The sequence below is a fragment of the Bacillus sp. ISL-47 genome (assembly GCF_018613175.1).
GTDB lineage: Bacteria > Bacillota > Bacilli > Bacillales > Cytobacillaceae > Cytobacillus.
This window is the reverse complement of the sequence record NZ_JAGGQS010000019.1, coordinates 121,548-179,218: the sequence shown is the minus strand read 5'-3', so window position 1 is coordinate 179,218 and position 57,671 is coordinate 121,548. Positions and strand designations below refer to the sequence as shown.

The window sequence follows — 57,671 nt, the reverse complement described above, 5'->3', positions numbered from 1 at the left end:
TTCAATGACTGCTCATTTCTCCAGTTGGAAGGATACTCGCTTGCTTCTTTTACAATAAACCCTGAAATCGCAGGAGAAATGGATTCAAAGTCATCCCGGTTGATTCCGTAGTTTCCGATTAATGGATAAGTAAGAGTAACAATTTGCCCGCAGTAGGAAGGGTCTGACAAGATTTCCTGATAACCTGTCATCCCTGTATTGAATACAATCTCTCCAATTGAATTTACATCACTTCCAAACCCTTTTCCGATAAAAATAGTTCCATCTTCCAGAATCAGCTGTTTTTTCATGCTTTTACACTCCCTCTGTTCCAGGCAATTTTTCCGTCAACCATTGTCAATACTGGCCAGCCTTTACAATCCCAGCCAGAGAATGGCGTGTTTTTTCCTTTTGATAAAAATTCTGCAGGATTAATTTTTTCCTGATGGTTCAAGTCCAGTAGAACCAAGTCAGCCTCTGCTCCAGTTTCTATTCTTCCTGACTGAAGGCTGAATGCCTCTGCAGGTTTAACTGTTAAGTAATCGATCAGTTGCTTTAGTGTAAAAATTTCTTTCTCTACAAAATGGGTGTAAAGCAGCGGAAAGGCTGTTTCCAAGCCGACAATTCCGAAAGGCGCCAGCACCATGCCCTCCGCTTTATCCCCTGTTGTATGTGGAGCATGGTCGGTTGCGATAAAATCAATCGTCCCGTCCAGCAGCCCCTCGATTAAGGCGTCTCTATCTTCTGCACCTCTTAACGGCGGGTTCATTTTAAAGTTTGGATCCAGACCTGGAATGTCTTCGTCACAAAGCAGGAGGTGATGCGGGGTTACTTCCGCAGTGACCTTGATCCCCGCGCGCTTTGCATCTCTTACCACTCTTACAGATTCCTTCGTGCTGATGTGGCAGACATGATAATGGCAGCCGGCTGCTTCTGCAAGCAGGACATCCCTTGCAATTTGTACAGACTCACAGACGGAAGGAATACCGTTCAGCCCATGCTCTTTAGCAAAAACTCCATCATGTACAGAACCTTTGTTAATGAGGGTATTTTCTTCACAATGGGCGACAATCGGCATATTGATTTCTGCTGCTTGCTTCATAGCGTCAAGCATCATTGCTGCTGACTGAATTCCCACTCCATCGTCTGTAAAGGCAAATGCTCCAGCTTCTTTAAGTGCTTTAAAATCAGTTAATTCCTGACCAAGCTCACGGATCGTAATTGATGCATACGGCAGAACTTTGACAGCTGCTTTCTCTTCAATCCGCTTGTTCAATTTTTCAAGCTGTTCCTTCGTATCAGGAACCGGCCTTGTATTCGGCATCGCCGCAACAGTTGTAAAACCGCCTTTGGCAGCAGCCTTAGTCCCGGTTTCAATTGTCTCCTTCTTTTCTCCGCCTGGCTCGCGCAAGTGTATATGCAGGTCTATAAAGCCTGGAGCAACAAGTAAACCTTGTGCATCAATAATTTCCTGTGCTTCTCTTTTAATATTCGTGCCAATTTCGGCGATCTTTCCGGATTCTATGTAAATATCAGCTACTCGAAATTCCCCTTTATTAGTAAGCAACTGGCCATTTTTGATTAATGTTGACATAATTAGCTCCCCCTTCAATTTGTTCAATGGATCTTTTCAAAACTGCCATCCGGATGAATACTCCATTTTGCATCTGTTTGAAAATTCTGGAACGCTCGCATTCTACCAAACTATCTGCAATCTCTACGCCTCGATTTACCGGTGCAGGATGCATGATAATGCTTTTCGGCTTCATTTTTTTCTCTCGTTCTTCTGTTAATCCGTAAGCAAGGTGATACTCTCCAGCAGTACGGTTTGCCTTCGACTCATGCCGTTCATGCTGGATTCTTAAAAGCATTACGACATCAGAGGTTTCGATGGCTGTGTTTATATCTTCATAAACGCCATTTTCAAGCATTTCATCATCAAACCATTCATTAGGTCCTGAAAAAACAACGTTTGCTCCAAGCCGGACAAGTGCATCCGCATTTGATCTGGCCACCCGGCTATGTGAAATATCTCCAATAATTGCTACTTTTAAGCCTTCAAAAGTTCCGAATTCCTGCTTGATTGTCAGTAAATCAAGTAATGACTGTGTAGGATGGTGTCCGCATCCGTCTCCGGCATTCAGAATGGAAACCCCGCCTCTGCCTGTCAGTTCATCAAAGTATCGATCCTTGCTATGGCGGATGACAACTGCATGCACACCAATCGCTTCAAGTGTTTTGACCGTATCGTATAATGATTCACCCTTTGAAACACTTGAAGTGCTTACTTCAAAAGGGATAATATCCAGTCCAAGCCGTCTTTCTGCCACTTCAAAGCTGCATTTTGTTCTCGTACTATTTTCAAAAAAGAGGTTGGCGACAAAAACCTTGTTTTCAGGTGTCCATGTTCCGCCATTTAAAAAGTACTGCGCGTCACCCAGAATGTTATAAATTTCTTCTATCTCTAAATCTGAGGTAGTAAGCAAATGTTTCATATTTTCCCTCCTCTTTTATTTAAGAGCTTTTCAATAAGGATCTTTGAAACTTGGGTGTTGATAATCCGCAATTAGTTTTACACAGTTTTCCATAAAAAAGCACCCTGCCAATTCGGTCAGGGTGCTGCATAGTTGAGGCCACCTGGCATTTGGGTACACTGGTCCCGTTTAGCCAAATTGCCGCCAACACCCTTTTAAGTCTCTCTGGACCTAGTTAAAACGTGTTATGCTACATTCGTTTTTTTTTCGTTTTCACTTTCAAGCATGTCATCTTTAGCTTCTTCTCTGCCTGGAAGAATCAGATTTAGAAGGACGCCGCTGATCGCAGCCAGGGCCATTCCTTCTAGTTTGAATGCCCAGATTTCAATATGCGCTCCGCCAATTCCCAGTACAAGGATGACTGATGCAATAACCAGGTTGCGGTTGTTTCCGAAGTCCACTTTGCTGTCAACAAGCATTCTTAAGCCAGATGAAGCGATGATACCGAACAGCAGGATGGATACTCCGCCCATAACGGGTGTCGGAATGGAGCTGATTAGGGCTGTAACCTTACCGATGAATCCAAAGATTATCGCAATGACTGCGGCACCTGCCAGTACATAGACACTGTAGATTTTAGTGATGGCCAATACACCGATGTTTTCACCGTATGTTGTTTTTGGCGGTCCTCCGATTAATGCTGAAATCATAGTTCCTGTTCCGTCTGCAAGAATGGAACGGTGCAATCCAGGTTCCTTAATATAATCTTTTCCGACTACTTTTCCAAGTACAAGCTGATGGCCGATATGCTCTGAGATCGTTACTACTGCTACCGGAATCATTAGAAGCGCCAGATCAAGTGTTATCCTTACTTCATAATCTGCGAAAGGAAACAAGAACTCAGGCATTTCAAACCAGGCTGCCTGCTGAACTAATGAGAAGTCGATTATGCCCATTGCCAGTGCATAAACATATCCAATTATGATTCCTGCCAGAATTGGCACCATGCTGAGCATGCCCTTTGCATAGATGGAGAAGATGATTGTTGCTGCCAGCGTTACAAGCGCTACAGAGAAATGCAGCATGCTGTATTCACCTGTTTCAGGGTTATTCATTGCCATGCCGACTGCTGTGCCTGCAAGTGCCAGCCCGATTACGATGATGACTGGACCTACTACAATTGGCGGAAGCAGGTTCATGATCCAGCGGTAGCCTGCTTTTTTGATGATTAATGCAACAGCTCCGTAAACAAGGCCTGCCATAAAGCTTCCGATCATGGCTGCTCCCGGGCCGCCGGCTGCTTTTGCAGCGATGATTGGAGCGATAAAAGCGAAAGATGACCCGAGGTATGCCGGTACCTGCCATTTTGTAATGATTAGAAAGGCAATGGTTGCAAGTCCGCTGGAAATCAAGGCAATCGCGGGGTTTAACCCGACCAAGTATGGTACTAAAATGGTTGCTCCGAACATTGCGAATAAGTGCTGTAAGCTTAATGTCAGCCAGTGGGCCGGTGATGGGATGTCATTTATGTCTAAAATTGGTTTATTCATTCAAATCTCTCCTCTTTGTTTTATTAAAAAACCCTCTTTGCAAGTAAGGCGCAAAGAGGGTGAAAGAGGACAGCAAAAGACAGACCGCTTCTGCTGAGTTCCCCTTTGTCAGCCTCTCTGGACTGCATTTAAAAGGACTATTTATTTTTCGAATATGCTTACTTGATCGTTTTCATCTACTTCCTTCAGCTCAACTACGATTTTCTCCGAACTTGAAGTTGGTATGTTTTTACCTACATAATCAGCTCTTATTGGCAGCTCTCTATGTCCCCGGTCAACAAGGACAGCAAGCTGAATCTGAGACGGCCTCCCGATATCAATCAGTGCATCAAGGGCAGCTCTAACCGTCCTTCCTGTATAAAGGACATCATCCACAAGGATAACCTTTTGATCATTGATATCCTTTTGGATATCAGAGCCTTTGACTAACGGTTCCTGATTTTCAGTCTTTTTAGTAAGGTCATCTCTGTATAAAGTAATATCAAGCTCGCCAACTGCAATTTTTGCTCCTTCTATCTGTTCGATCCGTTCCGCTAAGCGGTTTGCCAGGTATATCCCCCTAGTCCGGATGCCAATCAGGATACAATTCTCGATTCCTTTGTTTTTCTCAATGATTTCATGGGCAATCCTTGTCAGTGCTCTCCTGATTGCTTGTTCGTCCAGGACAATTGCTTTTTGCTGCATTCTGATCACCTCTTTTATAATAAAAAAACCCTCTCACCGATACGGCGAGAGGGTAAACGAAGTCGTCTGCTGCAGAATGAGGATACAGTATCCCCGATTCCAATCCGTTTCCTTCCCAGCCTCACGGGACTGTTTTAAAGGACTTATTTAACTATAGTCATCTTATAGCACATATGGACAGTTGTCAACGATTATTTGCAAGATTATCTATGAGCTCTTGAAAATAAGAAGGAAGGGATGCTTCAAATTCCAGATACTCTCCCGTCCTTGGGTGATCAAATCCCAGCACTCCCGCATGAAGGGCTTGCCCTCCCAGATCCAGGGTTTTCCTTGGCCCGTATTTTGGATCTCCTGCAAGGGGATACCCGATATATTTCATATGCACACGGATTTGATGGGTCCTGCCTGTTTCCAGCTGGCATTCAACAAGTGTGAAATCCTTAAAACGTTCGAGGACATGAAAATGAGTGACTGCATGTTTGCCATTGTCCACTACTGTCATACTTTGACGATCCTTAGGGTCTCTGGCAATCGGTGCATCAATGGTTCCATAATCATGGGGAATAACTCCATGGACGATGGCGCGGTATTTACGTGTTACCGTTTTTTTCATAAGCTGGTTAACAAGGCTTTCATGAGCCAAATCGTTTTTGGCAACCATGAGAAGTCCTGATGTATCCTTATCTATACGATGAACGATTCCAGGTCTCATAACACCATTTATCCCTGAAAGATCTTTGCAGTGGGCCATCAGGCCGTTTACAAGGGTGCCGGTTCCGTGCCCAGCTGCAGGATGGACGACCATTCCTTTAGGTTTATTCACAACAAGGACATCCTGATCCTCATAATAAATATCCAAGTCCATTTCTTCAGGGACAACATCCAATTCTTCGGGATCGGGTATGGTGATCTCAATACGGTCATTCACTGTGCATTTATAATTTGTTTTCGGCTTTTGCCCATTTACAAGAACATTGCCATCCTTAATCCATTGCTGAACCTGGGTTCTTGACCACTCTGCATTAAGCGTGGATAGTACTTTATCTATTCTTTCTCCTGCCTGTTCCTCAGGAATGATGTGTTCCATTTTCTCCATAAGATTTCTCCTTCTTTGCTTCTCTCTCTTCAAGCAGCATCTGAATCATCAGCATGCCTACTCCAATCACCAATGCCGAGTCAGCAATATTGAAAACGGGGAAGTCATAGCCAAAAATATAGGTGTTGATAAAATCAACAACCTCTTTCCGATATACTCTGTCAATAAAGTTTCCAATCGCTCCGCCCAGCATTAATCCCAAAGAGACACCCAGTAGCATTTTGCCTTTAGCTGCTTTTTGAATGTAATAAATAATTCCAATGATGACAATGACGGTTATCACATAGAAAAACCACATTTGACCCTGCAGGATACCCCAAGCAGCGCCACGGTTGCGGTGCGATGTAATATAGAGAAAGTCTTCAATAACCTTCACACTTTCCCCTAATTCGAAGTTCTTTACAATCAGCCATTTTGTCAGCTGGTCAAGAGCAATCACGAACAAAGCAATTATGTAATAAAACACAAAGGCAACCCCCATATCTCATATCATTACCTTTGCATTTTAGCACAAACTGAATAAAAAACACAGCACACGCTTAAACTCAATGATAGATCGACTTTCGGTAATATTTCCCGAGCATGCTGCAATCCTCCATCGTTTTTAAGGTCGGTATCATTTCAAGCAAATCTGCAGGAAGCAGTTCACCGGAAATTTCACATTTCCCATAATCGCCATTTTCAATTTTTCTAAGCGTTTGCTCAATGTCATGCAGTTCTTCCAATAAAATTGGTTTAATCAAAGCTGAACTATTGCCTTCCATCAGTCTTTCCAATATTTCTTGTCTTGTATTACGGAGTTCTGAATAGAGCCCTTCTGCTTTTGCATCCATGCCTTTTTCCTCCGTTCTATTGGTGTTTCCTTTATTATTTCTCGGAGGCGTTTCCAGACACGGGCAAACTTTTAGCAAACGGCACAACATTTAACGAAGGTGGAATTATTTATTAAAACTCTTGGAACATTTCTCTAGGTATCACTTTTTCTTTCCTTTCATAAAGCTGAGGCAAAAATTCAGCCTTCCTTTTGTTCCCTTTCCTCACACTTAAAGATAAAGTTTCGGTATGTATACTTTTTTTGTTCCCATTCCTTGAGCTTAACGAAAATTTTGGCATGTATGTCCCTCTTTTGTTCCCTTACTCCGTGTTAAAAGAAAAAGATCCGGTATACATCCGCTTTTGTTTCCGTTACCCGTTCTTTAGATAAGGCTGTTTTCGCGCATTTTGCTGCTACTTAAACAAGTAGTGTGGAGAGGTTGATTTTTCAATGGTTTTTAATCACAAAATCATAAATAAACAACAATCTTTTAGAAAAGAGCCTTAAATAAAGTCCAAGAAGGTACATAGCCTAAAATAAAACAGCCCCCTGAACCAGGGGACTGTTCAATTATTACGCCAAATGGCTATAGTTATTTTTTACAACATCAGCACAGCGAGGGCAAAGTGTATCGTAGCCTTCAGTCTGGCCAACTTCCGGTGTTACTGTCCAGCAGCGCTCGCATGTCTCACCTTCTGCTTTGGTAACAGCAATTGCGGAGTTTTCAAATTTCATTGCGTTTTCAGGAGCATCTTCCAGGCTGCCTGCTACTTCAAAGCCAGAAACGATAAAGAGCTGCTGAAGGTTTTCCTGGATAGAATCCAGTAGGTTTTTAGCATGATCGTTAACATAAAGAGTGACTTTCGCTGTCAGTGATTTACCGATAACCTTTTCATTGCGGGCTTCTTCCAATGCCTTTAAAACGTCATCGCGAAGCTTCATAAATGCCGTCCATTTTTCTTCAAGCTGCTTCGCATTTGGAAGCTCTTGATATTCCGGCATATCAGTTAATTGTACACTCTCTTCTTGCACATTTGGGATAAAGCTCCAAACTTCATCTGCTGTATGGGACAGAATTGGCGCTACAAGTTTTGTAAGAGCAATCAGGCTCTCATAAAGTACTGTTTGGATCGCACGGCGCTCTGCATTATCTTTTGCTTCAATGTAGAGAACATCTTTTGCAAAATCAAGATAAAACGCACTTAGATCCAATGTACAGAAATTATTGACTGCGTGGTAGATGCCTGCAAATTCATAGCGGTCATAAGACTCACGCACGCTCTTAATCAATTTATTAAGCTTAACAAGCATGAACTGATCAACTTCACGCAGATTTTCAAATGCAACTGAATCAGTTGCAGGATTAAAGTCAGCAAGATTTCCAAGCAAGAAACGGAAAGTGTTGCGGATCTTGCGGTACACTTCAGCAACCTGTTTCAAGATTGCATCGGAAACACGGACATCTGCCTGGTAATCAACAGACGCAACCCATAAACGAAGGATGTCAGCACCAAGCTGGTTCATAACTTTAGCCGGCACAACAACGTTGCCGATGGACTTACTCATTTTTCTGCCTTCGCCGTCCAGGGTAAAACCATGGCTTAGAACACCTTTATAAGGAGCTTTTCCTGTCACAGCAACTGCAGTCGATAACGAAGAGTTAAACCAACCACGGTACTGGTCGGATCCCTCAAGGTATAAGTCCGCAGGACGCTGAAGATCATCTCGTTCTAAAAGAACAGCCTGGTGGGAAGAACCAGAGTCAAACCAAACGTCCATGATATCCGTTTCTTTCGTAAATTGGCCGTTCGGGCTGCCAGGATGAGTGAACCCTTCAGGAAGCAATTCCTTGGCTTCTTTTTCAAACCAAATATTTGAACCATTTTCGCGGAAAAGATTTGACACATGTTCGATTGTCTCATCTGTAATGATTTCTTCTCCACTTTCAGCATAAAAGACAGGAATTGGAACACCCCAGACGCGCTGACGGGAAATACACCAATCTCCGCGGTCGCGGACCATGTTGAACAGTCTCGTTTCACCCCATGCAGGATACCAATTCGTTTCCTTAACAGCTTCTAAAAGTTCATTGCGGAAATCCTTAATGGATGCAAACCATTGTGCTGTCGCACGGAAAATAACCGGCTTTTTTGTTCTCCAGTCATGCGGATAAGAGTGAGTAATGAATGTTAGCTTTAATAAAGCGCCAACTTCCTCAAGCTTTTCCGTGATTGGTTTGTTGGCTGCATCATAGAACAAGTCTTCAAAACCGGGAGCTTCATTTGTCATGTTTCCTTTATCATCTACCGGGCATAATACGTCCAATCCGTATTTCATACCAACATGGAAATCGTCTTCCCCATGGCCAGGAGCTGTGTGAACACAGCCAGTACCAGCATCTGTAGTTACATGCTCGCCCAGCATCACAAGGGAGTCACGTCCATAAAGGGGATGCTCAGCAATTACATGCTCCAGATCGCTTCCTTTAATTGTTTTCACAACATTATGGTCTTCCCATTCGAACTCTTTTGCGACTGACGACAATAAATCTTCAGCAACAAGATATTTTTGGCCACTTGCTTCAGCAACAGCATAATTAAGCTCCGGATGAACAGAAATTCCAAGGTTGGCAGGAATCGTCCAAGGTGTTGTTGTCCAAATGATGATTTGCGTATCGTTATCTAATACGTTCTTTCCATCTTTTACTTTAAATCCGACATAAATCGATGGTGAACGTTTATCTTTATATTCAATTTCAGCTTCAGCCAATGCAGATTCAGATGACGGAGACCAATAAACAGGCTTTTTACCCTTGTAAATGTAGCCCTTTTTAGCCATTTCTCCAAATACTTTAATTTGCTGTGCCTCATACTCAGGCTTCAAAGTGATATAGGGGTTCTCCCAATCACCGCGTACACCCAAACGCTTAAATTGTCCCCGTTGGCTGTCAATTTGCTCATAAGCGTACTCTTCGCAAAGTTTACGGAATTCCGCAACACTCATTTCTTTTCTTTTTACCCCTTTATTTGTCAAAGCCTGCTCAATCGGCAAACCATGTGTATCCCATCCGGGAACATATGGGGCATTGTATCCGGTCATAGACTTGGAACGGACAATGAAATCCTTCAAAATTTTGTTCAGTGCATGGCCAATGTGAATATCGCCGTTTGCATATGGAGGGCCATCGTGCAGCACAAATATCGGACGGCCTTTAGTGCGTTCCTGTACCTTTTCATAAATATTCATTTCTTCCCATTTAGCCTGGACCTCAGGTTCGCGCTTTGGAAGATTCCCGCGCATCGGGAATTCTGTTTTTGGCATTAATAAACTATCTTTGTAATCCATTCCATTTTCCTCCTGTATAAAGTGAAACTTCAATCAGTGGGGGCCTTCATCCCCATTGATTGTTAGTTGAACCAATCGGGCCTCTACGGTCAGTTGGACTCCCACTTATCCCTTTCGATTTCTCTGAGTCTTAAAGAGGGATTCCTACCGCCCATTAGACTGCGACAAACTCATTAAATACCATGATTGCCAATGTTAGAGCAGATAAATCATTATAAAACACAAAAAACCCTCTCATCCCAAAAAGGGACGAGAAGGTTTTATTCTCCCGCGGTACCACCCTTGTAGACGGAATTATCATTCCATCCGCTCAAAGCATTCTTAACGTGAATGATTCGCCTTGGCCTACTGGTTCTAAAGAATGTTCGGCAAGGAACTCAAGGGTGATTTTCCAATTTTCTGCTTATCCCCGGGCTTCCACCATCCCCGGCTCGCTAACAGAGTGAGCATGCACTTCTGCACTTAAGCTAAAAAAACTGTACTTTCCCTCTCATCGTTTATAATCATGGTATTTACTTTGTTATAAAAGTATATGCGATATCTAAAGCTTTCGTCAAGCCAGTGATTCTTCCTCTTCTTTTAATGATTTTAGGTCTGTAGAGTCAAGCTTATACTCCATTAAATGATCCCAATCATCGTTATTCAGCATATCAAGCTGTGCTTCAACGAGCATTTTGAAACGGGTTCTGAATACTTTGGATTGTTTCTTCAGGTCTTCGATATCCAATGCGATTTTTCGTGCTTTCGATAATGACTCATTAACAATCCGGTCAGCATTCTTTTCCGCTTCTTTAATGATCAGCTTTGCCTCCTTATGTGCATTGCGCTTGACTTCTTCTGCAGCTTCCTGTGCCACCACAATGGATTTATTCAAAGTCTCTTCAATTGTTGTAAAGTGGCCAATGCGATCGTTAACTTCATTGAGTTTTTCTTCAAGTTCCTTTTTTTCCCTAATCAGGATTTCATAATCTTTAATGATTTGATCGAGGAACTCATTTACTTCATCTTCATCATATCCGCGGAACCCTTTACTGAATTCCTTGTTATGAATATCTAACGGTGTTAATGGCATAGGTGCCACCTCCCAGATCTGTTGTTCTTATGTAAAAATTTGTCCGAGCCTGCTGGTTCCCTTTCATTATAACAGACTCCGCTATCTTTTGATTTATTTATTCGACAGCTTGCATCAAATTCCTGCATTATTATAAATTATTTTTGCCTTCCAGCGATAATTCTCCATTTATCCTTCTTGGTTTTCCCTTCAATCTCCATGATTTTGGAGCGCCCTTGTCCCCTGACTGAAATCATATCTCCTTCTTTGCATTCAAAGGAGGGGTTTTCAAGTAATGTCCAATTGACTTTAACCAGCCCCTGCTGGATAAAAAGCTGTGATTTTTGCCTGGAGATACTGTATACCGCTGAAATGACTGTATCAAGCCTTAAGGATGAAGATGTGACCGAGTATTCCCGCCACTCCTCGCTAGTTTGGATTGTTTTAGCAAAGGGCTGCTTCCTTAGAGTAACGGAGGCTCTGCCGATGGTCTCCAGCTGCAGGCGAATATAGTCCTCCACTTCTTCAGAAACAAAAAATTGGATCCTGTCGTTATCGAATAGAATATCACCGAATTTTCCCCGCTTTAATCCAAGAGACATCAGGCTGCCTAAAACCTGGGGATGCTCGAGTGTAACAAACTTTTTAGGATAGTCAACTTCAAATAAGCAGATTTGAAAATCTTCCTCATCTGGTTGGTAATAATCCGGGAATATAAGAGCCCTTTTCCTCTCCGAATTTGGTATACCTCCAAATAAATCACACTGTATTCCTGAATGCTGTCCTATGATGCTCTTAAGAATATGCTGCTCCCTCGGATCAAGAAAATCGGTGAGCTTTGGAGCATATGTATTTTCTGCCTGATCCTTCCAATTGAGGACCTGGTCAATAAACTCTTTTTCTTCCGGACGGAAGTGCTGATAGATGCTCATTCAAACCCAAGCCTCCTTTTTACAAAATAAAAAAGGGCCTTATTAGCCCCCTTTTTATGCTTAAGCAATCCATTGATACAACTGGTGCAATCCTCCAGTAGCAAAACGCAGGACCAAAATGGCAACGATTGGTGAAATATCAATCATGCCAAGCGGAGGAATGATCTTACGGAATGGTTCAAGATATGGTTCGCAAATTCTGGCAAGAAACTGGCCAAAAGCTGACTCTCTCGCATTCGGAAACCAGGACAGCAGAATATAAATGATTAATGCCCATGAATAATAATAAATTGCTTGTGATAAGATTCCAAATAAAAATTCCATTAAGTGTTACCACCTCGTACTTTCGAATTCTTGTTCCTTCATCAATTGAGAGATGCTTCCTGAAACTTCCACATTATCAGGCGTGCATAAGAAAATATCTGTTCCAACCTTTTGAATATCTCCGCCGATGGCATAAACAGTTCCGCTTAAAAAATCAACGATCCGTTTGGCCTGATCCTTATCGATTCTTTGCAGGTTCACCACAACGGCCCTTCTATTCTTTAACTGATCGGCAATATCCTGTGCTTCCGCATACATACGCGGCTCAACCAGTACTACTTTAGACGATTTCTGCACACTTTGCAGGCTGACGACATTTTGTTTTTGAACTGGCTGCTGCTGTTTCTGCGCCTGCTTTACCGGTTCTCTTTCTTCTTCGATGATTTCCTCTTCCTTATAGTCATATTCATCATCCAGGAAGAAAAATGTTTTAAATTTTGATTTTATACTCATTTTATTGAACCTCCTGATCCTTTTCGCCTACTAAAGCAGTTCCAATTCTCACCATGGTAGCCCCTTCTTCAATAGCAATGGCAAAATCGTTTGACATGCCCATGGAAAGCTCAGTGCATGGAGCAAAATCGTAATTAAGGTCTCTCACCTCTGCTTGAAGGTCCTTCAGTTTGCGGAAACAGGAACGAAGCAAATCTTCATCGGAAGTGAACGGTGCCATCGTCATAAGCCCGATAATGTTCAGGTTCTTAAACTCTTCAAGGCTTGAAATGAATGCAGCTACGTCTTCAGGGTTAATTCCCTGTTTGGACTCTTCTCCTGAAACATTAACCTGAACAAAACAATTAATTTTTTTCGCTGCCCGTTTATCAATTTCCTTTGCAAGCGATATCCGATCCAATGAATGGATAAAATCAACCTTATCAATAATGTTTTTTACCTTCCTGGTTTGAAGTGTACCGATAAAGTGCCAGGTCGGCTTGTCCTTTAAAACTTCCCACTTGGCAAGGAGTCCATCATCTCTGTTTTCTCCTAAATTCTCAATTCCAGCCACAAAAGCTTCTTGGGCTCTTTCTATTGAAACATATTTAGTAACAGCAATAACTGTGATTTCATCAGGATTACGCCCCGCTTTTTCGCATACTTCCAGAATGGCGGACTTTATTTGCTTTAAATTTTCTTCAACTTTCATTTGACTTCAGACTTCCTCCTTCCATCCGATAAAGCTCATCATTCTGCCAGTTCTCCCTTTATCTCTTCTATGGGAGAAGAAATAGTCCTTATCGCAGCTTGTACAATATTCCGTAATTAATATATTATCTTCTAAAATACCTGCATTCAAAAGAATTTGCATGTTCAGCTTTTTCAAGTCCAGATGGTACTGATTGTCATTAATTAAATTATATGGCTTTATCTCGACATCTTCTAGTATTTTTTGCACTTTTGAAATGACACGATCATCAACAATGTAACAATTTTCGCATATGGAAGGCCCGATCACTGCTTGAACCTCACGTAAATCAATTCCTTCATTGCGGTAGAACTCGGCCATTTTTTTGCCAATTCCCTCGACTGTACCCTTCCAGCCTGCATGGGCAATGCCAATCGCTCCTGTTTTTTCGTGCAAAAAATAAAGGGGCACACAATCTGCGTAACAAAGAGTTAATAATACACCTGTATCATATGTAAAAAAACCGTCAGTGCCCGGAAAAGAGTCCTCATATATTAACGAGCCCTTACCCTGGTCTTCCTTGGATACCTTTTGGATTCTTACTTCGTGTGTTTGTTCCGCACCAACCCACCTATCTGGAGAAAAACCAAGCAAGCCAGCCACATGCTTACGATTTTGGCTGACCGCTTCATAGCTGTCTTTCACATGCAACCCTACATTAAGGCCTTCAAACTCATTTTGGCTGCAGCCGCCATTTTTGGTTGTGAATCCGGCTGTTATATTAGGAAAACGATCTGTCCATTCTTTTATCACAAAATACTCTCTATTCTTTAAAGAAAATGGCTCCATATTTTAAACCCCATCTTATTTTTCTATAGTTTACCATACAGTCTTGACCGTTTACAGCTTTAACACCGCTTCTTTACGCTTCTTCCTCGATATGCTTCAGTTCAGTTGTATCTTTATAGCGAACCAATATGACATCCTCTCCGATTTTTAATATGTTTTTCCATGGAATGACAATATCCTCATCCTTGCCGAAAAAGCCTAATACTTTTCCTGCTCCGCCTATAACAACAGCTTCAATTTTGCCTGTGTTTATATTAATGTCAATATCACCTATGTTTCCAAGCTTTCTGCCATCCGCAACATTAACAACATCTTTCATCTGAAATTCAGATATTTTCACCATAGAGACTTCACTCCCAATTTTATGTTCTTATTAAATATATGTTTGCTGCTCTATGAAAAATGTTAGAAAAGGAGTGAAAAGAATAAAAGCTTTAGGCTGTAAAAAGCAAAAAGCAGCCAAATTGGCTGCTCAGACTGTAGACAATCTCGATAAAATTGGGTTTGTCTACAGTCTTTTAATGCGTCTGTGAAATGGGTCTGTTGATTTCCGTTCCAGGTGCTTCGCTTTCCGCGGGCGGCCTGTGGATCGTTGAGTGCCCCGTGCTGAAATCAATGGGCAGAGTTCTTAAGCAAAAACAACAATCTATACAAAAAATGGCCAACTGGACCTGGCCAACTCAGGTGATTGCCTAGAAACCAGACTGGGGCATGCCTATTCTTAAACAAATACAAAATGAAATCCCAATAAAAACAAAAAGGGTTTTTGAATGACACCATTCTAAACCCCTTTTGTTGACAAACTAAAGCAGCCAAAATGGCTGCTCAGCTTTGAATATTTTTATTCATTTGTTTAATAGCGGCTTTTTCCAGTCTGGAGACCTGTGCCTGGGAAATGCCAATTTCCTCGGCCACTTCCATTTGGGTTTTTCCCTGGAAGAAGCGCTTCCTTAGAATAAGCTTTTCTCTTTCATTCAGTCTCCGCATACCTTCTTTTAATGCTATTTCCTCAATCCATTGAATATCCTTGTTTCGTTCATCGCTCAACTGATCCATCACGTAAATCGGGTCTCCACCATCATTATAGATCGGTTCAAATAAGGAGACGGGATCCTGGATCGCATCCAATGCGAAAACAATTTCCTCATGCGGAACATCGAGCTCTTTGGCAATTTCTTCAGCGGTCGGTTCTCTTGAGGTTTTACTCATCAAGCGTTCTCGCACTTGCAGCGCTTTATAAGCAATATCCCTTAATGACCGGGATACGCGTATAGGGTTATTATCCCTCAGATATCTGCGAATTTCTCCGATAATCATTGGGACTGCATAGGTGGAAAACTTAACGTTTTGACTTAAATCAAAATTATCAATAGATTTCATGAGACCGATACAGCCGACCTGGAACAGGTCATCAACAAATTCGCCTCTGTTATTAAATCGCTGGATCACACTTAAAACGAGACGCAAGTTGCCGTTGACGAGTTTTTCCCGTGCGGTTATATCCCCCTTATGCATTTGCTTGAAGAGCTCTCTCATTTCTTCGTTTTTTAAAACTGGAAGCTTTGAAGTATCAACACCGCAAATTTCTACTTTATTTCGAGTCAATCCATTTCCCTCCTCACAGGAGCTGCTGTACAAAAAACAGTATCTCCTTGAGCAGGAAAAATATGCACCGGCTATTACTCCCGCCGGATGGGCAAATGGCCAAAACATCATAACCACTAGGTTTTTCGCTTGCAAATTTTTGTAAAAAAATATTTAATAGGATTCCACAAAAACTGTTCTGAATTTTCTAGACCATCTTGTTAAATTCCTTCTTCAATCTTTTAATAATCCTTTTTTCCAGGCGGGATATATAGGACTGGGAAATTCCAAGCATATCTGCCACGTCTTTTTGGGTTTTTTCTTCGCCTGATCCAAGCCCGAACCTCAGCTCCATGATTTGCTTCTCTCTGTCTGAAAGCTGATGCAAGGCTTTTAGGAGGAGCTTTTTATCAACATTGGCTTCCAGATCCTTGGTAATGATGTCATCCTCAGTGCCAAGCACATCGGAAAGCAGCAATTCATTCCCATCCCAATCTATATTTAATGGTTCATCGAAGGAGACTTCAGAGCGAATTTTATTATTTCTTCTTAAGTACATTAGAATCTCATTCTCAATACAGCGGGAAGCGTATGTAGCCAGCTTTATTTTTTTCTCAGGGTTAAAGGTATTAACCGCTTTAATCAGACCGATTGTTCCGATGCTGATCAAATCCTCTATATTAATGCCGGTATTTTCGAACTTTCTCGCAATATAAACAACCAATCTGAGGTTTCTTTCAATTAGAATGGATCTTGCAGCTTTATCCCCTTTCGGAAGCTTGATAAGAAGCATTTCTTCTTCTTCCTTGCTGAGAGGAGGAGGGAGTGCTTCGCTGCCGCCTATATAATATACTTCATCTGTTTTGATCCCCAGCTTAATTAATAATTTATACCAATAATAGGATAAGCGAAGTTTTAACTTTTTCATGAATTGTCCTCCTTCTAAAATATGTTTCTGCAGAGTATAGTATATTAACTTACTTTTGCATCCGGCTTTGTTTTGCTTATGCCAGTAAGCATTTTAGGATGAACGATACATTGGAACGCATCGTCAGCGGAAAGCTGCTGCAGTGAAAAAGAGACTAATCCCCTTTCTGCTTCGATTATGTCATTTTCTTTTTCTATAACGATGCGATCTGGTTTAAAAGCAATGATAAGCTGATGTTCTTGTCCAACTACCTTGCAAGGAATAACCCTCATTTTATGCTCCCATTCAACGCTGATTGATTCATTGCCTAGTATAATTTCTTCAGGGTTTCCAGCAATTTTTATTATTTCCTCAGGAAATTGTTCAAGCCTGTCTTTAATCGAAATAAACATGACCGGCATCTTAGAAATAGGATCATAAAGCTGGTTGCCGCTGTCAATCAAGCCTTTGAAACGATATTCTCGTTCATTAATAACAATTAGGACTTGGACCAGGGAGTCATATTGGATTTTGGTCATTTCAATTCCTTCAATATTCCTTTTTGAAAAATGCCAGGCTAGCGGAAAGCCCAGCAGCACGAACAGCCAGCTGATTGGGTCTCCAAATCCTTTAACACTTGCTAGCATAACAGAAGAAGAAAGCTGAAAATCGAATTTAATAAAATAATGGATGCCAATTAAGGATCCTCCAATTAAAAATGTAGCAAAATAAAAAGTCATAAGTCCTTTTAAAAAAAACCGTAAACGTTTAAAGCCAAATGCAGTAAATACCATGGCAACAGAGAATAATAATTTTGTTATGGGGTGTCCAGAATAGGTATTTAATGGGGTAAAAATTAATAAAATAATAACCGAACCTATCAAGCCTCCCGCAAAAACTCTCCAGAGACGAACTTCCCTCTTTAAAATAATGGCTGTCAGATAAAGGAGAAGGCTATCAAACATAAAGTTTAATGCCCAGATAATATCCAAATATACCGCCAATTATCTTCCCCCTTAAAAAGCTAAGCACTCAAATAAACCATAGTGAAAACCTCCGAAATTCTGTGGAAGTTATGATGCTATGATTCTGTTAGAAAAAAGTATAGCGCATAACAGCAGTTAAAGTGTGTCACTTTCTGTAAGCAAAACGATAGAAATTTTCCTATTTCCCTTCGGATTTTGTCAGTATTTTTCCTTTTTTAGCTCTTTAATTGTTTTCGTTATTTTTTAATAGTGTGATGTACATCACATATTTTCTTTTTTATATGACCTATAATGACAGTGAAAATATAAAAAAGGAGTTTTGCTGTGATGCTAGACACAAAAACAATAGAAATTATTAAAAGCACTGTACCTGTACTTGAAAAACATGGCGAAGATATCACTAAAACCTTTTATAAGCTAATGTTTACAAATCATCCTGAACTATTAAATATTTTTAACCATGCAAATCAAAAGCAGGGAAGGCAGCAGAAAGCGCTTGCTAACTCTGTTTATGCCGCTGCAAAATACATTGACAAGCTTGAGGTCATCCTGCCTGTTGTAACTCAGATTGCTCACAAGCACCGATCATTAGGAATTAAACCGGAGCATTATCCAATTGTTGGGGAGCATTTAATCCTTGCAATAAAAGAGGTTCTTAAAGAAGCAGCTACCGACGAAATCATTGAGGCATGGACAAAAGCATATGGAGTTATTGCTGATGCTTTTATCGGCTTGGAAAAGAACCTTTATGATGAAGCCAGCCAGAAACCAGGCGGCTGGGAGGACTTCAGAACGTTTACCGTTACAAAGAAAGTTAAGGAAAGCGATGTAATCACATCATTCTACTTCAGTCCAGTTAATGGCGGAGAAATTGCCGACTATCTGCCTGGCCAATATATTAGTGTGAAGCTAAATATACAAGGGGAAGAATATACACACATTCGTCAATACAGCCTATCTGACTCTCCAGAAAAATCGTATTATCGCATTTCTGTCAAGAAAGAAGAAGGCACCAATGAGAAGCCGGAAGGAAAGATATCAAACTACCTTCATAATGAAGTAAAGGAAGGCGATCAAATCGAAATAAGCGCACCAGCCGGAGAATTTGTTCTTGAACAGACTGACAAACCGATCGTTCTCCTTAGCGGCGGCGTTGGTATAACCCCTATGCTGAGTATGCTTCGCCACATTGATGCTTCAGATTTGTCTAACGAAACTACCTTTATCCATGCCGCAATCAATGGAAATGTGCACGCTTTTGCTGAGGATATAAAAAATATAGAAGAAAACAATCAGTTAGTAAAAGCTTATTTCTGTTATGAAAAGCCATCCGAAAAGGATAAGGAAGAGAAGGCCTACGATAAAGAAGGCTATATAACATCTGAATGGCTAAAATCCATCGTATCCAATATGGATAGCCTGGTTTATATGTGCGGTCCTGTACCGTTTATGCAAGCTATGTACGAAGCATTGCTTGAAGCAGGTTTCAAAAAAGAAAATATCCGTTATGAATTCTTTGGTCCTTCAATGGCATTAAAAGAACCACAATCTGTATAAATCAAAAAGAGGGTGTCCTAAATGGACACCCTCTTTTTTCCGAGACAATAGCCCTATAAAATTGGCCTCTCCAATCAACACACTGCTAAATCAGCAGAAAATAGCTATTACGCAACTTTCTCGTAAAAAACCACCTGAAATCATAAACTCTGATTCCAGGTGGTTTTTTATAGTACGATCATTATCTTCTGCGATTGCGGTTGCGGAGGAAGGTTGGAATATCCAAAGCTTCTTCCGGCTGGTGTGACTGATTGCTTCTTGCAGGTTCCTGGGGAGCTTCCTCCCTCTTTTGCTCACGCTTGACCGTTCCCATGCTTGGTGCAGCTTTCGGCTGTCCAAACGAAGGTCTGGTTGGTTTTGGCTGGATGACTTCCTCGTTAAATCCGGTCGCAATAACCGTTACAACAATTTCATCCTTTAGATTTTCATTAATAACAGAACCAAAAATCATGTTCACGTCCTGGTCTGACGCAGAAGCAACAATATCAGCAGCTTCCTGGACTTCATACAGGCTTAGATTGGATCCGCCTGTGATATTCATCAGAACCCCCTGAGCGCCGTCAATTGACGTTTCAAGCAATGGTGATGAAATAGCTTTTTTGGCTGCTTCAGCCGCGCGGTTTTCGCCTGCAGCAACACCAATTCCCATTAATGCAGATCCTTTATTCGACATAATCGTTTTTACATCTGCAAAATCAAGGTTGATTAGTCCAGGTACGGCAATCAAATCGGAAATACCCTGTACACCCTGTCGAAGAACATTATCCGCTTCACGGAAAGCTTCAAGCATCGGAGTGCTTTTATCAACAATTTCTAACAGCCTGTCATTAGGAATAACAATTAAGGTATCCACAGCTTCTTTCATGGAAGCAATACCGCCGGCAGCCTGAGTTGAACGCTTTCTGCCTTCAAATGTAAATGGGCGGGTAACAACTCCAACTGTCAAGGCGCCTAGATCACGGGCGATTTGGGCAATTACCGGGGCAGCACCTGTTCCAGTTCCGCCTCCCATTCCAGCAGTAACAAATACCATATCTGCGCCTTTTAAAGCTTCTTCAACCTGCTCCTTGCTTTCTTCAGCTGCTTTTTTGCCTACCTCAGGGTTTGCACCTGCACCAAGACCTCTTGTAAGCTTTCCGCCAATTTGCATCTTCACCTCTGCCTTAGACAGGTTCAGCGCCTGTGCATCTGTGTTGACTGCAATAAATTCGACACCCTGCACACCGTGCTCAATCATTCTATTTACTGCATTGTTACCGCCGCCTCCAACGCCGATTACTTTTATCGTTGCTAATGAATCTAAATTCGTATCAAATTCCAACATGACTAATCCTCCTAATTCGTCGATATTCCTAAGAACACCTTTTTCTGATTCGCTTTTTAATTTGCACAATGAAAGAGGCTTTGCATCCTATTTCGCAGTGCTTGTCTTTTTTGATGATAGCCCAATGGCTGGTTATTCCGTTTCCAAAACCCGTGCGAATCAAATCAAGTTATTCGAAAAAGTATCCGAGGAACTTTTTAACTCTTGATGTGATTTTTTCTTCCGGCTGTTTTTCCGGCTTTGTTTTTGGTTGCGGTTGTTGTTTCTGAACTCGCTTCTCTTTTGCTTCAGGAACTGTAACTGGCTGCTCCATTCTTCTGCCCTGTATCTTGGCATTCTTGTAAGCAAACTTGATCAGTCCGACAGCTGTAGTGTACTGGGGTTCCCTTACACCAATATAATCAGGGATTGCTATGCGTACCCTATTTTGGAACACAACCTGTGCCAATTCAAGTATTCCCTGGGTATTCGCTACGCCCCCGCTTAGGACATAGCCCCCTGGAAGATCCTTTGCTCCAAGGCGCTTCACCTCGTGCTGGATAAGGTCAAATATCTCTTCCATTCTCGCCTCAATAATGTCCGATATTTCAAGCTGATTAAATTGCTGATGCTGATCACTGCCAATAATCGGAACACTGAATACTTCATCTTCGGATGCATGGTCATAGAATGCATAACCATGCTTAGTCTTAATATTTTCTGCATCTTCTGTAGATGTGCGAAGGCCAATTGATAAATCTTTTGTTATATGGTCCCCGCCCACTGGGAGTACACTGGTTGCCTTTAACACTCCATTTTCAAACAAAGCGATCGTTGTAGAACCGCCGCCAATGTCAACAAGTGCCACTCCAAGGTTCTTTTCATCTTTCGATAGTGCAAAAGCACCTGCTGCCAGCGGCTGAAGCGTAATATCCATAATTTCAAGGCCAGCACGTTCTACACAGCGCAGTGTGTTATGTAATATTGTTTTGGATCCGGTAATAATGGTGCCTTCCATTTCAAGGCGCACACCAATCATTCCGCGGGGATCGCTAATCTCGTCCAATCCGTCAACAATGAACTGTTTTGGGATGACATCAATGATATCCCTTTCAGGGGGGATAGATACGACCTGTGCCGCATCAATAACTCTAGCAACATCCTCGTCTGTAATTTCCCTGTTTTCACTGGATACTGCTACAACTCCATGTGATGGTTGAAGCATAACATGATTGCCGGTAATTCCTACAATCACATTTTTAATCTCCATTCCTATCATTCTCTCAGCCTGTTCTATTGCCTTTTTAATAGAATGAACGGTTTCGTCTATATCAACAATGGAGCCTTTGCGTAACCCTTCAGACTGCACATTGCCCACACCAATAATATTTAAAGAGTCATTGACCATTTCCCCAATGATTACTTTCACACTGGATGTACCGATGTCAAGACTAACATATATTTCATTGCTGTTCATTCTCTGGCACCTCCTTTTGTATTCCAATTATTGAACAACAATTATCTTTTTGTTGTTTGTGCAAATTTAGTAGTTTATCTATAAAATTATTCGTCAAAACTAATATATTCCCTTTTTTAAATATCAATTTTTTTCTGTTTTTTCGTGGTTTTGGGACCATTTTGCGATTAAAATGCGCCTAATTACCGCAATATTTTGGAAAAGCCTGACTCCAAACGCAAAAACGGCTGCTAAATACAAGTCTACACCAAGATGAACACCCAGAAAAGCTAAACTTGCGGCGAGCAAAATATTGAAAAAGAATCCGGATACGAAAACTTTTTCATCATAGATATTTTGAAGCTGTGCCCGAATTCCTCCGAATAGAGTGTCCAGCGCAGCAAGGACAGCAATGGATAAGTAATTTGAGTATTCATCGGGGATTTTTATATCCGTCAATAGACCAAGTATAACCCCGATGATTAATCCTAAAATAGGAAGCCACATTATGATTTGCCTCCTTCTTCAGGTTTCACAGGCTCCATATATCTGATTCTGAGTGCATCGTCATAAGCCGGAATGGTAACTGGTCCTTCAGGTTTATGGACCTTTACCCGTAGATTATCTATGAAAAATTCCTCTGCCGATTTTGATACTTGCATTCTGTTAAACAGCTTCTCGGCTGACTGAGCGTTCTCTGTTATCACTTTAATTTCAATGGGCAGCCGGTTGAGTGCGTATCCGTCAACCATTGTTTCCCTGTTAATATCACGGATAACAGTAGTGTTAATGACCCGCCTCCCATCAATAGAAATATGCTGGGCATCATACATATTCAGTTCATTAACTAGCCTTTTCAGTAAATCAGGCGAGACAGATTCGACTTGTTTGCCTAATAGAAGCTCCTCATAAACTGGTTCAATGGCCAAAATAATCCCCGGTCCTGTCACTTCACTTAATCCGGCTTCCATTCTTAATTCCTCCAGCGTTTCACGCAGCACTTGTTCCTTGCTTTGTTTGCGCTTTGTTTCATACTGGGCAATCTTCTCTTCGTTTGAACTTATCTCGCGAAGCAGCTTCAATTGCAATTCCTTTTCTTTTAGCAAATCTTCTCTTAACTGCCATGTATCCCTCGTATCACGAACTACAGGTTCTTTTACAGTTTGAAATTGTATGGCAATCATAAAGCCAATGACTACCGTAATAAAAGTAAAGCTGAGTTTCTTTTTGCTGTCCACTTTAATTCCACCTTACTTTCCCGTATAGATCCTTTTGTGGACACATCTTTACATCAAAAGGGAAGAATATTGAATTGGTCGGCTTTAAGTTCCCAGTAACGGTTCCATTATAACTTCATCTTTTTTTTCCAATGTGAACTTGATGTTTTCATCTACCAGTGTATCCTTAACCCCGCCTGTTAAATTCAGAGCTGACGAAAGGACATCCGCATCACCAATAGCCGTGATGACAAAAGGTGCAGGATGCTGGTAGCCGTCTACTTCAATCACAGGCCCATTGCAAACTACATAAGAGCTGTGGGATAGTCTCTGACCGTTAATGGAGACAGCTGCAGCACCGGAAATATAAAGTTCATTAACGACCTTAAATACATGGTGTTCATGAACAATATAATTATTGATGTTTTCCTCATCTGGATTATAGTCTCCATCTGCAAGGGTAACCTCTACACCCTCACCCTTTACCTTTACTTTACCGAGGTGCATCCTGTATTTTTCAGCATCCTCAGCAAGGTTAAAATAGACCTGAGCTTCCTGGGACAGCTCTCTTTCAATTTCCAGGACATTTTCCTGCTTCTGATTCAGTTCCTTCTGAAGCGCCCTGTTTTTTTCCTCCAGTTCAACCAGCTGATTTCGAAGTTCCAAATCTCTTTCCCATTGCTTTCCCGTCAGAGCGGTTTTTTCATTTTCCCCCTGGGTAAGATGGTAGGAAAAGGCCATCATATAACCCAGTACCAGAAAGACCAATGAGAAAATGACGTGATTACCCTTCACCTTCAGTTTCTTCTTCAACCTTTTCAGCTCCCTTTGTTTCATAAGCTTTAAAATAAGAGCCTACTTCTAAGTCAATGATGCCTTTTTTTTCAGGGTCCAGCTGGCTTACGATAGAAGGATAATGTGCCATTTTTTCTGAAAAACTTCTTAAAGTAGCACTAACCTCAAAACCATCATTCATATACAGAGTAATATGAAAAGAATCAGTTTCTTTAGGAGTATGCTGTATCTCGGATATGGAATTTAAAACTTCTTCAGGCAAGGTCTCCAGTTCCCCAATCATCATGTCGAGTATATCCCCTTCTGAAAATCCGCTAAGGATAGGAGCGTTAACAGGAATCTCGGCTACCTTTACATCCTTTAAAATTTTCCCATTCTCCAACACAGGCAAATAATGTTTCTCTTTTGTTATGTAGGCAATGCGCTTTAGTTCATCCACCTTAATGGCAATTGTGTGAGGCAAATGAATTTTCACATCGGAAGATTTAATTTCAGGCAGCTCTTTAAGCTTACCCTCGATAACCTCTTCTTCAACCTTCCAAATATTTGTTTTTTCAGTAACACCGCTGATTTGTATTATTTCTTCTTTATCATAAATTGAATTTCCGGATACCCTGATTTGTTTAATGTGGCTTAAGGGCGATTGAAAGTAAATAACTAAAACAATGAGCGAAAAGAAAAGCAGAAGCAAAAAAATGAGCCTTCTATTCGCTTTTTTACGCCTCTGCTGTTTCAGCTTTGGTATTCGATCCTCAAGCGAAACAACCTTACTTTTCTCCACTTTAAATTCACCCCACATAGAAAAGCGCAGGGCTTCCGCCCAACAGAGTTACACATACTAGGAGTCCCCACCGAAAGATAATGCTCGGCCGCGGGATGTTTCGCTGCAGCAGTCCTGCAGCCCGTCGCCGTACCCTCTGCTCCCAAAAGCAGCCGCTTTTGGCCGTGCGCTGAAAATGGTGATGCAGCCTGCCTGCTCCGTAATAATCAAGGCCACGAGCTGATGGCGCCTGGATAGACAATATTAAGGTGCTATTATCTATCCATTACCCCCAGGCGGTTTGCCCTATTTTGGAGCCAGGCAGTACTTTGCATCTAAAGATAATTTCTTAGAAAATAGGAAAAACGAATACACGGGCGACCGTTCCCTTATACACCCTATCGAACGGCTTGTCCAATTTTACTGAAGCAAGATAAATAGGGAAGAGAACGGCATGCTTTCCATGCCGTTTCAAAAAAAAAAATACATTGATTTGCACGTCTAAGAAATTATTATATCACAATAAATGGAATTCGTAAGGTATTATTCCCCGTTACTTTCGGCCGATTATCTCTACTTCAGTTTCCATTTTCACACCATACAAATCAAATATTGTTTCCTTGACATGCTGGATTAAAGCAAGCACATCTTCAGCTTTTGCATCCCCTGCATTTACAATAAAATTCCCGTGCATATCGGATATTTGTGCTCCGCCTATTGAATGGCCCTTCAAACCTGCTTTTTCTATCAGCTGGCCAGCATAGTCAGGCAGAGGGTTTCGGAAAATGCTCCCCGCACACGGGTAGTTCCATGGCTGGGTTTCCTTGCGGTAATCCTTGTTTTTTTGCATTGCAGAAGAAATCAATTCCCTGTCCCCCTCTGTCAGCTGAAATACAGCTTCAGCTACGATTCCAGGCCGTTTTTTCTGTAGGACCGATGTTCTATAGGAGAATTCCATTTCTTCATTTGACAGCCATTCCATCTTCCCATCCTCGAATAGTATATGGGCTTTGGTTAATATTTGAGAAATATCAGACCCATGAGCACCTGCATTCATATAAACGGCACCTCCGATAGAACCTGGAATACCGCTTGCGAATTCAAGGCCTGATAAACCTTTTTTGCTGATGATCGTTGAAAGGGCAACTAAGGAATAGCCCCCCCCTGCCTTTAACTCCGTACCATTAAGCTCCATTTCATCCATGCCTCGGCCCAGCTTAATAACCGCACCTTCAATGCCGCCATCGGAAACAAGCAAATTTGAGCCTCTTCCAATTGCAGTCCATTTCATTTTATACTGACGGATCTGTTCCATCGTTTTCGCAAGGTTTTCTATGGATGAAGGCTCTATAAACAAATCGGCAGGACCGCCAATTTTCATAGTTGTATGATTGGCCATTGGCTCGTTTTCTTTGACTGTGCCAATATTCAAATCTCTAAGCTTGCTGATAAATTCGTCCATATATACCTCCCTTTCTCTTTATTGCATCTAAATTTATTTATACTATGCATATGTGGCCTTCAAGGCTACTTTTGCTTACTGGAAACCAATTCCGCCATAATACCGTATAGCCTTTTTGCCGCGTCAGGGATTCCTAAATTGCTGGAAGCCTTCTTCATATCATTCATTTTATTTGGATTGAGAATAATTTTGTCAATGTGATCAATGAGTTTCTTGCCTGTTAACTCTTTTTCGAGGAGCAGTTCTGCAGCTCCATGGTCGCTTAATGCCCTTGCGTTCTTTTCCTGGTGGTTGTTGGTCACATACGGGCTTGGGATTAAAATGCTGGGTATGCCCAAGGAAGTGATCTCCGCTAATGTTGTAGCACCTGCACGGGAAACCACAAGATCAGCACCCGCAAGAACTTCCGGCATATTATGGATGAACGGCTTGATAATTACATTTTCTGGGCTGCCGACCAGTTCAACCTCTTTCCTGACATCCTCGTAGTGAACATCACCGGTAATATATAAAACCTGATAAGGCTTTTCTCCAAGCTCAGCAAGTGTCTTTAGAACCGCATCGTTTATCGGTCTGGCCCCCCTGCTGCCTCCAAAAATCAGAACAGCGGGCATGCTAGTCTTCAAACCTGCGGACAGCCTTCCCTTCATACCATCCTGTCCCAGTACTTCAGAAGCACGAGGATTGCCTGTTAAAATAGTTTTATTATCAGGAAAAAATGATTTTGCTTCTTCAAAACAGACTGCAATGCGATCTACATATCTGCTAAGAAACTTATTAGTTAATCCCGGAACACTGTTTTGTTCATGTATGACAGTCGGTATGCCGAGCTTTGCCGCAGCATAAACCACAGGGCCGCATACATATCCGCCCGTTCCAATCACAATGTCTGCTTTGAAGTCTTTTAGCATTTTTTTGCTTTCACGGACTCCCTTTAAAAACCTTAACACTGTTTTTACATTTTCTAAAGAAATCTTCCTCTTAAAACCGGTAATATGTATAGACTTAAAAGGTATGTTTTCACGTTTGACTATCGTATTTTCCAATCCTTTTTCAGTGCCTATATATAGAAATTCGGCATCTCTATGTTCTTTTTGAATTTCTCTTATGAGCGCAAGGGCCGGATATATATGTCCGCCAGTCCCCCCGCCGCTAACCGCTATTTTCATTCTTTCACCTCTTGAAAGAGCCTTATTAAAAGACTCTGTTAAAACTTTCCTTTTTATTTCCGCTCCATTCACTCAGCGAACTGCCTGGTCTCCCTTTGACACGCTTATTAGCAGAATTAGAATTAGCTTCCCTGGTTTACACCTCACGAAGGAAATGCGAGGACTTCTTCGAGGACCTTACACACTCTGCTCCAAACAAATGGGTGCCAAAATCATCATTTAGGTTTAACACAGCCTATATATAAAAAAAGAAAAAGTTCGTTTACAAACTAGGACTAATGTCCATCACTGCTCTTTTCTTTTTCCAAGATGACTATCCAACGTTTGAGTGAGCACTCTTCCTTTGGAAAAAATCACTCCCCTGCTTTACCCTATTCTACTATATTTAAAACGAATAGATAGGAACGGATACCATAATGTTAAAGAATTGTAATAATGCAAGCCTCTCATTGTCAATAAATCATAATGTCCGAAAAGGTTATTGCCATTTTTTTCCGCCTCCAAAAAAGAAACCCTGTATGACAGGGTTTCACGAATCATGCGTCTTTAAAGCAACTGCTAGTACCGTGCATAACGGCTTATATTTAATAGAACTCCGATAGCCATAAGCATAAGAGTTAACGACGAGCCTCCATAACTCAAAAAAGGAAGTGTAATGCCGGTAACGGGCATTAAGCCGGTGACAACCCCTATATTTATCATTACCTGAATGGCAACCATGGCAATAATCCCTACAGCCAAAAAACTTCCGTAAAGGTCAGGTGCCCCCAATGCAATCCTGATCCCACGCCATAAAAGCAGCGCGAATAATAATATAACAAATGAACCGCCGATAAAACCCAGCTCTTCAGCTAAAATTGCAAATATAAAATCCGTTTGCGGCTCCGGAAGATAGAAAAACTTTTGTCTGCTTTGGCCCAGTCCCAAACCAAACAATCCACCCGGGCCGATGGCATAAAGAGATTGAATAATCTGGAATCCGCTGCCCAATGGATCTTCCCATGGATCAAGGAAAGATGTAATCCTCTTAATTCTGTAAGGAGCCGACAAAACCAGTGCAACAAACCCCGCCAAACCAGCGACACCAAACCATACAAAATGGCTGATTCTGGCTCCTGAGATAAAGATCATAACCACACAAGTCCCAACCATTACAGTTCCTGTCCCTAAGTCAGGCTGAAGCATAATTAATCCGAATGCCAAAAAAACAAGGCCTAAAGATGGAACAAGTCCTTTTCTAAAAGATGTAATGAGCTTCTGCTTTTCGGATAGGAACTTTGCCATAAAGACGATCATGGCAAGCTTCATAAATTCTGAAGGCTGCACAGAAAATGCGCCAACTCCAATCCAGCTTCTGGAACCATTTCGCACATTGCCAATTCCCGGAATTAACACCAGAAGCAGAAGCACAAAACAAACTATAATTAACACTTTGGCCCATGTTCTCCACGTCCAATAATCCACATTCATAATAAAAAACATGGCAACGATGCCAACGCCTGCAAAAAGCATCTGCCTTTTAGCAAAGAAAAAGGAATCATCAAATTTATAGTCTGCCCATATCGCACTTGCACTATAAACCATGGTCAAGCCTACAGCAAGCAGCATAAACGTGACAATCATTAATATAATGTCGGGAGTGGTTCTTTTTGTCGGCAACACAATACACCTCGTATGCAAGTTTTAGGGCTGATCAGGTAGCAAGTCCCCAGCGGCAGGTTGGGCCCTCCAGGTGTTTTTTGCTTATCCGATTAAAAAGCTCTAAATGTGCCGCGAAGCAGATGTATGCCTAAGCTGTTCTTTCCTCTAGTCCCGCAGACAAGCCCTTATTTAAGCTTATGCACCGCATCTATAAACATGTCTCCCCGAACCTCAAAAGTTTTATATTGGTCCCAGCTTGCACAAGCCGGAGAAAGCAGAATGACATCTCCAGGCTCAGAAAGCTTAAAGGCAGAAGGTACGGCTTTTTCAACATTATCGACACGCTCGATTGTTTTTATTCCGGCTTCCAAAGCCGCCTTCTCAATCTTTTCTGCTGTTTGTCCAAAGGTAACTAGAGCTTTAACCCTTTTTAAAGATGGGATTAACTCATCAAAACTATTTCCTCGATCAAGCCCTCCAGCCAGAAGAATGACAGGATCGCTGAAAGCAGACACTGCATTTTTCGTTGCCAAAATATTAGTTGCTTTTGAATCATTATAAAATTTTCTGCTCTGGTATTCAGCCACATATTGCAAACGGTGTTTCACACCTGCAAATGTACTTAAAACACTAATAATTGCTTCATTTCCAACCCCCGTCAGCTTGGCTGCAGCCACCGAGGATAATATATTCTCAAGGTTATGCGCCCCCGGCAAGGTGACATCTTTTCTTTCCATCACCTTTTCGCCATTGAAGCAAATCCATCCATCTTTAACATAAGCGCCTTCAGACAGCTCTTTTAATGATGAAAAAGGGATAATTTTTGCTTTGGATCCTGCTGCAGCTTCCATAACTTCCCGCTGGTCGGCATTAACTATTAAATAATCGCTGCTTGTCTGGTTCATCGTAATATTCGCTTTGGCAGCATGATACTCTTCTCTTGTTCCATGATAGTCCAAATGGGCATCATAAAGATTGGTCAATATGGCAATCCGCGGCCTGAACTCCCTTATTCCCATGAGCTGAAAGGATGATAGTTCAATAACGATATGGTTCTCTTCAGAAGCTTCCTGGGCAACCTCTGACGCAACAGTACCGATATTACCGGCAATCAGCGGTTTTTTGCTGCCGGCCAGAAGCATTTCAAATACCAGTGTAGTTGTTGTCGTTTTTCCATTTGTACCCGTAATGCCAATAAAAGGAGCTTCAGATACCTGATAAGCAAGCTCTACTTCTGTAATAACAGGGATACCTTTTTCCTGAGCACCTTTAATCATTGGATTATGGTATGGGATTCCAGGATTTTTAACTATTAGCTCAAAGCCTTCTTCTAGCAGTTCAATTGGATGGCCTCCACAAATAACAGTAATTCCTTGCTCAAGCAGCCCCTGGGCTTCAGGGTTTTCCGCGAGAGGCTTAAAGTCATTTACCGTAACAAATGCTCCTAGTTTATGTAAAAGGGAGGCTGCACCCACTCCGCTTTTTGCCAGCCCCAATACTAATATTTTTTTATGTCGATAACGATTAATTTCCTTCACTTACACCCACACCTCAATATAGATTCCGAGAATTGCAAACAGAAGGCCAACAGTCCAGAAGGTTACAACAACCCGCCATTCAGACCACCCTACCAGTTCATAATGATGATGGAGCGGGCTCATTCGAAAAATACGCTTCCCGGTCGTTTTAAAAGAAGCTACCTGAAGAATAACGGACAGCGTTTCTATAACAAAAACACCGCCAATAATAATTAATACGATTTCCAGCTTCGTGAGTATGGCAATCGTTGCAATTGCCCCGCCTAAAGCCAGCGAGCCTGTATCCCCCATAAACACCTTTGCAGGGTGGGCATTAAATACAAGAAAGCCCAATACAGATCCAACGACTGCAACAGAAAAAATCGATATTTCAAATTGCGATTGGTTCCAAGCCAATACCGCAAAAGCCCCAAAAGCAATAGCCGCGGTGCCTGAAACAAGACCATCAAGGCCATCCGTAAGATTTACGGCATTAGAGAACCCTACAAGCCAGAAAATAATAAAGAATACATACCACCAGCCCAAATCAAAAGAAAGGTCTGTGAGCGGGATATGTACTTCAGTGGAAAAGTCATTTTGCTTGAAAACAAAATAAAATATAACCGAAATAATGATTTGGCCCAAAAGTTTTTGCTTAGAGGTAAGACCTAAATTCCGCTTCATGGCTACCTTGATAAAGTCATCCAGGAACCCTAGAAGCCCGAAGCCCAAAGTAACCAATAATAATAAATAGGTTTTAACTGTAGGCTCCGCAAATTTCCCTGTCATCAGCAGGGTTGTTGCAGTAATTGAGAGAAGGATCATAATCCCTCCCATCGTAGGTGTTCCTGTTTTTTTCTGATGGGATTTTGGTCCTTCCTCACGAATACTTTGCCCGAATTTTAATCTTCTCAAGAAGGGAATAAAAATGGGAGAAAGCAATACTGTAATTAAAAACCCAGCTAAAATAGTGAAAAAAACTACTTGCTCCATCATATTATCCCCTCCTTTCGTTCATGGCATTTCTGGCAGCTTCATTTAATTTTTCAGCCATCACAGCAATATCATATGTTGCTTCGTTTTCATTAAGACTTTTTTCATCTAAAAAAAGGAAATTTGTTGTGTTGATCGTTTCTTCTGCGTTGCTTAATTTTTCTATATATGATTCCATGATATCCTTTAAGCCTTTCGTTAAGTCATTTGTATAAAAAACAGGAAAATGATTAGGTGTATATGCCGGTACCTCGTCCTTCTCATTCCAAAGGGCAGCCACTGCCCCATTTTCAATCGCTTCTTTCAGATTGCCTGATTCTTCTATAGGGAGATAGATTCCTTTCGGCTGTACGATCGATGAGGAAGCCGCTACCGTATGAAATTGCAGCTCATTGTCCTTTATCCCTGTTGTATTTGGAAACAATTTCGCTAAATCACCATACGTTAAATACATTTTATCGCTCCTCTATCGCCTCTTTAGCAACTAACCGGTCATCAAAGTCAAAAACCTGATTCCCGATAATCTGATAGGTTTCATGTCCTTTGCCGGCTATCAATATCACATCGCCCTCACAAGCATTTCTTACCGCATAGTGAATGGCCTCTTTCCGGTCGACAATCGTCTTATATTTTTCGCCTTTTGCTCCCTCTTCCATATCCCTTAAAATCTGGAGAGGATCTTCGCTGCGCGGGTTATCTGAAGTAAATATTGGGTCGGTACTGTATTGACATGCAATTTCCGCCATAAGCGGCCTTTTGGAGCGGTCTCTGTCCCCACCGCAGCCGACAACTGCAAATATCCTTTTCTGGGCGAATTGCTTTACAGTTTCCAAAGCATTCTTAAGGCTGTCAGGAGTATGTGAATAGTCGACTATTACAGAGAAATCTTGCCCTGCATCTACCGTTTCAAACCTGCCGGAAACACCTTTTACTTCCTCGACAGATTCAATGATTTCCGTGATCGGTATTCCTGAGGCAACTCCTGCTCCTATACTGGCAAGTACATTGTATACGCTAAATTTCCCTATCATTTTAAGTGATACTTTGTGCCTCCCGAACGGGCTGGATAAATCAAAGGCTGTACCAGCTGAAGTCATTTCAATATTGACTGCACGAAGGTCTGCTTCATGATCAATTCCGTATGTCAGTATATGTGCTGCAGTGGACTTTTCATACTCGGCAGAAGCCGGGTCATCCGCGTTTAATATCGCATACTTGGGCCTTTCATGGTTAAAGGCACTTCCCAGCTGCGCAAAAAGCAGCCCCTTCGCCCTGCGGTATTCATCCATTGTTTTATGATAATCAAGGTGATCCTGAGTCAAGTTAGTAAACACAGCTACATCAAAATCACAGCCATGGACACGCCCCTCATCCAGCGCATGGGATGAAACTTCCATAACAGCGGAGTCCACGCCAGAAACTGCCATTTTTTCAAATGTGCTTTGGAGGGTAAGGCTTTCGGGTGTCGTATTTTTCACTTCAAAAGTTTGTTCCCCGATTTTTGTATACATTGTTCCAATTAAACCGGTTTTCCGGCCCGCATCAGCAAGGATTTTTTCAACCAGGTGACTTGTTGTCGTTTTTCCGTTAGTACCGGTTATTCCAATCAGGTGAAGCTTATGGCTTGGCTGCCCATAAAAAGCATCAGCCAGCACAGCCATGGCCCTTCTCGTGTTCTTTACCAAAATCACTGGTATATCCAAATCCAATTCCTTCTCGGCAACAACAGCAGCAGCTCCTTTTTCTGCAGCTGAAGCAGCAAAGTCATGCCCGTCAACCGTATAGCCTTCTATACAAACAAATAAGCTTCCATCTGTTACTTGCCGGTTATCGTTGACAATTGATGTGATTTCCGGATTATCCCCCTTGTAAGACATATATGGCTGCAGATATTGCAGCAGCGTATGTAATTTCATGTCATTCATTCCTCTCATTCTAAAGCAGCGCCCTTTGTTTTCCTCTTTATTTAGCATTCTGGTTCCTTGCAGATTAAAACTCTTTTTAATCCCCAGCTTTAAAATTAGAACCAATCAGTTACGATTCCAAAATCATGGCGATATATATTGTACATGATAATTAGCTTTTTAGCCATTTAATCATATACCTTTTCGCAATGTGATGTTAATTACTTTTTTCTCCAAAAATAAAAATTCAGGCGGCGCTTATCGTGCCGCCCTCTGGCAGTTATTCTTTGTCATCAAAGTACAGACGGATGGTTGAGCCTTCCTTAAGCTTTATACCCGGTTGGGGCGTTTGCTTAACCACTGTATTGCCTGTGCCGCTCGCATCTATTTTTAAGTTAAGGTATAGTTCTCCCAAATCTTTCTTCGTCATGCCGACCATGTCAGGAACTTCAATCATTGGAGAGTCCATCCAGGTTAGCTCTTTTTCAATTTGGTTTTTTCTGGGTTTTACACCCATAGCCCTCAAACTGTCTCCCATAATCTCCCCAACAATTGGTGCGGCAACAACTCCCCCAAACTGAACGGTTCCTTTTGGATTGTCTACTGCAACATAGACTACAAGCTGCGGATCATCTGCTGGAGCAAAGCCGATAAAAGATACAATATGGTTATTTTCAAGGTAACGGCCATTTTGAGCCTTTTGCGCCGTTCCTGTTTTGCCGCCAACACGGTAGCCGTCAACAAATGCTTTTTTACCAGAGCCCTTGGCAACAACGGATTCCAGTGCAAGCCGAATTTCATCGGATGTTTCTTTTGAGATTACTTTTCTCTTAGCCTCAGGTGATTTTTTCATCAAAATTTCACCGTTAGCCGGATTAATTAATTCTTTTGCTATATATGGCGTATATAAGGTCCCGCCGTTAACTGCCGCCGAGATCGCAGCAGCTTGCTGGATGGGAGTAACGGAAACACCCTGTCCAAATGCAGTGGTTGCCTGCTCAACCGGGCCTACACGATCAAGGTTAAACAAAATCCCCTTGCCTTCACCCTGAAGATCTATGCCTGTTTTTTCCCCGAAACCAAAATCACGAATATATTTAAATAACTTCTCCTTTCCTAATCGCTCTCCAAGTTCTACGAAACCAGGGTTGCAGGAGTTCTGGACAACTTCCAGGTATGTCTGACTGCCATGGCCGCCTTTCTTCCAGCATCTTAGCCTTGCACCCCCAACCTCAACAAACCCCGGATCATGGAAGTGATCTTTCTCCAAGTCTACCTTGCCCTCTTCCAAAGCAGCTGCCAGAGTAATAATCTTAAACGTGGAACCCGGCTCATAGGTACTCCAGATTGGGAGGTTCCGGTTGTAAATTTCCGGGGGCACGTTTCTAAAGTTAGCAGGGTCAAAATCAGGCCGGCTCGACATGGCCAGGATTTCCCCGTTGTTCGGATTCATAGCGATAGCAATAATGCCATCAGGATTATATTCAGCCTGGGCTATATCAAGCTCCCTTTCAACTATCGTTTGGATCTTTGAATCGATCGTCAGTTTAAGATCCATTCCGTCCACAGGAGGCTTGTAGTCGTCCGCCATATCGTTCATGCGCTCGCCCTTGGCATTCGCATAAAATTTCACTGAACCTTCTTTTCCTTTAAGTTCTTCATCATAGTATAACTCAAGGCCCATTAAACCCTGATTGTCAATACCGGCAAAACCGAGGACGTGGGAAAGATAGTTCCCAAATGGATAATGGCGCTTTGAGTCTTCGCCAATATAGACGCCTTCTATTTCTAAAGAGCGAATCTCCTTTGCTTTTTCATGGGAGATTTTTCGTCCTTCAGGAATTTTTACGCTGGATGCTCTTTTGGTGATGAGCTGATAAGCTTTTTCCTTCGACATATTCAAGACAGCAGCCAATTTTTCCGAAGCATCTGCAGGATCCTTAATTTGCCTTGGGACAACATAGACTGTTGGCGCACTGACATTAGTGGCAAGCGGAATTCCGTTTCGATCTACAATTTCTCCTCGCTCCGGTTCAAAAGGAATATCCCTGCTCCAGAGTTCCTTTGCGCCATCAGTAAGCATATTGCCAAGAAAAAACTGAACATACCCAAGACGCAAATCGATAATAAAAAAGACTAGAATACCAACGAACAAAGCTACAGTCAACCGTTTCCGAACGGTTACATTTGAAACACGCATGTACGAACGAACCTCCTTAGATTATGGCTCGTTCAAATATATGCTTGTACCCATATGAATAGAACGCACTGCCTATCTGACAGTGCGTTCCATTTAATCAAGTACTTCTTCCATTTCTTCCTGATCTTCTTCTGTTTGCACTTCATTATATTTTTGTGCAGGAGGCTCCAGCTCAACGATTAAATAATCCCCTTCACTTAAAGCAGCCCCGGCCTTCAGATTTTGTTTAACCACATATCCATTCCCCACCGTATTTAGGTTTAAGTTGGCTAGCTTTGCCACTTTCATAACATCCCTTAGCGACCAGCCGTTCATGTCAGGCACTGTTAACTCGCCATCTGTCTTAAGGATAACCCTTTCTCCTTCAAGCAAATTATACATATTACCGGGAACTTGTCTTTCTACTTTATTCCCTTTTCCCAACACAATCGCCTCAAAGCCGAACTTTTCCAGCTTCGCTTTTGCCTCTTCAACCCTCAGCCCTTCCACTTCTGGTGTTTGTTCAGACTTTATCTTAAGTTTTTTGGAAGGCTCGATATTCAAATACTGTAAACTGCTTTTCATTACAGGAGTGAAAATCTCGGAAACCGGTTCGGCACCATTTGTGCTGAGATCTATATCAGGCTGCTGCACAGCCACATAGATAATCAATTCAGGGTCATCCTTTGGAGCCATGCCTAAAAAGGAGAAGATGAAATTTTCATGCCCGGTTAAATATCCGCCTCCATTAGGATCAGGGATTTGTGCAGTCCCCGTTTTCCCGGCAACCTCGTACCCTTCAATATTATAGCGTTTGTAGCCTGTACCATTTTCAGAAGAAACAACTGTCTCCAAAATATCTCTTGTTTTTTTAGCCGTCTCCGCTGATATCGGATTAGCTTTAACCTCTGGTTTTGTTTCTTTCACGACTTCTTTTTTATCGCTGTCAACAATTTTGCTGATTACATGCGGCTGCATCATATTTCCATTATTCGCAACGGCTGTAGCCGCCTGGATTTGCTGAATAGGTGTAATGGCAGATCCTTGTCCAAATCCAGTTGTGACTTTTTCCAGAGGCCATTCGTATACGATATTGCCTCCTGTTTCATTAGGCAGGTCAATTCCGGTTGGATCATCAAAACCGAACTTTGTTACATATTCTCTATACGTTTCATATCCCAGTTTTTCTTTTACTATTTTTGCAAAAGCCACATTGGAAGAACGCTGAACTCCCTCAAGATAAGTGATGGATCCCCATCCGCGGCCTTGGTTATGGTCTCTTACAGCCTTTGAATTTTCGGTTACTTTATAGCTGCCAGACTTAAACCATTCATTAGGATCAAACACACCTTCTTCAATCGCGGCTGCCAAAGTAAAAATTTTCATGGTTGAACCTGGCTCATAGGAATTTTCGATAACCTCATTATGCCAGGTATCTTCTATTCCTTCCTTTGTTTTTGGGTGAAAGGATGGCCTTTGCCCCATAGCAAGTATGTCACCAGTTTTCGCATCCGCAACAACAGCTACCATCTTCTTCGGTTTATACTTTTCATCCACTTTATTCATGGAATCTTCAAGGAAGGTCTGGATTTTTTTATCTATAGTCAGATATACGTCTTTTCCATTTTGGGCAGGCTTGATCATCTCATCGCCATTTGGCAGCAGATAGCCCCAAATGTCACTTTCATAACTGAATTTTCCATCCTTGCCTGTCAGAATTTCATTTAAGCTCTGCTCTAACCCAAGCATTCCGACAGTATCAGTCCTATTCGTTTCTGTTTTCTTTTTTTCAACATACCCAATAAGGTGTGAAGCAAAGACGCCATTTGGATAAAACCGCTTGGAGTCTGTAATAAATGTAATGCCGGGAAGTTTCATTTCTTCTATTTCACGTTTTGTTTTTAACGGAAGATCGCGTCCGGCTTTTCCAAATTCAACTTGGAATGGTGTTTCTCCGTCTTTTGTTTTTTTTGTCAATATTTTATAAATCTCAGACTCTTCCAGGTCTATTGCCTTAGATAGTTTCTTTGCTGTTTTGTCAGGGTCCTTTACATAACCAGGTTTCATGCTTTTATCTAAAATCGCCACAAGCTTATAGGACACGGTATCTTCTGCAATCACTTCGCCATTGCGGTCATAAATGGTGCCCCTTCTGGCCTCAATCGTTTTTTCCCGTTCATACTTTTGCTGAGCCTTTGCAGCAAGAACTTGCCCGTCTGCTTCTCCGGTAATCTGAATAGAGATAAAACGAAAAAGCAATACAAAAAAGAGCAGGCTGAATATTAGGAATAATATCGCTGCTCCAAAATTTATATTTGGCTGTTTTTTCATTAATCTTCCACAACCTTGACATTATTTCCGCTGAATTTTAATCCCATTTTTTCCGCTTTTGCCTTGATGCGCTCATATGTACTCAGCTCGCTGACCTGCATTTCAAGATCCCCGTTTACCTTAGCCTGTTCCTGAATAGCCCGTTCTGTTATTTGTATTTCTTTGTTTACTTCGTAAATGGCAGCCTGGTTTGATACCATTTGGACGGCTCCGAAACATACGATTCCCGTAAAAGCAAGCCCAAGGATTTTTTCTCCAGGAGAAAGCCATGACTTTCTGGACTTTACCTTTTGGGGGATTTCGAGAGGCTGGGTTTGCTGCTGATAAAGCTGTTCTTCCTGAATTTTTCGTGCTAAATTGCTCATAATTTCCCTCCTGTTTATATATTTTATCTATTCTCTAATTCCATGATTGCTCAAAGTTTTTCCGCTATACGCAGCTTTGCAGACCTCGCGCGGTTATTGTCTTCCAGCTCCTCTTCAGAAGGCAGGATGGGCTTTCTTGTAATAAGCTTTAAGATGGGTTTATACTCGTCAGGAATAATCGGCAGTCCCGGAGGCAAATTCGGTGTTTCACTAGCTTTTTTAAATGTAGCCTTGCAGATCCTATCCTCAAGGGAATGGAAAGTGATGACACTAATTCTTCCCTGGGGGTTCAGGATGTCGATTGCCTGCTGCAATGAATTTTCAAATACGCCAAGCTCATCATTAACAGCAATCCTGATTGCCTGAAACACTCTCTTTGCAGGGTGTCCGCCTTTTCTCCTAGCAGGAGCAGGTATGGCATCCTTAATAATTTCTACCAGCTGGCCGGTTGTCTCTATTGGAGCTTCTGCTCTGGAAGCTTCAATTTTTCTAGCGATTTGTTTGGAGAATTTTTCCTCTCCGTATCTGAAGAAAATCTTTACAAGCTCTGCATAGTCCCAGCTGTTTACAACATCAAATGCTGACAGCTCTGCTTCCGTATCCATCCTCATATCCAGCGGGGCATCATTATGGTAGCTGAAACCCCGTTCTGGTGTGTCCAATTGCGGAGAGGAAACGCCGAGATCATATAGAACGCCATCCACCTTATGAACTCCCAGCTTTTCAAGTTCTTCCTGAAGATACTTGAAGTTACTTTTAATAATAGTGATTCTGTCGCCAAATTTAGCCAGTTTTTCTTTTGCATGGGCAATCGCCGTATCATCCTGATCAAACGCGTATAGCTTTCCATTATCAGAAAGCTGCGAGAGAATCAGCTCACTATGTCCTGCACCGCCCAGGGTACAATCCACATAAACTCCATCAGGATGAATATTCAAGCCATCTACTGTTTCCTTTAATAGTACTGTTGTGTGATCAAACATAGTTGTATGTATCCACCTTTCCAATCCGAAAAGCGCTAGATGCTTTAACAGCATCCGGAGCTAGACAGTCATCTTTGTTAAGAAAATTACATCTGCGGGAAATTATATTAATAAAACATTCCCATTATATATCAAACCCAATCATATTTTCTGCAATATCAGCAAAAGATTCCTCTGACTCTGCAAAATAGTCTTCCCAAAGATTCTTGCTCCATATTTCAATTCGATTGGAAACGCCCAGTACTACACATTCTTTTTCCAACTTTGCATATTGCAGAAGCGGGGAAGCAATATTTATTCTTCCTTGCTTGTCTATTTCACATTCAGTGGCACCTGAAAAGAAAAAACGGGTAAAAGCGCGGGCATCTTTTTTTGTTAGAGGCAAGCCTTTTAATTTGTCTTCAAGCAGCCTCCATTCGTTCATTGGGTAGCCAAACAAGCATTGATCGAGTCCGCGGGTTAAAACGAAGGTTTCGCCCAAGTTGTCCCGGAACTTAGCAGGCACGATGAGACGGCCTTTAATATCAACGTTATGATGGAACTCACCCATGAACATACCCACTGCACCCACTTTCTAACACAAATGTACCACATTCCCCCACTTTCCTCCACATGTTTTTAATTATTCTACCACTCCATTTAAAATCCTGCCTCTCTGGAGTTTTTCCCGGAATTTCCGTTCGTCTTTTTATTACAATTTCTTTAAAGCCATTACGGTTTTTTCACATTCACATGCTTGCCCGCACACATGCTGGCATATCAATATTTAACACTTCAATCCTTTGTGTAAAAGAGTAAAAAAAAAGGCCTTATCCAAATGGATAAGGCCGAAAAATAATGGCGAATATTAAATTTTTATGACTTTGTGTGTCCCATCAAATATAAAGGGACATTCGAGCAGATCGTTCACAAAACTCGTACCATATTTATTAATGTAATACAGCCCGTTCCAAACTCTCTCTTGCGGAGACCCTCCCGGCCTTAAAGCATTTTCCACTTTTTCATATTTACTAATGATGACATCATGCTTTTTCTGGATTGTTTGTTGAATTTTAGATTCCATGAAATCCATTTGCTTGAGGAGCAATTCCTCGTTTTTCTTTAACATCGGAAGCAGAGCATTGGCTTCTTTCCCGGTTAATTCTTCTATTAATATATAGTTTTGCTTTAACTGCTCTTTTGTTAACCTGAACTGCTCTTCAATGCTTTCATTTTTGATTAGCTCAAGGTAATCTTTTTTCTTTGCTTCTGTCCCTGAGGTAAGCACTTCCTGCAAATCCAGGTTCAATTCCTTCATATCACTTTCTACTGATCGTTCTAGAATGGTCATATTCAGCCGGGGCATAATTGGTGGCATTTTCATTCCAAAACACTCAAATGCCTTCTTCAGCTCAGCCCAATAAGCAATTTCACCCGGCCCTGCTATAAATGCCAATGTTGGAAACAGCCACTCCTGTGTGATCGGCCTTGTCACAACATTATTGCTTAGCCTTTCAGGATATTTTTCAGCAATTTCCATCAGCTGATCCATCGTAAACTCGTGGAAACATTCTTTCCCGTAAAACACCTTTTTCTCCTGATTATATTCAAGGAGTATTCTTTCCTTATGCTTTTCATCGTAATAAAATAGGTTTGCAGCATTTTCGCCAATTTCAATTGTATTAGGAAAACCAGAGCGTTTCAGCTGATCTTGCTGATCTTTCACCCTTTTGGTTATTTCCCCAAAGCTTTCAATCTGTTTTGTAAGTATGTCTCTTTCAAGCATACGCAAATCCCTATCACCTGAGTCGACCAGCAGCAATCCTGTATCCTTAAACAGATGCATAATAATTCCCGCAAAAAAATCAACAAAACTTTCAGATTGGTTTATGGTGTCACGCAGTGTTTTAAGGAGGCTTTTTGTATATTGTGTTTCGCCAAATGACTCAATAATAGCCTCCACCCATGACTTGCACTTATTACGATCCAAGCAAATATTGGAAACCATACTTTTTTCAAATACCTTTTCAGGATAAATCACTTTTTCCATTTTATTCGTTTTTTCTACATACACATGGTTGACTTCCTGATAGTCGTGGTCCTCCCCAGCGATCCAAAAAACGGGAACGACAGGAACACCCAGCTCTTTTTCTTTTTGTTCGGCAAGGGAAATAATCGAGATAATTTTATGTATGGTATAAAGCGGGCCAGTCAAAATCCCGGCCTGCTGCCCTCCAATAATAACAGCACTATTTTCTTGCTTCAGCTTCGCCAGGGATTCGTGCACTGCTGCAGAGGCTGGAAAGCGATCCATAAACTTTCCGATATACTCAGAAAGTTCATTTCTCATAAAAGACCGATCCTTTAATTCCCCTAACCGTGCTTTATAATCTGAAGAGGAATTAAAGCGATAATGAAAAAACTGCATGAGTTCTTCTGTTTGTGCGGTATAATCTGTTGCAAACCGGTTGGTGGCCGGCAATGAGAGATTAAGAATCTCCATTAATGAACTTCCTTTCTGGTTCCATTTTTCAAAGCATGTTCAAAAATCCTGTAAACAGCAGAATTGAGTTACACAAGAATGTTCTGATTCTACCTTCACAGGTTAAGGAACTATATGGACATGATTTGTCGTTCGCCCCAAAAAGCAGATTTCGGGCTGACGCAGAAATCTTTTTCAGCCTGCGTCCGCTTGCTCTCCGCTACATGGAATAGAAAATGCTCACGTACCAAAACATACCTTCGAAAAAGCAAGGTGCTTTAAGCAGGGATTATGCTATCGAAGTTTCGAGCTTTCATATCACCGCTCAAAGATGCACTTCCTTGACCTCCCCGGCTCCTTTTGTCCTCCTTTTTGAACATGCACTTTATTTTATCTTCTGAGTATATCATTGTCTGAATTGAAAAGAAAAAAACTTTGCTTATCTAAATGTTTCATTTCTAGATATTTAGATTTTTATGCAGAAATGCTCTTAAGGTATAATAACAACAGCAGTGACCCTTTGGACCAGCCCTATTATAATGAGGACAATATACGCGGAAAAGTATAAGAGGAAATTGAATCGCCAAAATCCTTTAAACATAATACGCAAGCTTATTTCCTGTTTAACCCTCCATTGAATAATAACAAAAATTACAGCTGTAACTAGCAAAGATAAAAGAATCATCCATAAATATGATTTATCCCAAATAACAATAATTAGAAAATGGACAGACAAAATAAATAAAAAAGTGCTGACATCCAAAGCAATATGTACTGATCTTCGGTGGTTTTTTGTTATTTGTTTACTGATAATAAACACAGCAATATATCCCAGCAACGGAATTGTAACCAATGTGGCGATGAAAGCCGAAAACACTGTATTCAATTCATTTCCCCCTTTTTACTCCTTCCCTTTAACAAGGCAATAAAGGCTTTCAGAAAATGGAGCCTCCATTTTCTTTCTTTCTGCTTCCTCAAGAATATAACCCAGGATGGCATCTATTTCTGTTTGCCTGCCTTCTTCGATATCCTTCAGCATGGAGGATCGGTTTTTCGCTGTATCTCTGCAAACTTTTTTCACATGGTTTAAAGCCCCCACTTTATCGGATACATCCAATACCGTACTTACTTCGTCAAACAGCTTTAAAAACAACCGGTAATAATATGGGTTTTCCAAAAGTTCTCCATTTCTGACACTCAACAAGGCAGTCAATGGATTAATGACAGAGTTAACAATAAGCTTTTCAATCAGCACCCCTATGTAATCCTGGTTAAAAACAAAAGGAAAATGGTTTGATGCCGATTCGGAAATCCCCTTTAAAAATGTTAAATCGCCTTTTATAGCAGCCAGCTTTGTTACCCCTATCCCAGTATGCAAAACAGTACCTGTTTCATCTTTTAAAGCACCATGCTCAACACTTCCTACAAAGAGATGATCAGCTTGGAGATTTTGAATCCACTTTAAATGCCCCATGCCATTTTGAAGAAACAGATATGATAAGTGACGGCCTTGGCTCATTTTCTTCATGCTGCATACAACCTCCGGAACACTGTACTGTTTCACAGCAACGATTGTTAAATCCTCTTCGCCCTTCCATTCTGTAAAAAGGCTTGCCTGGATAGTATGGTTAAAGCGTTTCCCATCCCTTTCACATATAAGACCCTGTGAACGCAGCCTATCTGCCTGTATTTTATTTCTAACATACACATGCACGTTATGGTGTTCATTCAAATAATGTGCAAATAAAAGGCCTATGGCCCCTCCGCCGATAATAGCAATCCTCATAGCTTACTCCCGTTATCAATTTTGTCATTGGTCCTATTTTATCAAAAATTAAATAAAACATGGGTAATTTGGAATGTTTACTCATTTTTTAAATAATATATTTATTTCTAATTCCATTTTGCTTTAAAGAAATCCTTTAAAAAAATCCCTTTTTCGAAATTCCGAAAAAGGGATTTTTCATTTGCATATATTAAACCGGGTACACAGGGTGCTTGCGTACGCTAAATGTTAATTCTTTCGTTTCATACAGATCAAAACGGTTAATCAATACATTTCTTAAATCTGATGGGGAAACAATATCGTCTACGATTAATTCTGAGGCAAGCTTATAAATATCAATTGCTTCTTTATATTCCTGCTGCTTTTCCTGTACGTATTTAATTTTTTCTTTTGGATCTTCGATAGCATTAATTTTATTAGAATAAACCGCATTTACAGCCGCTTCAGGTCCCATAACAGCAATTTGCGCAGTAGGAAGTGCAATGCAGCAGTCTGGTTCGAATGCTGGACCCGCCATCGCATATAGTCCTGCACCATAAGCTTTTCTAACGACAACTGAGATTTTAGGAACAGTTGCCGAGCTCATAGCTGCAATCAGCTTTGCGCCGTGACGGATTATCCCTGCTCTTTCTACCTTAGTTCCAATCATAAATCCAGGTACGTCTGCCAGGAACAATAATGGAATATGGAATGCATCGCAAAGCTGAATAAATTTCGCCCCTTTATCAGCAGAGTCCCCAAACAATACTCCACCTTTCACCTTCGGCTGGTTGGCAATGATCCCCACTGTCCTTCCGCCGATGCGGGCAAGTCCGGTAATTAGCTCCGCTGCAAAAAGCTTTTTAATTTCAAAGAAGCTTCCTTCATCTATCAATGAATCAATACATTCATACATATCAAATGGGGCATTCTGGTTCTTAGGGATGATTTCTTCAAGGTCACGGCCTGCCTTCGGCCTAACAGCTTCAATATTTCCTTGCTTTTCTTTAAAGCTTGCCGGGAAATACCCCAGATATCTTCTGGCAGATTCAATTGCCTCTTCCTCGCTGTAGGCGAGCATATCTCCGCATCCGCTGACTGAACAATGCATGCGGGCTCCGCCCATTTCTTCAAGAGTAACCTTTTCGCCAATAACCTTTTCAGCCATTCTTGGTGAGCCCAAATACATGGAAGCATTTTGGTCTACCATGATAACAATGTCACAAAATGCAGGAATATAAGCTCCCCCTGCAGCAGAAGGGCCAAATAACAGGCAAATTTGCGGCACCATGCCGGAAAGCTTTACTTGATTATAAAATATTCTGCCTGCTCCGCGTCTATTCGGAAACATTTCAAGCTGATCTGTAATTCTTGCCCCGGCCGAGTCAACCAGGTAAAGGATTGGCACCTTTAATTTTTCAGCAGTTTCCTGAATCCGAATGATTTTTTCAACCGTTCTGGCACCCCAGGACCCTGCCTTTACAGTTGAATCATTCGCCATGACGCAGACCGTCTGCCCGTTGATTTTCCCAATCGCAGTGACAACGCCATCTGCCGGCAAATCCTTTTCTGCGCAGTTTGCAAATTTGCCATCCTCCTCGTAGAATCCATCGTCAAACAGCAGCTCAAGACGTCTTCTGACAAAGAGTTTATTTTGGGCTTCATTTTTTTCATGATACTTTGGATGTCCGCCGGCTTCTATTTCTCTGCTTCTTTCCTGCAGCGTTTCAGTTAATGTCTTTGCAGTGGTCATTCTCTTCCTCCTAAAAGTAGATTTTCTCCCTAATTGGATCACAATTAATTTTCATTTTTAATTTTGCCTGTTGATTCCTGCTCAAGAAGTTCAGTGAAACGCATACAGACCGATGCTCCCGGTGCAGAATAAGCCTGCAGGGTCTCTAATTGACTTACTTCTCCAGCTGGACATTGAATAAGCTTTAGTGAGAGCATCCCGAAGAGGCCGCGTTTTCCACTCCAGCCAGATTGATGCCAAAATCAACAATTAATCTTAAAAAAACAACTTATTCAAAAACGATCAGGACATCGCCTTCGTTCACAAAGTCTCCAACGTTCACTTTTACTTCAGCTACTTTTCCTGCTGCCTCACTTTCAACCGGTATCTCCATTTTCATGGATTCCAGCATGAGTACTTCCTGGCCCGCAGAAACCTCCTGGCCTGCCTCGACCATAATATTTAATACAGTACCTGCCATTGATGAAGCGATTTCTTTCATTTGTAATTCCTCCTTCTATTTGACGGCAAACGTCTTTTCCGTTAAGTATGCTGTTGAATAATTCCCTTTGCGAAAATCTTCGTCTCTTAAGATTTCTTTAAATAAAGGTGCATTTGTTTTAATGCCTTCTAATTTTAGTTCATCAAAGAATTGAACAGCTTTTTCAATTGCCTCTATTCTTGATTCTCCCTGAATAATGCACTTTGCAATCATTGGGTCATAAAATGGGCTGACTGCTGTATCAGAAACATACCCATAATCAACCCGTACCCCAGGTGAAGCCTCCCATTCAAACAAGGACAGTTTACCTGGTGAAGGGAGGAAGGTTTTAGGATCCTCTGCATATAATCTGAATTCGATTGAGTGGCCCTCCTGGCTAATTTCATTTTGTGTGAGCGGCAACTTTTCACCGCTGGCCGCCAACAGCTGCCATTTTACCAGATCAATACCTGTAATTTGTTCAGTTACCGGGTGCTCAACCTGGAGTCTAGTGTTCATTTCAAGAAAATAAAAGTTCTCTTCTTCATCCACTATAAATTCAATCGTTCCTGCGTTTTTATATTGAACAGCGGCTGCCGCAGTCAAAGCCGTTTCACACATCTTTTGCTTTGTTTGTTCTGAAAGGAAAGGAGATGGTGATTCTTCAACAACTTTCTGGTGTCTCCTTTGAATCGAGCAATCCCTTTCAAATAAGTGAACGATATTTCCATGATGATCACCGAACACCTGGATTTCTACATGTCTGGCATTTTGAATATACTTTTCTACAAATACTTCATCAGACCCAAAATATGCTTTGGCACGGTTTTTTGTAGAATCAAAGGACTTAGCGAGCGCTTGCTCATTTTCACAGCGAACCATGCCAATCCCTCCGCCACCGCCGCTGGCCTTTAGCATAACCGGATAGCCCATTGAATTCGCAAGCTTACTTGCTTCCTCCAAAGTAGATGTTCCTTCGCCGCTACCAGGAACAACCGGCACCCCTGCTTCCGTCATGGTTTTCCGGGAAACAATTTTATCACCCATCAACTCAATCGTTTCAGGATCTGGCCCAATAAAAGCGATTCCAGCGTCTTTTACAGCTCTGGCAAAGCCGGCGTTTTCCGATAAGAAGCCATAGCCCGGATGGATTCCATCTACATTTTCCTTTTTGGCGATCTCCAGAATGGTATCTGTTTTTAAATAAGATTTATTAACAGGCGGTTCACCTATATTGAAAGCATATGTAGCTTCTTTAACAAAAGGAAGGTCTTTGTCTGCATCGGAATATACGGCAACAGTTTCAATGCCCATATCCCGGCAGGTTTTTATAATGCGCAAAGCAATTTCTCCCCTGTTTGCAATCAAAATTTTTCGCACAATCGATCCCCTTTCTAAGCATAATAATCCTGCAATAATATATATTTCTACAAACTTCTGCCTTTTTCCTGCTAATTTTGAAAACGCTTTCTAATTTTTTTAAAAAAACTAAAAATATATTAAGTTTTTCTTTAGTGCAGAATTTTTTGTTTACTTGTTATATAATAATAGGCAAAGAAAGAACTTTCGAATAATTAAGCAGTTACATCTTAAAGAATCCATATACATCCTTGGCTAAGGGGGAGATTACATGAATTATAAAGTGGAAAAATTAAAAGTAAACTACAAAACTTTGGAAGAGTTCAAAAAATTTAAAGAGTATGGGCTCCAGGAATTGTCCATGCTTGAGGACCTGGAAGCAAATATTATAGAAAATGACAGCGAATCGCCTTTCTATGGCATCTATTTCGGCGATAAACTCGTAGCACGCATGAGCCTTTACCAAATTGAGGCAAGGTTCGACCGTTATTTCGAGCCAGCTCAGAATTATTTGGAGCTCTGGAAGCTCGAAGTTCTGCCTGACTATCAAAATAAAGGCTATGGGAAAGCACTTGTGGAATTCGCAAAAGGATTTGGACTTCCTATTAAAACGAATCCGCGAGTAAAATCAAAACCTTTCTGGGAGAAGATGGGCTTTTCTGCAGTCAATTATGATATGGAACGCGACCTTGGAGAGAACCCGCTTGCATGGTTCCCTGCAGGGGTTAAGGAACAGGCCCACTAATCCCGGGTTACTCTCGCTTATTAAAAATAGTAAGAGACAAAGCGGACAAATCTGTTGTCCGCTTTATTTTATGTTATTCAATTCTATTTCGGCAATACAGCACCACAATTAAAGAGCGTTCCCTTATTTCTGAACTTTTTCCAGCTGGCTGCTCGGATCTACGGTGAATTTAAGATTTTTCTGACGGTCTCCATCTTTCAGCCCCACAAGTTTACGGGCACTTTCCATGATCTCTACCAACGCCTTATAATCATGTTCCATCGTATTTAGCTCTTTAATTAATCTTTCATTTTCAGCAGCAAGGTAATACATTTGTTTTTCCAATTCCTGAATTCGTTCCTTTGAAGGGTGTTCTTCCAATTCTCCTGTTTTTTGCGCTTTATCGTATAACTTTTTGATAAAACCGACTAATTCATCAAACTCAATTATATTTTTGTCTTCGATTGTTTCTGAACCGGTATAGTCACTTGCCTTAGCTGCAGGTTCATTGGAATCTTCTTTTTCCTTTTCTGCTGCCGGAGGAATTTTTTTCATCTCTTTCCTCTGTTTTTTTGCTAATTCAATCCCTGATTTATATTGCTTTCTAACATAGGAATTCCAGCGGAAGCCGCATGCAGCTGCTGTTCGGCTTAACTGTTTGCCTACCTCTTCAAACGCTTGAAGCTGAGTTCCCCCCTCTCTTATATGGCGGAGCACTACTTCAGCAAGCAGCAAATCTTCATCTTGAGACCAAGCATCCTGACGGGTTGAAGACATCAGAATATCCCTCCTAGTGTTTTTTCTTTATACATATGCCTCTGCTAGAAAAGATAGACTGATATCATTCTATAAAGTGAAACTTTATTCAGTCAGTGCTATTTTAAGGGATTTTCTTTGATTTCCAAATTTTTATTTATTCATAAAACGGTCAACCTGCCTATGATGCGGTTCACCTTCCCACAATAGGGCACAGCGGCGCACTTCCTGCTCTATTCTTTCGTCTACCTCATTTGTTTTCCATTTTTTAACAGTAAGTTCTTTATAAGCTTTGAGAACATCAGATTCCAGCAAAAGCATTTTATGCAGAAAACTTCTGCAGCCTTCCAGTGCTTTCCCCTCATAGACGGAATGCACAAATCCAAGTCCGACTAATTCTTCGGTTGGATATAGACAAGCTTCCATAAGCATTTTCATGGCATTGGCAGGAAGCAGCTTTTCCATAAGCATTGTACCTCCCCCCCAGCCAGTTGTAATGGCCAATGTTCCTTGAATAAAACCTGCCCTGGTGCCACTTTTTGCAATTCGAAAATCGCAGGCAGCTGCCAGTTCACAGCCTCCTCCGACAGCAGTTCCATTTAGCAAGGCAACAGTGGGCTTCGGCAAGAAAAACAGATTTTTCAAGAGCCCTGCCATTCTGCTAAGCATTACGAAAGCTTCCATTTCTGTTTTTAAGTGATGGAAAGAGGAAAGATCCCCTCCTGAGCAAAAAGCCTGGTCTCCTGCCCCAGTAATAACAAGCACTTTAACCGATTCGTTTTCTGCTTTCGACAATGCTTCTTCTAATCCGTCCATCACTTCATAATTAATCGCATTCCTTTTTTCCGGCCTGTTTATCGTAAATACTAAAAGTCCACCTTCATGTTCTTCAATTATGTATGGCTTCATAGCTGCCTCCTTTTTTACTAATTTCTTATAAACTTGCTGTTGATTTCACCGGACCGTCCGGAAGCTTCCTCAAGCACTAAAGCGGAGTCTCCCTTCTACCCGCTTCTCCCGCTGAGGCCGCGCGCCTGCCACTCTAATTAACAGATTGCAAAAATCAAATAATGGCTTAAAATCATTGACTAAAGCTATTTTAATATTAGCAAAAATCTGCAGAAGCTTGTACTTTTAGACTTGTATATCTCTTCCCATAAACGACAAAAGCACAAGAACATAATGTTCTTGTGCTTTGTATCTAAAGGATTAGTCGTTTACTACTTCTTTTCCTTTGTAAGTTCCGCAAGCTTTGCAAACGCGGTGAGCAAGTTTCATTTCACCACAGTTTGGGCATTCTACCATACCAGGAACCTGTAATTTAAAATGGGTACGACGTTTTCTCTTCGCAGTTTTAGATGTTCTTCTAAAAGGTACAGCCATTCTTCCCACCTCCTTAAAGAGTATTAGAGGATGTCCAAAGGGATTTGAACACACCCATTAAGAAAGTTATGAAGGCCAGATCAAGCTGGTTTCTTCAAATGCTTCTTGTTTTTCTTCCGTTATGAATCGGAAGAAGGATCATTTTGATCAAAAAATTGAGCAAGTCCGGCAAGACGAGGATCTACTTTATCCTGTTTATCTTGCTCCTGAATGACCTCCCAGTCCTTTCCGGATTGAGGAGCTCCTTCTTCACTGCTGTCTTCGCAGAAAACTTGCATTGGGACTTCGAGTAAAAGGATCTCATGAAGAATCGGATTAAGATCAATCACATCACCTTTTACCTGGTGAACTTCCTCTTCGGTCTCATAGTCCAAACCTTTTAAGAGAAAAGTTTCTGTTGTTTCAACATTAATTGGATAATTTACGTCAACTAAAGTACGAGAACAAGGCAGTATTAAATGACCCTTTATATTTAAATGAAAAGTCACTTTGGCCGAATCGATATCCGCACGTCCTGTCACGTGCATTGGTGACGCACCGCGAATGTCCGGATCCAATTTCATGACCTCATCTACATTGACAGTTTCATCAATGGGAAAATCCTTGCTTCGATATTTTTGTAACTGACTTAAAGTCCATTTCATACGAATCACCCCAAGGCAACAAAGGTAATTATAGCCTTCCTATAATTATTTGTCAATATTTTTTCTTTACACTATAATGTAGCTATTATCACACTATTGAAGGCGGATTTTCTTCAATTGGATTTACAGTTTTTTATAGAAATCCAAATTGTTGTTCGTTTCATTTATTTTGGCTTTCTTTTTACTTTTTCCAATACATATCTTTTTAAACCTTTTCGAGGAGTATGTCAAATATGGATGCAGTTGGAGTAATCGTAGAGTATAATCCTTTTCACAATGGCCATGCCTACCATATGGAGCAGGCAAAGCAGGCTTCCGGTGCAGAAATCGTCATTGCTGCCATGAGCGGAAATTTTCTGCAGCGCGGAGAACCGGCACTTGTTTCAAAGTGGCAGCGAACTGAAATGGCTTTAAAAGCAGGAGCAGATATTGTTTTTGAGCTGCCCTATCAATTTGCTTCCCAACAGGCGGATATTTTTGCAAGCGGAGCAGTTTCTATACTTGAAGCTGCTGGCTGCAGCAGCTTATGCTTTGGGAGCGAATCAGGCAATATGGATAGCTTCCATCAAACTTTTTCATTTCTAAAGAAACAAAATAACACATATCAAAGCAGGGTTAAATTCCATTTGCATGAAGGCTGCAGCTATCCAAAAGCAGCATCCTTGGCTTTTCTGGATATACAGCCTGAAAGTGACATGGTTGACCTTTCAAAACCAAATAATATTCTCGGCTTTCAGTACTTAAAAGCTGCAAGATATCAAAATGTATCTTTGAAACTACTGACCGTTGCCAGAAAAAATGCAGAATACCATGATGAACAGTTTTCATCGGATACAATTGCAAGCGCTACAAGCATCAGGAAGTCCCTATTCTCTGAAAATGGAGAAATTGAAACCATTCAGCAGTACGTTCCGCAAACTACCTATAGCGGCCTGATTGAATACAAAGAAAAATTCGGAGGTTTTCATCAGTGGGAAGACTACTGGCCGCTTCTTAAATACCGGTTAATTCACCTCCTTCCTGAACAATTGGAAACAATCTATGAAATGGAGGAAGGCCTTGAACATCGATTCCTGGCCGCTGCTTTACAGGCAGAAACCTTCCAGCAATTTATGGAACAGATTAAAACGAAGCGATATACATGGACAAGACTCCAGAGAGCTTGTGTTCACATCCTTACCAATACAGCTAAAGAGGAAATGCCTTCTGAACCAGCTAAAGCAGCATATTTACGGCTATTGGGTATGTCCAAAAATGGCAGGGAGTATTTAAACAAGCATAAAGCAGATTTGCCCATTCCTCTTATTTCAAGAGTATCTTCCCAGGTGCGTAATCTTTTGCACCTGGACATTAAAGCCTCCCGTGTGTACGCAATGGGTGTTAAGGGCAGACAGCAGCAAGTCCTTTTACACCAGGAGTTTAAACAGCCTCCGATTATGATTTAGTTTTTTAACAAATAGTGAGGAGTGGTTGATTTCCGCTTCAGGCTGCTCAGCGAACCGCTGAGCGGGCGGCGAGCCTCCTCGGCTCACAGCGCCGTGGGGTCTCTCCTGTCCCATCCTCCTGCTGCGCTGGAGACTCGCACCTTGCGCTCCAATCAACCAACCTTATTTATCAATGCTTTAATTACATAATCCACTTAAAACAACAATCTTTTAGAAAAGAGTCTTTAGTAAAAACTGATGTATAAACCATTCAGGGCAAAGCAGCAAAGCAGCAAAACAGCGTCGAGTGCCCACGCTGCATTCACCTCAGTTGATTAAATTCCATCTGATATTGTAATATACAGACTTTACCAAAGCAGTCATTAAATCCATTCCTAAAAAAAGCCAGCGGCATTTTGGCCGCTAGCTTCATTAGTTCAAATTTCTTAAATATTCTACTGCATCATCAAAGGTATCGACCGGAACAATTTTCATATCCGTCCCAATATCCTTAGCGGTTGCCGCAGCAGCTTTATAATTTGAGTCTTTGGCACCATTCTCGTTAGGGGCAAAAAATATTTCTGCTCCAGCTTTGTCCGCTGCAACTATTTTCTGCTCAATGCCTCCGATTCGGCCAACAGTACCCTCTGCATTTATTGTTCCTGTTCCGGCAATCTGAAAACCTCCGGTCAGGTCTTCTTTAATTAGCTGATTGTATATTTCGAGCGAAAACATCAAGCCTGCAGAGGGTCCTCCAATTTCGTCGCTTTCAATATTAACAGCGGGTTCAACCTCAACTTCCTTGTCATCTACCAAAGTGATGCCTACTCCAGGTTTTCCAGTTTCCTGAAGGGTTTTTAGTGTGATAGTAGTCTCTTTCGTATGATCCTGGCGTTCGTAGGTTAATGTAATTTCGTCACCCTCCTGTTTTTCAGAGACAGTGCCGATAAACTCATCAGAGGATTCGAATTCTTTTCCATTCACCTTGAAAATACGGTCTCCGGCCTGCAGCTTGCCATGTGCAGGCATATCAGGCATGACATTTAGAACATAAACGCCGTTATAATCATACTTGATTGGAATCCCCGCTTTTTTATAGGCAGTTTCAATAGCTGCCAATTTAGATGAAGCCATTAAATGAAGCTGGCGGACATTATACTCTTCATCCGTTTCATTTTCACCCCGGATATCTTCTACAGGATAAAGTTCCTGATACTTGCTTAATTTTGCAGTCACATAAGCATAAATGTTGGCACGTCCCATTCTTACTGTTGTCAGCATAAAAGTGCCTTTTTCTTCGTAGCCGTTTTCAACCTCGATAATTGGCTCCAATTCTTTTGCCATACCGGGCTTTGACACATAATAGGGCAGATAATAAAAGGAACTGAGCAAAATCATAACTGCTACAATCAAGAAGGAACGGATATAAAACTTGTTTCTCATTATTCAGGATGCTCCTCCCATTGGGTTATGTACTGCTGTATACTATCAATATGTTTCTTTGCTTCCTCTTCACCGATTTTAATAATATCTTCTATGTTAGTAAACGCACGGGAGCTATACATTTCAACTCTAGGCCTGATCATAAAGTCGGACGCAATTTCCCGATGTGTAACGAGCTCCATTTGCATGATATCCAAGCTTTGCATGATTACATCATAAATAGAGGTGATTTCCGCATTCGTTTTTACGTGAGAAACATCGATGGCAATGATAATGTCTGCACCCATCTCTTTTACAACAGAAACCGGAACCCGATCAACTACTCCCCCATCAACCAATAAACGTCCATTAAATTTTTCAGGCACAAAAATTCCCGGTATGGAAATGCTTGCCCTCACTGCATCAGCTATTGGGCCCTTATTAAATACAACCTTTTCTCCTGTCATCAGATCAGTGGCTACAACATTGACAGGAATATCAAGCTCTTCTAGATTTTTGCCGTGGGTAAAAATACGAATGAGTTCCTTTACACGCTTGCCTGCGATAAAACCCATTTTGGGTACGGTGAAATCTAGATAATACTTCCTTTTAAAGGCCTTTGAAAGTTTGTAAAGACGCTCTACATCAAGCCCCGCTCCATAAAAGCACCCGACCATTGCTCCCATGCTGCTCCCCGCAATAAGATCGATTGGGATGCCTGCTTCCTTTAAGACCTTGATGGCTCCTAAGTGGGCAAACCCCCGCGCCCCTCCCGAACCAAGTGCCAAACCAATTTTCGGACGACGCAAAAGAATCCCTCCTCTGGACCTCATAAGGCCTCACCTATCTTGGCCATTATTATTCTATCCTTTATAAGGATATCTGTTTCAAAATTTAATAAAACTCTCCCTGACTCGGAAGCGTTCCGCAGAGAAGGAGCGTTGAGATGTTCACTCCTTCATTAATTAGCAGCAATCCTTCTAATAGCACACTTCTCTAGAATTTAATGCCTAAGCCTTCAGGATTTACCTTCAGAATTTTGCTCATGCCTGTACTTAATTCTATGGTCTAATTTCAAGTTCTATGAGTATATTGAGTTATATGGGGACAAGGCTGGGCGGCATTGACCATACCTGTATTCCCTGTTCACTTTTCTCTGTTTCTGTATAAACGATTTCTGATAAAATGCGTACAAAAATAAATATTAAAATGCTACTTTATTTTACCATTGTTTAAAATAGTTGCACAGTCAGTACAACTTGAGGGAGGCTTGTCCGTGTTTCGTTCCAAATTAAAAACGGTTACTCTTGCACTCTCTGTAACCTTGATGGCCATTTCATTAATTTCATTTCCCCAGGAATCGGTTGATGCTTCAATCAGGGGACTAAATATGTGGTGGGAAATCGTTTTTCCATCTTTATTGCCTTTCTTTATCGTTTCAGAGATGCTGATCGGTTTCGGGGTTGTTAAATTTATCGGCGTCCTGCTGGAGCCATTAATGAGGCCCTTATTTAAAGTTCCCGGAGTAGGAGGTTTTGTCTGGGCAATGGGAATGGCATCAGGATACCCCGCAGGAGCAAAGCTCACAGCAAGGCTTCGGCAGGAAGGCCAGCTGACAAAAACAGAAGCAGAACGCCTTGTTTCCTTCACCAATTGTTCTAACCCCCTGTTTATATTCGGAGCCGTTTCTGTCGGTTTCTTTAATAATGCAAAGCTTGGAGTGATTCTGGCTTTAGCGCATTATCTGGGCAACATTACAGTTGGCTTATTGATGAGATTTTACGGAAGAAATCCCATGAAACACTCCCGGGAAGAAAAGAAAGCAAGACCCTCTTTACGGGCTGCCCTTTCAGCTCTTCACCGTACAAGGATTAATGATAACCGGCCCATCGGGAAGCTTCTAGGAGACGCCGTCATGTCATCTATCCAAACACTATTAATGATCGGCGGATTTATCATTCTTTTCTCTGTTATTAACAAACTTCTATTTCACCTTGGAATAACAGCAATACTTGCTAAAGGCATAGAGATCGTCTTAGCGCTGTTTCATCTGCCGGTTGAATTAAGCATTCCTTTTATTTCCGGACTCTTTGAAATTACGCTTGGAAGTCAAATGACAAGCCAGGTACAGCAGGCCACATTGATGCACCATGTGGTTATCACCAGCTTTATACTAGCCTTCAGCGGATTCAGCGTACAAGCACAAGTCGCGAGCATACTTGCTCAGACTGATATTAATTTTAAGCCTTTCTTTTTTGCAAGAATCATTCACGGGTTTACCGCTGCGTTTTTTGCATTTATCCTCTGGAACCCCATTTATGAACGCTTTTACAACACAGAACAGCCTTCTAATGCCATTCCGGTCGGCTTCTTCGGAGAATATTCATTTTTTGGGAAAATGCTTGATGGTTTGTCAGCAGCAGGTCCCCTTATTACAATACTTGCACTTGCCTTCTACACTTATGTACTGTCCAGGCGTCTTGATAGACGGTAAAAAAATATTTACGGTAATCTTTAGGCTGCCTTTTGATTTGCTCCACGCGCTCGCATCCGCTTCAATTAACATGGTGCAAAAATCAATCATTAGTTTCATTTATTTAAAAAACGGGCAGCCATTGGCGCCCGTTTTCAGTTATTGGAATTTTACCTTGAGTGCTTTTTCCACCGTGTCCGGAACAAGCTCTGAAATATCCCCATTATATTTTGCTACTTCTTTAACAATGCTGGAACTTAAAAACGAATACTGGTTATTGGTCATGATAAAAAAGGTTTCTACTTCATCATTTAATACCCTGTTCATGGAAGTAATCTGCATTTCATATTCAAAATCAGAAACGGCCCGCAAACCGCGTATAACAGCACTTGCCTTAACAGAACTTGCATAATCCATCAAAAGGCCCTGAAAAGAATCAACCTTCACATTCGGGATATCTTTCGTTACTTCTTCTATCAAACTGATTCTTTCTTCAACAGAAAATAAAGGATTTTTGGAAGAGTTATTTAAGACAACCACATAAACCTGGTCAAATACCTTTGCCCCTCTTTTAATAATATCCAGGTGCCCATATGTTATTGGATCAAAGCTTCCTGGACAAACAGCTATGCCGCCCATTTATATCCCCCTTCATATTTTTAAGTATTTATATAATTTTTTAGGCTCTGCTAAATTGGCTTGTTGATTTCAGCACTGCCGTATACGGATATAGAAATTATTCCGTAATTTTCATGCTTGCGCTGAACAAGTCTGCCGACTGAATCCGGCAAGGATACATCTGAGCTATGTTCACACAATATTGTACCTTTATCAGTAAGCAATGCCTTCTCATCAATTATCTGAAGGAGTTTGAGCAGCTGCTGCTTACGATATGGAGGGTCTAGAAATATGTAATCAAAGGCTAATTCTCTTTTTAATATTGCCTTTATTGCACGATCGGCATCGTTACGGTATACTTCCGTCTGTTCTTCAAGACCGCATATGCGAATATTTTCATGAATGGTTTGAATCGCCTTACCGTCACGATCGACAAAAATGACTTTTTCCGCCCCTCTGCTTAGAGCTTCAATTCCAAGCCCGCCGCTTCCGGCAAATAAGTCAAGACCCAGCCCGCCATCGAAATAAGGGCCAATGATATTAAATATAGCTTCCTTGACTTTATCCGTTGTTGGCCGGGTTGAACTCCCCGGGACTGCTTTTAATATCTTTCCTTTTTTCGTACCTGATACAACTCGCATAAAATCACCGCTAACTTGCATAATTTTCATTTCCCGCCTGAATAGTTTACAAATGGGAAACAATCATCTGACACATTTTTTCTTACCTATCCTACCATAACTTACAAGTGGTAGCCAACCTGTAAATTGAAAGCGTAATCATTCCGGCATATTAAATGGAAAAAATTATCCGATTAAGTGTATATCCATGATGATTGTGGAAATAATGTAATTAACAGCATCTATTCGAGGATGTTGTTGCCAACCGCGGAGAAGACTTACGTTTCCCCATAAGTTCTTCCTCCGGTTTCTCCTCTCCCTTTGCCTTCTATCCTGAAAAGGATATAGAAGGACCCTGCAGGAAATCTGCAGGGCTTTTTATTTTTACGCTCTTTTCGTATAGATTGTTTTGGACTATAAAGCTTGCCCGTTGATTTCCGCTCCAGTCACTCAAGCTGCCGCGGGGAGGAACTGAGCTC

General features: G+C 41.4%; 55 protein-coding genes and 1 other annotated feature (1 of these 56 only partly in view). Of the genes, 4 read left to right on the top strand and 51 right to left on the bottom strand.

Annotation, left to right across the window (positions count from 1 at the left end; translation table 11 throughout):
• The 19 genes from J7I93_RS07225 to spoIIGA form a co-directional block, all read right to left on the bottom strand.
• Positions 1-290: the 5' portion of a carbamoyl phosphate synthase small subunit gene (locus J7I93_RS07225; RefSeq protein WP_214724744.1), read on the bottom strand. 817 nt of this gene lie to the left of the window's left edge; only the first 290 of its 1,107 coding nucleotides appear in the window; the start codon lies at positions 288-290; the stop codon falls past the left edge of the window.
• On the bottom strand, positions 287-1,573 hold the full coding sequence (locus J7I93_RS07220; protein ID WP_214724742.1) for a dihydroorotase: 1,287 nt from the start codon (positions 1,571-1,573) through the stop codon (positions 287-289). The genes J7I93_RS07225 and J7I93_RS07220 overlap by 4 nt, the downstream gene beginning before the upstream one ends.
• Positions 1,536-2,474: an aspartate carbamoyltransferase catalytic subunit gene (locus J7I93_RS07215; RefSeq protein ID WP_214724741.1), complete on the bottom strand. Its 939-nt coding sequence runs from the start codon at positions 2,472-2,474 to the stop codon at positions 1,536-1,538. Before J7I93_RS07215 ends, J7I93_RS07220 begins: the two co-directional genes overlap by 38 nt.
• Before the next feature lie 224 nt (positions 2,475-2,698).
• Positions 2,699-4,003: a solute carrier family 23 protein gene (locus J7I93_RS07210; protein ID WP_214724739.1), complete on the bottom strand. Its 1,305-nt coding sequence runs from the start codon at positions 4,001-4,003 to the stop codon at positions 2,699-2,701.
• A gap of 141 nt (positions 4,004-4,144) precedes the next feature.
• Complete coding sequence (pyrR, locus tag J7I93_RS07205) at positions 4,145-4,687, bottom strand: bifunctional pyr operon transcriptional regulator/uracil phosphoribosyltransferase PyrR (protein ID WP_214724737.1); 543 nt, start codon at positions 4,685-4,687, stop codon at positions 4,145-4,147.
• Positions 4,688-4,871: 184 nt separating this feature from the next.
• The gene (locus J7I93_RS07200; protein WP_214724735.1) at positions 4,872-5,783 is read right to left on the bottom strand and encodes an RluA family pseudouridine synthase; all 912 of its coding nucleotides are present in this window, start codon (positions 5,781-5,783) and stop codon (positions 4,872-4,874) included.
• Positions 5,755-6,249 (bottom strand): signal peptidase II, encoded by a 495-nt coding sequence (gene lspA / locus J7I93_RS07195; protein ID WP_214724733.1) that lies wholly within the window; start codon positions 6,247-6,249, stop codon positions 5,755-5,757. Before lspA ends, J7I93_RS07200 begins: the two co-directional genes overlap by 29 nt.
• Positions 6,250-6,328: 79 nt before the next feature.
• Positions 6,329-6,616, bottom strand: a complete 288-nt coding sequence (locus J7I93_RS07190; protein WP_214724731.1) for a TraR/DksA C4-type zinc finger protein — start codon at positions 6,614-6,616, stop codon at positions 6,329-6,331.
• 554 nt (positions 6,617-7,170) lie between these two features.
• A complete protein-coding gene (gene ileS / locus J7I93_RS07185; RefSeq protein WP_214724729.1) occupies positions 7,171-9,942 on the bottom strand; it encodes an isoleucine--tRNA ligase in 2,772 nt (923 codons plus the stop codon).
• A gap of 242 nt (positions 9,943-10,184) precedes the next feature.
• Positions 10,185-10,445, bottom strand: a binding site (T-box leader).
• A gap of 50 nt (positions 10,446-10,495) precedes the next feature.
• Complete coding sequence (locus J7I93_RS07180; RefSeq protein ID WP_110065760.1) at positions 10,496-11,014, bottom strand: DivIVA domain-containing protein; 519 nt, start codon at positions 11,012-11,014, stop codon at positions 10,496-10,498.
• 137 nt (positions 11,015-11,151) lie between these two features.
• On the bottom strand, positions 11,152-11,925 hold the full coding sequence (locus J7I93_RS07175; RefSeq protein WP_214724727.1) for a YlmH family RNA-binding protein: 774 nt from the start codon (positions 11,923-11,925) through the stop codon (positions 11,152-11,154).
• A gap of 60 nt (positions 11,926-11,985) precedes the next feature.
• Complete coding sequence (locus J7I93_RS07170) at positions 11,986-12,249, bottom strand: YggT family protein (protein WP_144542425.1); 264 nt, start codon at positions 12,247-12,249, stop codon at positions 11,986-11,988.
• Positions 12,250-12,255: 6 nt separating this feature from the next.
• Complete coding sequence (locus J7I93_RS07165; protein WP_214724724.1) at positions 12,256-12,702, bottom strand: cell division protein SepF; 447 nt, start codon at positions 12,700-12,702, stop codon at positions 12,256-12,258.
• Position 12,703: 1 nt separating this feature from the next.
• Positions 12,704-13,393, bottom strand: coding sequence for a YggS family pyridoxal phosphate-dependent enzyme (locus J7I93_RS07160; protein WP_214724722.1), 690 nt, complete (start codon positions 13,391-13,393; stop codon positions 12,704-12,706).
• 6 nt (positions 13,394-13,399) lie between these two features.
• Positions 13,400-14,221, bottom strand: coding sequence for a peptidoglycan editing factor PgeF (pgeF, locus tag J7I93_RS07155; protein ID WP_214724720.1), 822 nt, complete (start codon positions 14,219-14,221; stop codon positions 13,400-13,402).
• Between the two features lie 73 nt (positions 14,222-14,294).
• The gene (locus J7I93_RS07150; RefSeq protein ID WP_214724718.1) at positions 14,295-14,564 is read right to left on the bottom strand and encodes a YlmC/YmxH family sporulation protein; all 270 of its coding nucleotides are present in this window, start codon (positions 14,562-14,564) and stop codon (positions 14,295-14,297) included.
• A gap of 482 nt (positions 14,565-15,046) precedes the next feature.
• On the bottom strand, positions 15,047-15,826 hold the full coding sequence (gene sigG, locus J7I93_RS07145; protein WP_026041699.1) for an RNA polymerase sporulation sigma factor SigG: 780 nt from the start codon (positions 15,824-15,826) through the stop codon (positions 15,047-15,049).
• Positions 15,827-16,013: 187 nt separating this feature from the next.
• Positions 16,014-16,733 carry an RNA polymerase sporulation sigma factor SigE gene (sigE, locus tag J7I93_RS07140; RefSeq protein ID WP_009330857.1) on the bottom strand — a complete coding sequence of 240 codons (720 nt, stop codon included), beginning with the start codon at positions 16,731-16,733 and terminating at the stop codon, positions 16,014-16,016.
• Positions 16,734-16,777: 44 nt separating this feature from the next.
• Positions 16,778-17,716 carry a sigma-E processing peptidase SpoIIGA gene (spoIIGA, locus tag J7I93_RS07135; RefSeq protein ID WP_214724716.1) on the bottom strand — a complete coding sequence of 313 codons (939 nt, stop codon included), beginning with the start codon at positions 17,714-17,716 and terminating at the stop codon, positions 16,778-16,780.
• Positions 17,717-18,025: 309 nt separating this feature from the next.
• Here spoIIGA and hmpA point away from each other — a divergent pair, with 309 nt between their 5' ends.
• A complete protein-coding gene (gene hmpA / locus J7I93_RS07130) occupies positions 18,026-19,255 on the top strand; it encodes an NO-inducible flavohemoprotein (protein WP_214724714.1) in 1,230 nt (409 codons plus the stop codon).
• Positions 19,256-19,436: 181 nt separating this feature from the next.
• On the opposite strand, the gene ftsZ is transcribed toward hmpA, so the two are convergent.
• From ftsZ to J7I93_RS07010, 24 genes are all read right to left on the bottom strand, one after another.
• On the bottom strand, positions 19,437-20,579 hold the full coding sequence (gene ftsZ, locus J7I93_RS07125; RefSeq protein WP_214724712.1) for a cell division protein FtsZ: 1,143 nt from the start codon (positions 20,577-20,579) through the stop codon (positions 19,437-19,439).
• A 169-nt stretch (positions 20,580-20,748) separates the two neighbouring features.
• Positions 20,749-22,035, bottom strand: a complete 1,287-nt coding sequence (gene ftsA / locus J7I93_RS07120) for a cell division protein FtsA (protein WP_214724710.1) — start codon at positions 22,033-22,035, stop codon at positions 20,749-20,751.
• 123 nt (positions 22,036-22,158) lie between these two features.
• Positions 22,159-22,521, bottom strand: a complete 363-nt coding sequence (locus J7I93_RS07115) for a small basic family protein (RefSeq protein WP_214724708.1) — start codon at positions 22,519-22,521, stop codon at positions 22,159-22,161.
• Positions 22,521-23,252 carry a DUF881 domain-containing protein gene (locus J7I93_RS07110; RefSeq protein ID WP_214724706.1) on the bottom strand — a complete coding sequence of 244 codons (732 nt, stop codon included), beginning with the start codon at positions 23,250-23,252 and terminating at the stop codon, positions 22,521-22,523. The genes J7I93_RS07115 and J7I93_RS07110 overlap by 1 nt, the downstream gene beginning before the upstream one ends.
• Positions 23,253-23,336: 84 nt before the next feature.
• Positions 23,337-24,068 (bottom strand): DUF881 domain-containing protein, encoded by a 732-nt coding sequence (locus J7I93_RS07105; RefSeq protein ID WP_214724704.1) that lies wholly within the window; start codon positions 24,066-24,068, stop codon positions 23,337-23,339.
• Positions 24,016-24,807: a cell division protein FtsQ/DivIB gene (locus J7I93_RS07100; protein WP_214724702.1), complete on the bottom strand. Its 792-nt coding sequence runs from the start codon at positions 24,805-24,807 to the stop codon at positions 24,016-24,018. The genes J7I93_RS07105 and J7I93_RS07100 overlap by 53 nt, the downstream gene beginning before the upstream one ends.
• 532 nt (positions 24,808-25,339) lie before the next feature.
• Positions 25,340-26,248 (bottom strand): UDP-N-acetylmuramate dehydrogenase, encoded by a 909-nt coding sequence (gene murB / locus J7I93_RS07095; protein ID WP_214724700.1) that lies wholly within the window; start codon positions 26,246-26,248, stop codon positions 25,340-25,342.
• 65 nt (positions 26,249-26,313) lie between these two features.
• Complete coding sequence (gene murG, locus J7I93_RS07090) at positions 26,314-27,417, bottom strand: undecaprenyldiphospho-muramoylpentapeptide beta-N-acetylglucosaminyltransferase (RefSeq protein WP_214724698.1); 1,104 nt, start codon at positions 27,415-27,417, stop codon at positions 26,314-26,316.
• Between the two features lie 558 nt (positions 27,418-27,975).
• Complete coding sequence (gene spoVE, locus J7I93_RS07085; protein ID WP_214724696.1) at positions 27,976-29,076, bottom strand: stage V sporulation protein E; 1,101 nt, start codon at positions 29,074-29,076, stop codon at positions 27,976-27,978.
• Between the two features lie 167 nt (positions 29,077-29,243).
• On the bottom strand, positions 29,244-30,596 hold the full coding sequence (gene murD, locus J7I93_RS07080; protein WP_214724694.1) for a UDP-N-acetylmuramoyl-L-alanine--D-glutamate ligase: 1,353 nt from the start codon (positions 30,594-30,596) through the stop codon (positions 29,244-29,246).
• The gene (gene mraY, locus J7I93_RS07075) at positions 30,597-31,571 is read right to left on the bottom strand and encodes a phospho-N-acetylmuramoyl-pentapeptide-transferase (RefSeq protein WP_214724692.1); all 975 of its coding nucleotides are present in this window, start codon (positions 31,569-31,571) and stop codon (positions 30,597-30,599) included.
• Between the two features lies 1 nt (position 31,572).
• Positions 31,573-32,022 (bottom strand): hypothetical protein, encoded by a 450-nt coding sequence (locus J7I93_RS07070; protein ID WP_214724690.1) that lies wholly within the window; start codon positions 32,020-32,022, stop codon positions 31,573-31,575.
• A 1-nt stretch (position 32,023) separates the two neighbouring features.
• Positions 32,024-33,484, bottom strand: a complete 1,461-nt coding sequence (locus J7I93_RS07065) for a UDP-N-acetylmuramoyl-L-alanyl-D-glutamate--2,6-diaminopimelate ligase (RefSeq protein WP_214724674.1) — start codon at positions 33,482-33,484, stop codon at positions 32,024-32,026.
• Positions 33,485-33,752: 268 nt separating this feature from the next.
• Positions 33,753-35,672, bottom strand: a complete 1,920-nt coding sequence (locus tag J7I93_RS07060; RefSeq protein ID WP_214724672.1) for a stage V sporulation protein D — start codon at positions 35,670-35,672, stop codon at positions 33,753-33,755.
• A 93-nt stretch (positions 35,673-35,765) separates the two neighbouring features.
• Positions 35,766-37,982: a penicillin-binding protein gene (locus J7I93_RS07055; RefSeq protein ID WP_214724670.1), complete on the bottom strand. Its 2,217-nt coding sequence runs from the start codon at positions 37,980-37,982 to the stop codon at positions 35,766-35,768.
• Positions 37,982-38,347 carry a cell division protein FtsL gene (gene ftsL / locus J7I93_RS07050; RefSeq protein ID WP_214724668.1) on the bottom strand — a complete coding sequence of 122 codons (366 nt, stop codon included), beginning with the start codon at positions 38,345-38,347 and terminating at the stop codon, positions 37,982-37,984. The genes J7I93_RS07055 and ftsL overlap by 1 nt, the downstream gene beginning before the upstream one ends.
• Before the next feature lie 50 nt (positions 38,348-38,397).
• Positions 38,398-39,330, bottom strand: a complete 933-nt coding sequence (rsmH, locus tag J7I93_RS07045; RefSeq protein WP_214724666.1) for a 16S rRNA (cytosine(1402)-N(4))-methyltransferase RsmH — start codon at positions 39,328-39,330, stop codon at positions 38,398-38,400.
• Positions 39,331-39,454: 124 nt separating this feature from the next.
• The gene (gene mraZ, locus J7I93_RS07040) at positions 39,455-39,886 is read right to left on the bottom strand and encodes a division/cell wall cluster transcriptional repressor MraZ (protein ID WP_214724664.1); all 432 of its coding nucleotides are present in this window, start codon (positions 39,884-39,886) and stop codon (positions 39,455-39,457) included.
• A gap of 291 nt (positions 39,887-40,177) precedes the next feature.
• On the bottom strand, positions 40,178-41,812 hold the full coding sequence (bshC, locus tag J7I93_RS07035; protein WP_214724662.1) for a bacillithiol biosynthesis cysteine-adding enzyme BshC: 1,635 nt from the start codon (positions 41,810-41,812) through the stop codon (positions 40,178-40,180).
• A 469-nt stretch (positions 41,813-42,281) separates the two neighbouring features.
• Positions 42,282-42,677: a DUF3397 domain-containing protein gene (locus tag J7I93_RS07030; protein ID WP_214724660.1), complete on the bottom strand. Its 396-nt coding sequence runs from the start codon at positions 42,675-42,677 to the stop codon at positions 42,282-42,284.
• Positions 42,678-42,692: 15 nt separating this feature from the next.
• The gene (locus J7I93_RS07025; protein WP_214724658.1) at positions 42,693-43,577 is read right to left on the bottom strand and encodes a 2-dehydropantoate 2-reductase; all 885 of its coding nucleotides are present in this window, start codon (positions 43,575-43,577) and stop codon (positions 42,693-42,695) included.
• A gap of 190 nt (positions 43,578-43,767) precedes the next feature.
• Positions 43,768-45,309: an acyl-CoA carboxylase subunit beta gene (locus J7I93_RS07020; RefSeq protein WP_214724656.1), complete on the bottom strand. Its 1,542-nt coding sequence runs from the start codon at positions 45,307-45,309 to the stop codon at positions 43,768-43,770.
• A 268-nt stretch (positions 45,310-45,577) separates the two neighbouring features.
• Positions 45,578-45,790 carry an acetyl-CoA carboxylase biotin carboxyl carrier protein subunit gene (locus J7I93_RS07015; protein ID WP_214724654.1) on the bottom strand — a complete coding sequence of 71 codons (213 nt, stop codon included), beginning with the start codon at positions 45,788-45,790 and terminating at the stop codon, positions 45,578-45,580.
• Positions 45,791-45,805: 15 nt separating this feature from the next.
• Complete coding sequence (locus J7I93_RS07010) at positions 45,806-47,149, bottom strand: acetyl-CoA carboxylase biotin carboxylase subunit (protein WP_214724652.1); 1,344 nt, start codon at positions 47,147-47,149, stop codon at positions 45,806-45,808.
• Positions 47,150-47,399: 250 nt separating this feature from the next.
• Here J7I93_RS07010 and J7I93_RS07005 point away from each other — a divergent pair, with 250 nt between their 5' ends.
• Positions 47,400-47,873 (top strand): N-acetyltransferase, encoded by a 474-nt coding sequence (locus tag J7I93_RS07005; RefSeq protein WP_214724650.1) that lies wholly within the window; start codon positions 47,400-47,402, stop codon positions 47,871-47,873.
• Positions 47,874-47,996: 123 nt separating this feature from the next.
• Here the strand turns inward: J7I93_RS07005 and J7I93_RS07000 are convergent, their stop codons facing one another.
• The 4 genes from J7I93_RS07000 to J7I93_RS06985 all read right to left on the bottom strand — a co-directional run bounded on the left by J7I93_RS07000 (position 47,997) and on the right by J7I93_RS06985 (position 50,635).
• Entirely contained in the window at positions 47,997-48,629 is a 633-nt protein-coding gene (locus J7I93_RS07000) for an RsfA family transcriptional regulator (protein WP_214724648.1), read from the bottom strand.
• Positions 48,630-48,761: 132 nt separating this feature from the next.
• Positions 48,762-49,517 (bottom strand): enoyl-CoA hydratase/isomerase family protein, encoded by a 756-nt coding sequence (locus J7I93_RS06995; RefSeq protein ID WP_214724646.1) that lies wholly within the window; start codon positions 49,515-49,517, stop codon positions 48,762-48,764.
• A gap of 300 nt (positions 49,518-49,817) precedes the next feature.
• Positions 49,818-49,991, bottom strand: a complete 174-nt coding sequence (rpmF, locus tag J7I93_RS06990; protein WP_009791160.1) for a 50S ribosomal protein L32 — start codon at positions 49,989-49,991, stop codon at positions 49,818-49,820.
• A 119-nt stretch (positions 49,992-50,110) separates the two neighbouring features.
• Entirely contained in the window at positions 50,111-50,635 is a 525-nt protein-coding gene (locus J7I93_RS06985; protein ID WP_214724644.1) for a YceD family protein, read from the bottom strand.
• A 233-nt stretch (positions 50,636-50,868) separates the two neighbouring features.
• On the opposite strand from J7I93_RS06985, the gene J7I93_RS06980 reads away from it, so the two are divergent.
• Positions 50,869-52,080 carry a nucleotidyltransferase gene (locus J7I93_RS06980; protein ID WP_214724642.1) on the top strand — a complete coding sequence of 404 codons (1,212 nt, stop codon included), beginning with the start codon at positions 50,869-50,871 and terminating at the stop codon, positions 52,078-52,080.
• 411 nt (positions 52,081-52,491) lie between these two features.
• Here J7I93_RS06980 and J7I93_RS06975 read toward each other — a convergent pair whose 3' ends face one another.
• Both J7I93_RS06975 and J7I93_RS06970 read right to left on the bottom strand, forming a co-directional pair.
• Positions 52,492-53,502 carry a SepM family pheromone-processing serine protease gene (locus J7I93_RS06975; protein ID WP_214724640.1) on the bottom strand — a complete coding sequence of 337 codons (1,011 nt, stop codon included), beginning with the start codon at positions 53,500-53,502 and terminating at the stop codon, positions 52,492-52,494.
• Positions 53,502-54,314 (bottom strand): patatin-like phospholipase family protein, encoded by an 813-nt coding sequence (locus J7I93_RS06970; protein WP_214724638.1) that lies wholly within the window; start codon positions 54,312-54,314, stop codon positions 53,502-53,504. The genes J7I93_RS06975 and J7I93_RS06970 overlap by 1 nt, the downstream gene beginning before the upstream one ends.
• 443 nt (positions 54,315-54,757) lie before the next feature.
• On the opposite strand from J7I93_RS06970, the gene ylbJ reads away from it, so the two are divergent.
• Positions 54,758-55,975, top strand: coding sequence for a sporulation integral membrane protein YlbJ (gene ylbJ, locus J7I93_RS06965; protein ID WP_214724637.1), 1,218 nt, complete (start codon positions 54,758-54,760; stop codon positions 55,973-55,975).
• Between the two features lie 138 nt (positions 55,976-56,113).
• Here ylbJ and coaD read toward each other — a convergent pair whose 3' ends face one another.
• Both coaD and rsmD read right to left on the bottom strand, forming a co-directional pair.
• Positions 56,114-56,593, bottom strand: coding sequence for a pantetheine-phosphate adenylyltransferase (gene coaD / locus J7I93_RS06960; protein ID WP_214724635.1), 480 nt, complete (start codon positions 56,591-56,593; stop codon positions 56,114-56,116).
• A 50-nt stretch (positions 56,594-56,643) separates the two neighbouring features.
• A complete protein-coding gene (gene rsmD, locus J7I93_RS06955; RefSeq protein WP_214724820.1) occupies positions 56,644-57,213 on the bottom strand; it encodes a 16S rRNA (guanine(966)-N(2))-methyltransferase RsmD in 570 nt (189 codons plus the stop codon).
• Positions 57,214-57,671 lie beyond the last annotated feature (458 nt).

What these genes read in the sequence shown, in the direction of transcription:
- J7I93_RS06975 (WP_214724640.1), bottom strand. Translation starts at nt 53,502, where the DNA reads ATGAGAAACAAGTTTTATATCCGTTCCTTCTTGATTGTAGCAGTTATG.
- ftsA (WP_214724710.1), bottom strand. Translation starts at nt 22,035, where the DNA reads ATGAACAGCAATGAAATATATGTTAGTCTTGACATCGGTACATCCAGT.
- J7I93_RS07025 (WP_214724658.1), bottom strand. Translation starts at nt 43,577, where the DNA reads ATGAGGATTGCTATTATCGGCGGAGGGGCCATAGGCCTTTTATTTGCA.
- J7I93_RS07020 (WP_214724656.1), bottom strand. Translation starts at nt 45,309, where the DNA reads ATGACCACTGCAAAGACATTAACTGAAACGCTGCAGGAAAGAAGCAGA.
- J7I93_RS07060 (WP_214724672.1), bottom strand. Translation starts at nt 35,672, where the DNA reads ATGCGTGTTTCAAATGTAACCGTTCGGAAACGGTTGACTGTAGCTTTG.
- J7I93_RS07220 (WP_214724742.1), bottom strand. Translation starts at nt 1,573, where the DNA reads ATGTCAACATTAATCAAAAATGGCCAGTTGCTTACTAATAAAGGGGAA.
- J7I93_RS06985 (WP_214724644.1), bottom strand. Translation starts at nt 50,635, where the DNA reads ATGAAATGGACTTTAAGTCAGTTACAAAAATATCGAAGCAAGGATTTT.
- J7I93_RS06980 (WP_214724642.1), top strand. Translation starts at nt 50,869, where the DNA reads ATGGATGCAGTTGGAGTAATCGTAGAGTATAATCCTTTTCACAATGGC.
- J7I93_RS07215 (WP_214724741.1), bottom strand. Translation starts at nt 2,474, where the DNA reads ATGAAACATTTGCTTACTACCTCAGATTTAGAGATAGAAGAAATTTAT.
- ftsL (WP_214724668.1), bottom strand. Translation starts at nt 38,347, where the DNA reads ATGAGCAATTTAGCACGAAAAATTCAGGAAGAACAGCTTTATCAGCAG.
- coaD (WP_214724635.1), bottom strand. Translation starts at nt 56,593, where the DNA reads ATGGGCGGCATAGCTGTTTGTCCAGGAAGCTTTGATCCAATAACATAT.
- J7I93_RS07200 (WP_214724735.1), bottom strand. Translation starts at nt 5,783, where the DNA reads ATGGAGAAAATGGAACACATCATTCCTGAGGAACAGGCAGGAGAAAGA.
- ftsZ (WP_214724712.1), bottom strand. Translation starts at nt 20,579, where the DNA reads ATGTTGGAATTTGATACGAATTTAGATTCATTAGCAACGATAAAAGTA.
- J7I93_RS06995 (WP_214724646.1), bottom strand. Translation starts at nt 49,517, where the DNA reads ATGAAGCCATACATAATTGAAGAACATGAAGGTGGACTTTTAGTATTT.
- J7I93_RS07150 (WP_214724718.1), bottom strand. Translation starts at nt 14,564, where the DNA reads ATGGTGAAAATATCTGAATTTCAGATGAAAGATGTTGTTAATGTTGCG.
- ileS (WP_214724729.1), bottom strand. Translation starts at nt 9,942, where the DNA reads ATGGATTACAAAGATAGTTTATTAATGCCAAAAACAGAATTCCCGATG.
- J7I93_RS07065 (WP_214724674.1), bottom strand. Translation starts at nt 33,484, where the DNA reads ATGAAATTACATACGCTGCTGCAATATCTGCAGCCATATATGTCTTAC.
- J7I93_RS07070 (WP_214724690.1), bottom strand. Translation starts at nt 32,022, where the DNA reads ATGTATTTAACGTATGGTGATTTAGCGAAATTGTTTCCAAATACAACA.
- bshC (WP_214724662.1), bottom strand. Translation starts at nt 41,812, where the DNA reads ATGGAGATTCTTAATCTCTCATTGCCGGCCACCAACCGGTTTGCAACA.
- J7I93_RS07175 (WP_214724727.1), bottom strand. Translation starts at nt 11,925, where the DNA reads ATGAGCATCTATCAGCACTTCCGTCCGGAAGAAAAAGAGTTTATTGAC.
- J7I93_RS07180 (WP_110065760.1), bottom strand. Translation starts at nt 11,014, where the DNA reads ATGCCATTAACACCGTTAGATATTCATAACAAGGAATTCAGTAAAGGG.
- murG (WP_214724698.1), bottom strand. Translation starts at nt 27,417, where the DNA reads ATGAAAATAGCGGTTAGCGGCGGGGGGACTGGCGGACATATATATCCG.
- J7I93_RS07055 (WP_214724670.1), bottom strand. Translation starts at nt 37,982, where the DNA reads ATGAAAAAACAGCCAAATATAAATTTTGGAGCAGCGATATTATTCCTA.
- hmpA (WP_214724714.1), top strand. Translation starts at nt 18,026, where the DNA reads ATGCTAGACACAAAAACAATAGAAATTATTAAAAGCACTGTACCTGTA.
- J7I93_RS07210 (WP_214724739.1), bottom strand. Translation starts at nt 4,003, where the DNA reads ATGAATAAACCAATTTTAGACATAAATGACATCCCATCACCGGCCCAC.
- J7I93_RS07105 (WP_214724704.1), bottom strand. Translation starts at nt 24,068, where the DNA reads ATGAAACAAAGGGAGCTGAAAAGGTTGAAGAAGAAACTGAAGGTGAAG.
- mraY (WP_214724692.1), bottom strand. Translation starts at nt 31,571, where the DNA reads ATGATGGAGCAAGTAGTTTTTTTCACTATTTTAGCTGGGTTTTTAATT.
- murB (WP_214724700.1), bottom strand. Translation starts at nt 26,248, where the DNA reads ATGGACGAATTTATCAGCAAGCTTAGAGATTTGAATATTGGCACAGTC.
- sigE (WP_009330857.1), bottom strand. Translation starts at nt 16,733, where the DNA reads ATGAAAAAGTTAAAACTTCGCTTATCCTATTATTGGTATAAATTATTA.
- pyrR (WP_214724737.1), bottom strand. Translation starts at nt 4,687, where the DNA reads ATGCAGCAAAAAGCAATTGTCCTGGACGAACAAGCAATCAGGAGAGCA.
- J7I93_RS07165 (WP_214724724.1), bottom strand. Translation starts at nt 12,702, where the DNA reads ATGAGTATAAAATCAAAATTTAAAACATTTTTCTTCCTGGATGATGAA.
- J7I93_RS07115 (WP_214724708.1), bottom strand. Translation starts at nt 22,521, where the DNA reads ATGTGGCTTCCTATTTTAGGATTAATCATCGGGGTTATACTTGGTCTA.
- J7I93_RS07160 (WP_214724722.1), bottom strand. Translation starts at nt 13,393, where the DNA reads ATGAAAGTTGAAGAAAATTTAAAGCAAATAAAGTCCGCCATTCTGGAA.
- rsmD (WP_214724820.1), bottom strand. Translation starts at nt 57,213, where the DNA reads ATGCGAGTTGTATCAGGTACGAAAAAAGGAAAGATATTAAAAGCAGTC.
- rpmF (WP_009791160.1), bottom strand. Translation starts at nt 49,991, where the DNA reads ATGGCTGTACCTTTTAGAAGAACATCTAAAACTGCGAAGAGAAAACGT.
- J7I93_RS07005 (WP_214724650.1), top strand. Translation starts at nt 47,400, where the DNA reads ATGAATTATAAAGTGGAAAAATTAAAAGTAAACTACAAAACTTTGGAA.
- J7I93_RS06970 (WP_214724638.1), bottom strand. Translation starts at nt 54,314, where the DNA reads ATGAGGTCCAGAGGAGGGATTCTTTTGCGTCGTCCGAAAATTGGTTTG.
- mraZ (WP_214724664.1), bottom strand. Translation starts at nt 39,886, where the DNA reads ATGTTCATGGGTGAGTTCCATCATAACGTTGATATTAAAGGCCGTCTC.
- J7I93_RS07000 (WP_214724648.1), bottom strand. Translation starts at nt 48,629, where the DNA reads ATGTCTTCAACCCGTCAGGATGCTTGGTCTCAAGATGAAGATTTGCTG.
- pgeF (WP_214724720.1), bottom strand. Translation starts at nt 14,221, where the DNA reads ATGGAGCCATTTTCTTTAAAGAATAGAGAGTATTTTGTGATAAAAGAA.
- rsmH (WP_214724666.1), bottom strand. Translation starts at nt 39,330, where the DNA reads ATGTTTGATCACACAACAGTACTATTAAAGGAAACAGTAGATGGCTTG.
- J7I93_RS07170 (WP_144542425.1), bottom strand. Translation starts at nt 12,249, where the DNA reads ATGGAATTTTTATTTGGAATCTTATCACAAGCAATTTATTATTATTCA.
- J7I93_RS07015 (WP_214724654.1), bottom strand. Translation starts at nt 45,790, where the DNA reads ATGAAAGAAATCGCTTCATCAATGGCAGGTACTGTATTAAATATTATG.
- J7I93_RS07190 (WP_214724731.1), bottom strand. Translation starts at nt 6,616, where the DNA reads ATGGATGCAAAAGCAGAAGGGCTCTATTCAGAACTCCGTAATACAAGA.